49 protein-coding genes and 1 pseudogene (1 of these 50 cut by a window edge) are annotated in these 53,685 nt (G+C 73.0%); 26 read left to right on the top strand and 24 right to left on the bottom strand.

Features of this window, described 5'->3' with window-relative positions:
* Both ACFY3L_RS05595 and ACFY3L_RS05600 read right to left on the bottom strand, forming a co-directional pair.
* Positions 1–400: the 5' portion of a response regulator gene (locus ACFY3L_RS05595; protein WP_389319018.1), read on the bottom strand. It extends 260 nt beyond the left edge of the window; 400 of the gene's 660 nt are visible here — the first part of the coding sequence; it begins with the start codon at positions 398–400; its stop codon lies off the left edge, out of view.
* A complete protein-coding gene (locus ACFY3L_RS05600; protein WP_389319019.1) occupies positions 388–1,617 on the bottom strand; it encodes a sensor histidine kinase in 1,230 nt (409 codons plus the stop codon). The genes ACFY3L_RS05595 and ACFY3L_RS05600 overlap by 13 nt, the downstream gene beginning before the upstream one ends.
* A gap of 147 nt (positions 1,618–1,764) precedes the next feature.
* Here ACFY3L_RS05600 and ACFY3L_RS05605 point away from each other — a divergent pair, with 147 nt between their 5' ends.
* On the top strand, positions 1,765–2,004 hold the full coding sequence (locus tag ACFY3L_RS05605) for a hypothetical protein (RefSeq protein WP_389319021.1): 240 nt from the start codon (positions 1,765–1,767) through the stop codon (positions 2,002–2,004).
* 28 nt (positions 2,005–2,032) lie between these two features.
* Here ACFY3L_RS05605 and ACFY3L_RS05610 read toward each other — a convergent pair whose 3' ends face one another.
* Positions 2,033–2,362, bottom strand: a complete 330-nt coding sequence (locus ACFY3L_RS05610; RefSeq protein ID WP_389319023.1) for a competence type IV pilus major pilin ComGC — start codon at positions 2,360–2,362, stop codon at positions 2,033–2,035.
* A 210-nt stretch (positions 2,363–2,572) separates the two neighbouring features.
* Positions 2,573–3,568 carry a LacI family DNA-binding transcriptional regulator gene (locus tag ACFY3L_RS05615; RefSeq protein ID WP_389319025.1) on the bottom strand — a complete coding sequence of 332 codons (996 nt, stop codon included), beginning with the start codon at positions 3,566–3,568 and terminating at the stop codon, positions 2,573–2,575.
* A 260-nt stretch (positions 3,569–3,828) separates the two neighbouring features.
* Between ACFY3L_RS05615 and ACFY3L_RS05620 the strand changes: the two genes are divergently transcribed.
* On the top strand, positions 3,829–6,834 hold the full coding sequence (locus ACFY3L_RS05620; RefSeq protein ID WP_389319027.1) for a TIM-barrel domain-containing protein: 3,006 nt from the start codon (positions 3,829–3,831) through the stop codon (positions 6,832–6,834).
* A 62-nt stretch (positions 6,835–6,896) separates the two neighbouring features.
* Here the strand turns inward: ACFY3L_RS05620 and ACFY3L_RS05625 are convergent, their stop codons facing one another.
* Complete coding sequence (locus ACFY3L_RS05625) at positions 6,897–8,318, bottom strand: dihydrolipoyl dehydrogenase family protein (RefSeq protein WP_389319029.1); 1,422 nt, start codon at positions 8,316–8,318, stop codon at positions 6,897–6,899.
* Between the two features lies 1 nt (position 8,319).
* Positions 8,320–8,877 carry a hypothetical protein gene (locus tag ACFY3L_RS05630; protein WP_389319031.1) on the bottom strand — a complete coding sequence of 186 codons (558 nt, stop codon included), beginning with the start codon at positions 8,875–8,877 and terminating at the stop codon, positions 8,320–8,322.
* A 104-nt stretch (positions 8,878–8,981) separates the two neighbouring features.
* On the opposite strand from ACFY3L_RS05630, the gene ACFY3L_RS05635 reads away from it, so the two are divergent.
* Positions 8,982–9,536 carry a TetR/AcrR family transcriptional regulator gene (locus tag ACFY3L_RS05635; protein WP_389319033.1) on the top strand — a complete coding sequence of 185 codons (555 nt, stop codon included), beginning with the start codon at positions 8,982–8,984 and terminating at the stop codon, positions 9,534–9,536.
* A 33-nt stretch (positions 9,537–9,569) separates the two neighbouring features.
* On the opposite strand, the gene ACFY3L_RS05640 is transcribed toward ACFY3L_RS05635, so the two are convergent.
* Together ACFY3L_RS05640 and ACFY3L_RS05645 are read right to left on the bottom strand one after the other, a co-directional pair.
* Positions 9,570–10,178: an amidohydrolase family protein gene (locus ACFY3L_RS05640; RefSeq protein ID WP_389319035.1), complete on the bottom strand. Its 609-nt coding sequence runs from the start codon at positions 10,176–10,178 to the stop codon at positions 9,570–9,572.
* A gap of 536 nt (positions 10,179–10,714) precedes the next feature.
* A pseudogene (locus ACFY3L_RS05645) lies at positions 10,715–11,029 on the bottom strand (amidohydrolase family protein); the annotation flags it as partial.
* Positions 11,030–11,175: 146 nt separating this feature from the next.
* Between ACFY3L_RS05645 and ACFY3L_RS05650 the strand changes: the two are divergent.
* The gene (locus ACFY3L_RS05650; RefSeq protein WP_389319037.1) at positions 11,176–11,655 is read left to right on the top strand and encodes a hypothetical protein; all 480 of its coding nucleotides are present in this window, start codon (positions 11,176–11,178) and stop codon (positions 11,653–11,655) included.
* 199 nt (positions 11,656–11,854) lie between these two features.
* On the opposite strand, the gene ACFY3L_RS05655 is transcribed toward ACFY3L_RS05650, so the two are convergent.
* Positions 11,855–12,670 carry a hypothetical protein gene (locus ACFY3L_RS05655; protein WP_389319039.1) on the bottom strand — a complete coding sequence of 272 codons (816 nt, stop codon included), beginning with the start codon at positions 12,668–12,670 and terminating at the stop codon, positions 11,855–11,857.
* A 455-nt stretch (positions 12,671–13,125) separates the two neighbouring features.
* Here ACFY3L_RS05655 and ACFY3L_RS05660 point away from each other — a divergent pair, with 455 nt between their 5' ends.
* Positions 13,126–14,223, top strand: a complete 1,098-nt coding sequence (locus ACFY3L_RS05660; protein ID WP_389319041.1) for a cellulose binding domain-containing protein — start codon at positions 13,126–13,128, stop codon at positions 14,221–14,223.
* Between the two features lie 149 nt (positions 14,224–14,372).
* Here the strand turns inward: ACFY3L_RS05660 and ACFY3L_RS05665 are convergent, their stop codons facing one another.
* Positions 14,373–15,743 carry a cellulose binding domain-containing protein gene (locus ACFY3L_RS05665; RefSeq protein ID WP_389319042.1) on the bottom strand — a complete coding sequence of 457 codons (1,371 nt, stop codon included), beginning with the start codon at positions 15,741–15,743 and terminating at the stop codon, positions 14,373–14,375.
* 11 nt (positions 15,744–15,754) lie between these two features.
* Here ACFY3L_RS05665 and ACFY3L_RS05670 point away from each other — a divergent pair, with 11 nt between their 5' ends.
* The gene (locus ACFY3L_RS05670; RefSeq protein ID WP_389319044.1) at positions 15,755–15,970 is read left to right on the top strand and encodes a hypothetical protein; all 216 of its coding nucleotides are present in this window, start codon (positions 15,755–15,757) and stop codon (positions 15,968–15,970) included.
* A gap of 209 nt (positions 15,971–16,179) precedes the next feature.
* Here the strand turns inward: ACFY3L_RS05670 and ACFY3L_RS05675 are convergent, their stop codons facing one another.
* Positions 16,180–16,725, bottom strand: a complete 546-nt coding sequence (locus ACFY3L_RS05675) for a CGNR zinc finger domain-containing protein (protein WP_389319046.1) — start codon at positions 16,723–16,725, stop codon at positions 16,180–16,182.
* A 69-nt stretch (positions 16,726–16,794) separates the two neighbouring features.
* On the opposite strand from ACFY3L_RS05675, the gene ACFY3L_RS05680 reads away from it, so the two are divergent.
* Positions 16,795–17,793: a DMT family transporter gene (locus tag ACFY3L_RS05680; RefSeq protein ID WP_389319048.1), complete on the top strand. Its 999-nt coding sequence runs from the start codon at positions 16,795–16,797 to the stop codon at positions 17,791–17,793.
* Positions 17,794–17,953: 160 nt separating this feature from the next.
* A complete protein-coding gene (locus tag ACFY3L_RS05685) occupies positions 17,954–20,896 on the top strand; it encodes a BTAD domain-containing putative transcriptional regulator (RefSeq protein WP_389319050.1) in 2,943 nt (980 codons plus the stop codon).
* A gap of 5 nt (positions 20,897–20,901) precedes the next feature.
* On the opposite strand, the gene ACFY3L_RS05690 is transcribed toward ACFY3L_RS05685, so the two are convergent.
* Entirely contained in the window at positions 20,902–21,042 is a 141-nt protein-coding gene (locus ACFY3L_RS05690) for a hypothetical protein (protein WP_389319051.1), read from the bottom strand.
* 188 nt (positions 21,043–21,230) lie between these two features.
* Here ACFY3L_RS05690 and ACFY3L_RS05695 point away from each other — a divergent pair, with 188 nt between their 5' ends.
* The 5 genes from ACFY3L_RS05695 to ACFY3L_RS05715 are packed head-to-tail and all read left to right on the top strand — an operon-like array spanning position 21,231 to position 27,252.
* Positions 21,231–22,769, top strand: a complete 1,539-nt coding sequence (locus ACFY3L_RS05695; RefSeq protein ID WP_389319053.1) for a pyridoxal phosphate-dependent decarboxylase family protein — start codon at positions 21,231–21,233, stop codon at positions 22,767–22,769.
* A gap of 3 nt (positions 22,770–22,772) precedes the next feature.
* Positions 22,773–24,011: a fatty acid desaturase gene (locus tag ACFY3L_RS05700; protein ID WP_389319055.1), complete on the top strand. Its 1,239-nt coding sequence runs from the start codon at positions 22,773–22,775 to the stop codon at positions 24,009–24,011.
* A 32-nt stretch (positions 24,012–24,043) separates the two neighbouring features.
* Entirely contained in the window at positions 24,044–24,472 is a 429-nt protein-coding gene (locus tag ACFY3L_RS05705; protein ID WP_389319057.1) for a cobalamin-dependent protein, read from the top strand.
* Complete coding sequence (locus ACFY3L_RS05710) at positions 24,465–25,841, top strand: methylaspartate mutase (RefSeq protein WP_389319059.1); 1,377 nt, start codon at positions 24,465–24,467, stop codon at positions 25,839–25,841. The genes ACFY3L_RS05705 and ACFY3L_RS05710 overlap by 8 nt, the downstream gene beginning before the upstream one ends.
* Before the next feature lie 55 nt (positions 25,842–25,896).
* Positions 25,897–27,252: an aspartate aminotransferase family protein gene (locus ACFY3L_RS05715; RefSeq protein WP_389319061.1), complete on the top strand. Its 1,356-nt coding sequence runs from the start codon at positions 25,897–25,899 to the stop codon at positions 27,250–27,252.
* Positions 27,253–27,258: 6 nt separating this feature from the next.
* Here the strand turns inward: ACFY3L_RS05715 and ACFY3L_RS05720 are convergent, their stop codons facing one another.
* The 3 genes from ACFY3L_RS05720 to ACFY3L_RS05730 all read right to left on the bottom strand — a co-directional run bounded on the left by ACFY3L_RS05720 (position 27,259) and on the right by ACFY3L_RS05730 (position 31,869).
* Positions 27,259–28,182, bottom strand: a complete 924-nt coding sequence (locus ACFY3L_RS05720; RefSeq protein ID WP_389319062.1) for a hypothetical protein — start codon at positions 28,180–28,182, stop codon at positions 27,259–27,261.
* 239 nt (positions 28,183–28,421) lie between these two features.
* Positions 28,422–29,843 (bottom strand): RICIN domain-containing protein, encoded by a 1,422-nt coding sequence (locus ACFY3L_RS05725; RefSeq protein ID WP_389319064.1) that lies wholly within the window; start codon positions 29,841–29,843, stop codon positions 28,422–28,424.
* Between the two features lie 76 nt (positions 29,844–29,919).
* Positions 29,920–31,869, bottom strand: coding sequence for a ricin-type beta-trefoil lectin domain protein (locus tag ACFY3L_RS05730; protein WP_389319066.1), 1,950 nt, complete (start codon positions 31,867–31,869; stop codon positions 29,920–29,922).
* Between the two features lie 206 nt (positions 31,870–32,075).
* On the opposite strand from ACFY3L_RS05730, the gene ACFY3L_RS05735 reads away from it, so the two are divergent.
* The 3 genes from ACFY3L_RS05735 (at position 32,076) to ACFY3L_RS05745 (ending at position 34,438) form a co-directional block, all read left to right on the top strand.
* Positions 32,076–33,077, top strand: coding sequence for a LacI family DNA-binding transcriptional regulator (locus ACFY3L_RS05735; protein WP_389319068.1), 1,002 nt, complete (start codon positions 32,076–32,078; stop codon positions 33,075–33,077).
* Positions 33,078–33,290: 213 nt separating this feature from the next.
* Positions 33,291–33,854 (top strand): cadmium resistance transporter, encoded by a 564-nt coding sequence (locus ACFY3L_RS05740; RefSeq protein WP_389319070.1) that lies wholly within the window; start codon positions 33,291–33,293, stop codon positions 33,852–33,854.
* A gap of 95 nt (positions 33,855–33,949) precedes the next feature.
* On the top strand, positions 33,950–34,438 hold the full coding sequence (locus ACFY3L_RS05745; protein WP_389319072.1) for a flavin reductase family protein: 489 nt from the start codon (positions 33,950–33,952) through the stop codon (positions 34,436–34,438).
* 6 nt (positions 34,439–34,444) lie between these two features.
* Here ACFY3L_RS05745 and ACFY3L_RS05750 read toward each other — a convergent pair whose 3' ends face one another.
* Positions 34,445–35,290: a phosphotransferase gene (locus tag ACFY3L_RS05750; protein WP_389319074.1), complete on the bottom strand. Its 846-nt coding sequence runs from the start codon at positions 35,288–35,290 to the stop codon at positions 34,445–34,447.
* 78 nt (positions 35,291–35,368) lie between these two features.
* Here ACFY3L_RS05750 and ACFY3L_RS05755 point away from each other — a divergent pair, with 78 nt between their 5' ends.
* Positions 35,369–35,704, top strand: coding sequence for an ArsR/SmtB family transcription factor (locus ACFY3L_RS05755; RefSeq protein WP_389319076.1), 336 nt, complete (start codon positions 35,369–35,371; stop codon positions 35,702–35,704).
* Positions 35,694–36,236, top strand: a complete 543-nt coding sequence (locus ACFY3L_RS05760) for an SRPBCC family protein (protein ID WP_389319078.1) — start codon at positions 35,694–35,696, stop codon at positions 36,234–36,236. The genes ACFY3L_RS05755 and ACFY3L_RS05760 overlap by 11 nt, the downstream gene beginning before the upstream one ends.
* A 150-nt stretch (positions 36,237–36,386) precedes the next feature.
* On the opposite strand, the gene fxsT is transcribed toward ACFY3L_RS05760, so the two are convergent.
* Entirely contained in the window at positions 36,387–41,549 is a 5,163-nt protein-coding gene (gene fxsT / locus ACFY3L_RS05765) for an FxSxx-COOH system tetratricopeptide repeat protein (protein WP_389319080.1), read from the bottom strand.
* Positions 41,546–43,030: a hypothetical protein gene (locus tag ACFY3L_RS05770; RefSeq protein WP_389319082.1), complete on the bottom strand. Its 1,485-nt coding sequence runs from the start codon at positions 43,028–43,030 to the stop codon at positions 41,546–41,548. Before ACFY3L_RS05770 ends, fxsT begins: the two co-directional genes overlap by 4 nt.
* A 94-nt stretch (positions 43,031–43,124) precedes the next feature.
* On the opposite strand from ACFY3L_RS05770, the gene ACFY3L_RS05775 reads away from it, so the two are divergent.
* The 4 genes from ACFY3L_RS05775 to ACFY3L_RS05790 all read left to right on the top strand — a co-directional run bounded on the left by ACFY3L_RS05775 (position 43,125) and on the right by ACFY3L_RS05790 (position 44,673).
* Entirely contained in the window at positions 43,125–43,385 is a 261-nt protein-coding gene (locus ACFY3L_RS05775; protein WP_389319084.1) for a hypothetical protein, read from the top strand.
* A 160-nt stretch (positions 43,386–43,545) separates the two neighbouring features.
* The gene (locus ACFY3L_RS05780; protein ID WP_389319086.1) at positions 43,546–43,887 is read left to right on the top strand and encodes a hypothetical protein; all 342 of its coding nucleotides are present in this window, start codon (positions 43,546–43,548) and stop codon (positions 43,885–43,887) included.
* Positions 43,888–43,949: 62 nt separating this feature from the next.
* Positions 43,950–44,270, top strand: coding sequence for a hypothetical protein (locus tag ACFY3L_RS05785; protein ID WP_389319088.1), 321 nt, complete (start codon positions 43,950–43,952; stop codon positions 44,268–44,270).
* A gap of 67 nt (positions 44,271–44,337) precedes the next feature.
* Positions 44,338–44,673, top strand: a complete 336-nt coding sequence (locus tag ACFY3L_RS05790) for a YnfA family protein (protein ID WP_389319090.1) — start codon at positions 44,338–44,340, stop codon at positions 44,671–44,673.
* A 59-nt stretch (positions 44,674–44,732) separates the two neighbouring features.
* On the opposite strand, the gene ACFY3L_RS05795 is transcribed toward ACFY3L_RS05790, so the two are convergent.
* Positions 44,733–45,131 (bottom strand): ATP-binding protein, encoded by a 399-nt coding sequence (locus ACFY3L_RS05795; RefSeq protein ID WP_389319092.1) that lies wholly within the window; start codon positions 45,129–45,131, stop codon positions 44,733–44,735.
* A 185-nt stretch (positions 45,132–45,316) separates the two neighbouring features.
* The gene (locus ACFY3L_RS05800) at positions 45,317–45,796 is read right to left on the bottom strand and encodes a DUF4396 domain-containing protein (RefSeq protein ID WP_389319094.1); all 480 of its coding nucleotides are present in this window, start codon (positions 45,794–45,796) and stop codon (positions 45,317–45,319) included.
* A 52-nt stretch (positions 45,797–45,848) separates the two neighbouring features.
* Here ACFY3L_RS05800 and ACFY3L_RS05805 point away from each other — a divergent pair, with 52 nt between their 5' ends.
* Together ACFY3L_RS05805 and ACFY3L_RS05810 are read left to right on the top strand one after the other, a co-directional pair.
* Positions 45,849–46,457: a hypothetical protein gene (locus tag ACFY3L_RS05805; RefSeq protein WP_389319096.1), complete on the top strand. Its 609-nt coding sequence runs from the start codon at positions 45,849–45,851 to the stop codon at positions 46,455–46,457.
* A gap of 180 nt (positions 46,458–46,637) precedes the next feature.
* On the top strand, positions 46,638–47,801 hold the full coding sequence (locus ACFY3L_RS05810; RefSeq protein ID WP_389319098.1) for an MFS transporter: 1,164 nt from the start codon (positions 46,638–46,640) through the stop codon (positions 47,799–47,801).
* Between the two features lie 102 nt (positions 47,802–47,903).
* Here ACFY3L_RS05810 and ACFY3L_RS05815 read toward each other — a convergent pair whose 3' ends face one another.
* Both ACFY3L_RS05815 and ACFY3L_RS05820 read right to left on the bottom strand, forming a co-directional pair.
* Positions 47,904–48,632 carry a sulfite exporter TauE/SafE family protein gene (locus ACFY3L_RS05815; RefSeq protein ID WP_389319099.1) on the bottom strand — a complete coding sequence of 243 codons (729 nt, stop codon included), beginning with the start codon at positions 48,630–48,632 and terminating at the stop codon, positions 47,904–47,906.
* A gap of 107 nt (positions 48,633–48,739) precedes the next feature.
* On the bottom strand, positions 48,740–50,269 hold the full coding sequence (locus ACFY3L_RS05820; RefSeq protein ID WP_389319101.1) for a S8 family serine peptidase: 1,530 nt from the start codon (positions 50,267–50,269) through the stop codon (positions 48,740–48,742).
* Positions 50,270–50,628: 359 nt separating this feature from the next.
* Here ACFY3L_RS05820 and ACFY3L_RS05825 point away from each other — a divergent pair, with 359 nt between their 5' ends.
* Positions 50,629–51,069, top strand: coding sequence for an SGNH hydrolase domain-containing protein (locus tag ACFY3L_RS05825; RefSeq protein ID WP_389319103.1), 441 nt, complete (start codon positions 50,629–50,631; stop codon positions 51,067–51,069).
* On the opposite strand, the gene ACFY3L_RS05830 is transcribed toward ACFY3L_RS05825, so the two are convergent.
* Together ACFY3L_RS05830 and ACFY3L_RS05835 are read right to left on the bottom strand one after the other, a co-directional pair.
* On the bottom strand, positions 51,066–51,614 hold the full coding sequence (locus ACFY3L_RS05830) for a DapH/DapD/GlmU-related protein (RefSeq protein ID WP_389319105.1): 549 nt from the start codon (positions 51,612–51,614) through the stop codon (positions 51,066–51,068). The genes ACFY3L_RS05825 and ACFY3L_RS05830 overlap by 4 nt on opposite strands.
* Positions 51,604–52,551: a LysR family transcriptional regulator gene (locus tag ACFY3L_RS05835; protein WP_389319107.1), complete on the bottom strand. Its 948-nt coding sequence runs from the start codon at positions 52,549–52,551 to the stop codon at positions 51,604–51,606. Before ACFY3L_RS05835 ends, ACFY3L_RS05830 begins: the two co-directional genes overlap by 11 nt.
* A gap of 96 nt (positions 52,552–52,647) precedes the next feature.
* On the opposite strand from ACFY3L_RS05835, the gene ACFY3L_RS05840 reads away from it, so the two are divergent.
* A complete protein-coding gene (locus tag ACFY3L_RS05840; protein WP_389319109.1) occupies positions 52,648–53,439 on the top strand; it encodes a peptidoglycan DD-metalloendopeptidase family protein in 792 nt (263 codons plus the stop codon).
* The last annotated feature ends 246 nt before the right edge of the window (positions 53,440–53,685 follow it).

Here is a 53,685-nt window from a genome sequence, read left to right on the forward strand (position 1 = left end):
CCTCCGGGTCGATCGCGGTGCCACCGCCGGCGACGCGGTGCAGCGCCTCGAGGAACTCCTCGACCCGGCCGACCCGCTCCTTGAGCAGGTAGCCGAGCCGCACCGCTCCCCCGGCGAGCAGGTCGGTGGCGAACGCCTGCTCCACGTACGCCGACAGCACCAGCACCGCGAGGTCCGGGTGGCGGCGCCGCGCCTCGACGGCGGCCACGATGCCCTCGTCGGTGTGGGTCGGCGGCATGCGGACGTCGACGATCGCGACGTCGGGCCGGTGCTCGTCCACCGCGGCCAGGAACGTGTCCGGCGCTCCGGTGGTGGCGACCACGTCGAGCTGCTCGGCCCGCAGCAGCATGGCCAGGCCTTCCCGCAGCAGGGCGTCGTCCTCGGCGATCACGATCCGCACGGCAGCTCCACATGTATCGTCGTCGGCCCACCGGGTGGGCTGGTCAGGGTGAACCGGCCGTCGTGGGCCTCGACCCGCCGGCGGATGCCGCCGATCCCGGAGCCGCGGCCCTCGTCGGCGCCGCCGTGGCCGTCGTCGGCCACCGACACGTGCAGCCGATCGGTCCTTCTCGTGACGGTGACGGCAGCGGTACTGGCGCCGCTGTGCCGGGCGACGTTGGTCAGCGCCTCGGCGACCACGAAGTACGCCGTCGCCTCGACCGATGCCGCGCACCTCCCCGGCACGTCCACGGCCACGGTGCACGGCACGCCGCTGCCGGCGGCCAGGCCGTCGAGCGCGCCGGCGAGCCCGCGGTCGTCGAGCACCGGCGGCAGGATCCCGCGCACGACGGTGCGCAGCTCCGCGAGCGCGAGCTCGGCGGCGTCGTGGGCCCGGTCCAGGACCTCCGCCGCCAGCGCCGGATCGCGGGCGAGGGCCCGCCGGGCGGCGCCGAGCAGCACGGTGACCGCGACCAGCCGGTTCTGCGCCCCGTCGTGCAGCGACCGTTCGATGCGGCGCAGCTCGACCGCGTGCGCGTCGAGGGCGGCCGCGCGGGTGGCGGTGAGCTCCGCGATCCGCAGCGACATGTCCACGTCGCGCGGCGGCGCCAGCCACCGCCGTCCCGGCGCCGCCTGCCAGCGGGCGATCCTGGGGCCGAGCGCGACGGACACGGCGAGCCAGCCGACGCCCATGAGCGCGACGGCGAGGGCGTCGGGCAGCCCGTCGATGCGCCAGGTGACGTAGCCGGGGCCGCCCGCGTCCGGCGGCAGCGCCCAGTAGTACAGCGGGAACAGCAGGTACTGCACCGCCGACAACGGCAGCGCGAGCCCGAGCATGCCCAGCGCGAACCCGCCCGTGCCGTGGATGGCGACGAACGCGGCATCGCGCCGGACCCAGGGGTCGCGCACGGCGTCGCGCAGGCCGGCCGGCACCGGCGGCGGCGACGGCAGGACGGCGTCCCACCGCGACAGCCGGGCCCGCTCCCGGTCAGCCGCCCACCGGGCCGCCTTCAGCGCCGACGGGACAACCAGCAGGCCGATGCCGGCCAGCGACGCGACCGCCGTGACGAACAGCAGCAGGAACGCGCCAAGGGCCAGGATCGCCGTGCCGAGCCCGCCGACGACGCGTTCGAGCGCGTCGACGGACGCGCGCACCCGTTCCCGGACGTACTGCCGCACCGTGCCCCCTTCCGGCCTCCCGGCAGGAACGATAGGCGACGGCTGGGCTGATCAGCCGTTCGCGGTCCGGAAAGTACAGCCTGCTGTACCCGCACCGGCGCGCTGGCTGGATCGCCTGCGAGCGCCCGGCTGCATAGCGTTGCCGGTATGACCGATCGTTACCGCATCGCCTCCGCCGACGCCCCCTCCGACGTTCCCGCCGACGCTCCTGAGCGCCGCGGCATGCTCCGCCCCGTCCTGTGGCTGGTGCTGGTGCTCAGCGCCGCGACCAACGCCACCATGTCCGGCATCGGCGCCAACCCGTTCGTCGGCGCCGCCTTCGGGATGGTCACCCTCGCCTGCGCGACCGCGCTGGTCGTCAACCACTACCGCCACCGCCGTCGCTGACCCTCACAGCACCGGTCCAGCGGGGCGGTCAGCAGCCGGTCGCGGTGACGGCGCCGGTGGCGTCGAGCGTGATGCCGTTCGCGGCGGCCGGTTCCGCGTTCAGGTAGCCCGCCGTCACCAGGTCGTCGACCGTCGCCGGCTTCGTGTTCTCGTTCGCGACGTACGCCTGGTAGGCGATCTCGACGGTCTGCTTCTCGGCCTTGCAGGCGACCGCCCGGCCCTTGCCGGTGAGGCCGCTGACCGAGGAGGCGGCGATGCCGCCGAGTGCGCCGAGCACGACACCGACGACGAGCAGCTCGTTGAGCGTTGAGCCGGCCTCCGGTCGCAGCCGGAGCGCCTGGATACGGCGACGAAGCACGAAGTTTTCTCCATCAGGGGTGCGGGACGAACGGCCGCGGTGACGAGGCGACCGGAGGTGCCCGCCCAGGCGACCACGTCTTGGCGCCATCGCGTGATCCGCTGGCCCGTCGACCGGCGTCGGAGCGAAACGGTAGCGGTTCGGTTGCAGGTTCCTTGTCAACCGGTCGACCTCGCTGCACGCGCCCACCGGCCGACACCGCTGGTCCTTTCAGCGGTCCGTTGCGGAGGCAGGGCCGGTGGAGGCGCGGACGATCAGCCGGGTCGGCAGGGACGTACGGGTGCCGCCGGGGCGCTCGCGGTCGTTGAGCAGGTCGGCGAGCAGGTCGATGCCGGCCCGGCCGCACTGGTCCTTCGGCTGGCTGACGGTGGTCAGGGCGGGGGTGACCAGGGCCGAGGCCGGGATGTCGTCGAAGCCGACGATGCTCACGTCACCGGGCACGGTCACGCCCCGGGCGCCGAAGCGGCTGGCGAGACCGAGTCCGATCAGGTCGTTGTACGCGATGACCGAGGTGACGCCGGCGGCCAGGACCAGGTCGGCGACGGCGACGCCGCCCTCGAAGTCGGGTGACACGTTGCCCGCCTCGACCACCTCCAGGCCCAGGCCGGCCGCGCCGGCCCGCACGGCGCGCAGGCGCTCCCGGTTGACCCACGACGTGCGGGGCCCGGCGACGTAGGCGACCCGGCGGTGGCCCAGCGCGGCGAGGTGCGCGAGCGCCTGGCGGACGCCGTCGGCGTTGTCGAAGATGATCGACGGCAGCTGGCCGACCCGGCGGTTGAGCAGCACCACCGGCAGGTCGCCGCAGACGGAACGTAACTCGTCGTCGCCGGCGCGGGGTGCGCACAGCACGAAGCCGTCGACCTGCTTGGTCAGCGTCCGGATGAGGTCCAGCTCGGTGGCGGGTCCCTCGTCGGAGTCGGCCAGCAGCACCGCGAGCCCGAACTCCCGGGACCGGCGCTGGGCGGCCTTGACGATGCCGGCGAACAGCGGGTTGGCGATGTCGGGCACCAGGAAGCCGATGGTGCCGGTGCGCCCGGTGCTCAGCCCCCGGGCGATCCGGTTCGGCTCGTAACCGAGCTGCGCGACGGCCCGCTCCACCCGTTCCCGGGTCGCGGGCCGCACCTGGCCCGGCGCGGCGAGGGCGCGGGACACCGACGACTGGGAGACCCCGGCGAGCCGGGCGACGTCCTTGATCGTCGCCGCCATCCGCAGCTCCTCACATCGCTCTGGAAGCGGTTCCAGATCTTGTCAGTTCGTCGACGATAGCACGACGACCATCGATGTGAAATCGGTCTATTGCAAGGTATTGACAGAACTCACTGCGGCGGACCACTGTGGGAACCGTTTCCGGTGCGCTCCAACCGCCAACCCGCCCGGAGACCCAATTCGCCGCGCGCGCTGTTGCGCACACCCCACCGTCACAAGCGCAACGGATTCGCCCGCACCTGTCGAGGAGAGTCGATGCGATGAAGAGAAGGAACGTGCTCGGCCTGGCCGCCGGGCTGTCGATCGGCGCCGTCGCCGCCGGGCCGGGCCGGGCCGTCGCGGCCGTCGGGGAACAGCTCGGCAACTACGCGTCCCACCTGACCGACGCCCGCAGCGTCACCGTCACCAGCACCACGGGACAGCGGTTGCGGATCACCGCGTACGGCAACCAGATCGTCCGGGTCCGTGCGATCCGCAGCGGGGAGACGTTCTTCGCCGACACCCGCTACGAGATGGTGGTGCCCGTCAACCACGCGGGCATGGGCGGCACCCTGACCGTCACCGACGCCGGCACCAGCCTGACCATCGTCACCGGCGCGGCGGACGGCATCCGGATCGTGCTGCAGAAGAACCCGCTGCGGCTGGAGTTCTACCACCGCGGCACCGGGGCGCTGCTGGCGAAGGAGGACGCGACCCGCAGCATCACCTGGGGCGGCACCAACAACAGCGTCGTCACCGAGGCCTTCGTCCCGCCGCCCGCCGACGAGCACTTCGTCAAGGCGGGGCACGGGCTGTACGGGCGCTCCCCCAGGGTCGACCGCACCGGCGACGTCGTGTCGCACAACTACGGCACCGTCCGCTCCGACCAGGCTCCCGCGATCGTGCCGCTGTACCTGTCCACCAAGGGCTACGGCGTCTTCTTCAACACGACCTTCGACACCACCTTCGCCTTCGCCAACGGCACCGCCAGGGACTACGCGTTCTCCGCCGACGACCACAACACCGCCGGCGTGCGGCCGCAGCTGGACTACTTCCTCATCAACGGCCCGGAGTTCGCGAAGCTGCTTGACCGCTACACCCAGCTGACCGGACGGCCGCGCCTGCCGCAGCTGGCCATCTTCGGGCTGCACATGTCGGACAAGAACTTCCCCGACGTCAGCGACCAGAACTGGTGGCGGACGAAGATCACCCAGCACCGCAACGCCGGCTACCCGTTCGACCACCACGTCAACGACAACCGCTGGCGCAACGGCACCGGCGCGTGGGGCGGCTCGTGGTTCGAGTTCAGCCCCACACGATGGCCGGACCCCGCCGGATACCAGGCGTGGGCAGCCGAGAACGGCGTCACGATGACGCTGGACTACAACCGCAACAACTCCAACCTCATGGCCGGCTGGGTCGGCGGTCCGCCGCCCGGCTACAGCTTCAAGGCAGCAGACCTCACCGGGGTGGCCGACAGCGGCTCGGTGCCCGACTGGACCAACCCCGCGACCCGCGCCTGGGTGTGGAACGTCTTCTGGACCAAGGCCCTGAACCCGGCGCTGCACTTCCCCGGCGACGGGCTGTGGCTCGACGAGACCGACGAGCTGGGCCCGATCCCGTTCAACGCCGACTCCGCGAGCGGCAAGAAGTGGTCGGAGCTGCGCAACGCGTACTTCTTCTACCTGCACAAGGGCGTCGGCGAGGAGGGCTGGGACCCGCAGGCGGCCGGCCACATCGGCACCGCGAAGCGCCCCTGGACGTGGAGCCGCGGCGCGTCGGCCGGGCAGCAGCGCTACGGCCACTACTGGACCGGCGACATCGCCTCCACCTACGACGAGATGCGCCAGCAGATCCGGGGGATGCTGGTCGGCGGGCTGGGCGGCTTCCCCTTCTCCAACATCGACGGCGGCGGCTTCCACGGCCAGACCGGCGGCCTGATCCCCGAGCCGTTCTACCGCAACTGGACGGCCGCCTGGTCGAGCCTGTCGCCGATCTGGCGGCCGCACAGCGGGGCCAGCACCACGTCGCAGGGGGCGGTCGCCTCCCGCTGGCCGCTCGACCAGAGCGCGGTCATCCAGGCGGACTTCCGCAAGTACGGGGAGCTGCGGTACACGCTGCTGCCGTACATCTACAGCATCGCCCACGAGGCGAGCACCACCGGGATGCCGATGGCCCGGGCGATGGTCATCGACTACCAGAACCGGCCGAACGCCTACTCGCACGACCTGCAGTACATGTGGGGGCCGTCGCTGCTCGTCGCGCCGGTGACGCAGGACGGCGGGGCGACCCAGAACGTGTGGCTGCCCGCCGGCGCCACCTGGTACAACTTCTGGGCCGACATCAGGCACGTCGGCACCGACGCCGCCGACCTGCCCTACGTCACGTACACCGGCGAGATCATCCTCTTCGTGAAGGCGGGCGCGATCCTGCCGAAGTACCAGTACGCGCAGAGCACCGCCTACCTGAACAAGCGGCAGCTGGAGATGGAGGTGTACGCCGGCGCGGACGGCACGTTCAACCTGGTGGAGGACGACGGCGTCACCGAGGCGCACCGCGTCTCCGGCGCCAGGAGCGTCACCACCCTGACCTGGACCGACGCCGCGACCAGGACCGTCATCAGGCACCCGCAGGGCACGTACGACGGCGCACCCACCACGCGCCGCTACATCGTGCGCGTCCACGGCCTGACCGCTCCGGTCGGCATGCGGGTCAACGGCGGTGCCACCCTGCCGTCCTGCAGCACCGAGGCGACGGCGATCACCAGCGGCGGCGGCACGGTGTGGGACTCCGCCCGGAAGATCCTGTCGGTCGTCACCGCGTCGATCCCGGTCATCACCGGCGGCGGCGTGGCGGCCACGGTCGAGCCGAGCGGCGCGGCCTTCCCGGCCGTCACGGGCGGCACCGCGTACCCGGCGGAACGGGCCCTGCTCAGCGGCGCCGTCATCGACACCCGCCACGCGGACTACACCGGGACGGGCTTCGTCGACTTCGCCGACACGTCGGCCAGCGGCGCCTACGTCCAGTGGACCGTCAACGTGCCCACCGCGGGCACCAGGACGCTGACGTTCCGGTACGCCCACGGCGGCACCGCCAACCGACCCCTCGCCATCTCGGTCAACGGCACAGTCGTGAACGGCGCCCTGGCGTTCAACCCGACCGGCTCCTGGGACACCTGGAGCACCACCTCGTTCACCGCGTCCCTGCCCGCCGGCAGCCAGGTCACCGTCCGGGCGACCACGACCGGCGCCAACGGGGCGAACATCGACAGCCTGACCATCACCTGAGCCGCGACCCCTGTGTCCGGCGGACCCGTCACGGTCCGCCGGACACAGGGCGGGCGGATCGTTCAGCGGCCGTACGTCTCGAGCAGGCGCAGCCACACCTCGCTGACGGTCGGGAACGCGGGGACGGCGTGCCACAGCCGGTCCAGCGGCACCTCACCGACGACCGCGACCGTCGCGGCGTGCAACAGCTCAGCGACGTCCGGGCCGACGACCGTGATGCCGGCGATCACCTGCCGGTCCTCGTCGACGACCATCCGCGCCCGCCCCTCGTAGCCGTCGGCGTGCAGCGCCGATCCCGCGACGGCGGCCAGGTCGTGGTCGACGACCCGGATCCGCAGGCCGGCGGCCGTGGCGGCGGCCGCGGTCAGGCCCACCGACGCGACCTCCGGGTCGGTGAAGACGACCTGCGGCACGGCCCGCTCGTCAGCCGTGGCGACATGCCGGCCCCACCGGGCGTCCTCGACGGTCTCGCCCTTGGCGCGGGCCACGATGACGTCGCCGACCGCGCGGGCCTGGTACTTGCCCTGGTGGGTCAGCAGCGCGCGGTGGTTGACGTCACCGGCGGCGTACAGCCAGCCGCCCGCCCCTTCCACCCGCAGCGTGTCGTCGACGGTCAGCCAGCCACCGGGCTTCAGTCCGATCCGGTCGAGGCCGATGTCCTGCGTGTTCGGCGTGCGGCCGACGGCGACCAGGAGCTCGTCGGCGTCGACCCGCTCCCCGTCGGTCAGGGTGACGCGCACCGTGCCGTCGGCACCGCGGTGCACCGACGCCGCCTCGGCACCGATCCGGACCGACGCGCCGACCTCCCGCAACGACGCCGTCACCAGCTCGCCGGCGAACGGCTCGGCCGCCGGCAGGACCCCGTCACGGGCGAGCACCGTCACGACGGACCCGAGGCTCGCGAACGCCGTCGCCATCTCCACGGCGACCACGCCACCGCCGATGACGGCGAGCCGGCCGGGAATCTCGCTCGCCGCGGCCGCCTCCCGGCTCGTCCAGGGCGCCGCCTCGCGCAGACCGGCGAGGTCGGGGACCAGCGCGCCGCTGCCGGTCGCGACGACGACCGCGTGCCGGGCGGTGAGCCTGGTCGTGGTGCCGTCCGGGCCGGCCACCTCGACGACCCGATCCTCGCTGATCCGCCCTTGTCCGCGGTACAGCGCGATCCCGGCCGACTCGAGCCAGGCGACCTGCCCGTCGTCCTTCCAGTTCGAGGCGAACGCGTCGCGGCGGCGCAGGACGGCGGCCGCGTCGAGGCCGCCGGTCACCGCCTCGCGCGCGCCGGCCAGGCGCCGGGCCGCCCGGAGCGCGGTCCCGCTGCGCAGCAACGCCTTGGTCGGCATGCAGGCCCAGTACGAGCACTCGCCGCCGACCAGCTCCCGCTCGACGACGGCGGCGGTCAGGCCGCCCCGCACGACCCGGTCGGCGACGTTCTCCCCGACCGGCCCGGCACCGATGACGACGACGTCAAACGTGGTGTCAGCCATGTCAGCTCGCCTTCGCGGCGCGGCCGAGGCGGATGGCGGAGATGAGGAAGAAGACGGCACCGGGGATGGCGTACCCGATGGCGTTGGTCAGCACCGGGTCGTCCGCGGCGGCACCGGCGACGAACGAGCCGCCGGCCAGCACGGAGATGCCACCGCTGATGATCATCGGCCATTGGCCGCCCATCCGGCGGCGGGTGACGCCCACGATCAGCTGGACGAGCCCGGCCACGACCGCCCACACACCCCAGACGCGCAGGACCGCCGGGATGCCGTCCGCGCCGGCGAAGACCAGGCCGGCGGCGGCGAGCAGGCTGACGGCGACGTTCACGTAGAGCAGCGCCGGCGAGCCGGTGGCGCGGGTGGCGCGGGCGTCGACGACGGCCGCGGCCACGTCGAACAGCGGGTAGAGCACCAGCAGCGTCCTGGCGAGCGGGCCGAGGTGGTCAGCGGTCGTGAACATCACGAGGGCCCAGACGATGGCGAACGCGAAGCGGACGAAGTACAGCCTCCGCAGGGCGGACGCCGTCGTCGAGATGCCGGGCGCGGTGAGGGTGGTCATGGAGCTTCCTTCTTCCCAAGGGAGAACGAACGTTCTGTCTCGCTCAGCGTGCAGCCTTCGCGAAGGCCTGTCAAGACCGAACGTTCTATCTCTAAGATGGACCCATGGCACTGGGCGGAGTCTCCGAGGCACGGCAGCGGCTCCTGGTCACCGCGGCCGGGATCTTCTACCGGGAAGGCATCCACTCGGTCGGCGTCGACCGGATCATCAGCGAGGCGAAGGTGACCCGGGCCACGTTCTACCGGCACTTCCCCGGCAAGGAGGATCTCGTCCTCGCCTACCTGCAGGCGGCCGACCAGGAGATCCGGGGCCAGGTGGACGCGGCCCTGAGCGCCGGCCTCCCGGCACCCGACGCGCTCCGCGCCGTCGCGGCGTCGATCGCCGCGGGCATCCAGTCAGACGGCTTCCGCGGCTGCGCCTTCCTGAACGCCGCGGCCGAGTACCCGGACCCTGGCCACCCCGTGCACCAGGCCGTGCTGGCACACCGGCAGTGGTTCCTCGACACGGTCACCGCCCTGATGGGCAGCGACCCTCCCGCCCGGCGATTCGTCATGCTCCGCGACGGCGCCATGGCGGCCGGCTGCCTGTCCGACCGCGCGCTGATCTGCGACACCTTCCTCCGCGGCGTCGACGACCTCATCCGGGCGCACACGTCCTGAGCGTGCCGGACCTTGCCGGTCCGGCGGGGTGGTTCATGAGCGCAGCGCCCGCCCCGGGTACGCGTCGAGGAGCAGCTCGCCGTCGCGGATGACGGGCTCACCGTTGACCAGCAGGTGCCGGACGCCGTGCGACGGTGCCGTCGAGGCGAGCACCGTCGCCTGGTCCGTGACGCGGTCCGGGTCCAGCACGACGATGTCGGCGTCCGCGCCGACGCCCAGATGCCCCTTGCGCCGGGCGGCCGGCGCGTGCGCGTCGAGCAGCCGGGCCGGAAGGTACGAGCAGCGCCGGAACGCCTCCGGCCAGTCCCAGCTCCCGGTCTCCCGCACGAACCGCCGCAGCGCCTTGGCGAACGTGCCGGCGGTGCGCGGGTGGGTCGCCCCGCCCGCCGGCAGCGGCCACTGCCGCGTGTCGCGGGTGCCGTCGTCGAACGACACCGGCAGCGCGTCGCTGGCCACGATCGTGCCCGGGTCGGCGAACGTGCCCTCCAGCACCGCCCGGTCCGCGGGATCCGCCTCGTCGAGGATCTCGATGAGGCAGAGCGCGCCGGGCGTGGCGGCCCTGACCTCCCGCAGCCGGGCGGCGTCGGCGATCCGTTCCCCGGACGGCAGGAGCACCAGGTTGTGGGGCTCGAGTCCCCACACGTGCAGCCGTTCGGGGGCGAGGAACGCCGCACCGATGCCCGTGCACGCGGTGCCGTACGGGTAGCCTCGTACGTGACCCGCGAACCCGCCGAGACCGCCGCGTGGATGGTGGTGAGGGCCCGCTCCACGTGCCGGCCGGAGGTGCTGTTGACGTGGCAGTAGTGCATCGCGACGCCGGTCTCCGCGGCGGCCGCGGTCACCTCGTCCGCGCCGTCGACCAGCACGTCGGGGTCGGCCTCGATCAGGTTCCGCACGTGCGCGAAGACGGGCACCCCGTTGGCACCGGCGAGCCGGGCGACGTGCAGGAACTCGCCGGGCTCGGCCCGCGGCGTGTACCCGATCGGCACCCCGATGCCCAGCGCACCGTCGGCGAGCTCGCCGGACAGCAGGTCCAGCCAGCGGCTGCGCTGTACCGGCGACGACGACGCCTGCCAGTGCTCGTTGCCCATCAGCGCCAGCACGGCCGCCAGGTCCGGCACCGGCTCGACCCCGGCCAGCACCAGCCCCCGGGCCGCCGCCCACGACGCGGAGTACCCGTAGTTCAGCGGCCGCCCCTCCTCGGCGGCCCGCTGGAGCGCGGCGGCCACCGGCATCAGCCCCACCTCGAGGTCCAGGGCCGTGGTCACGCCGTCGAACGCCTGCAGGCGCTGCCCCGCGATCGTGTTGACGTGGCTGTGCACGTCGACGAAGCCCGGCCCGACGATCAGGCCGGTCGCGTCCACGACGACGGCGCGCTCGCTCACGGTGGCAGGGTCGGCGATCGAGCCGTCGCGCACGAGCAGGTCGCGGACGTCGTCCGTCCCCGCGCCCGGGTCGATGACGCGGCCGCCACGGATCACGATCTCGGTCATGGCCCCACCCTAGGGCGGCAGGGGTCATCGAGGTTGGTAACCGCCGACAACTCCTCCCGGCGCCATTCGTACCGGCGGACGATCTTCACGACATCCGCCCATCTCGGGCACCCGTTCCGCCTCGCCCGGCCGGTAGCGTCGGCGGCATGGTGGACTTCGCGCTCATCGCATTGATCGCCCTGATCGCCGCGTACGCCGGTGGGGTCGCGACCGTCGTCCGGCTGCGCCCCGCCGGCGCCCGCCGGGCCCTGCTCGAAGGTGCCGCCACGACCGCCGGCGTCGCCGCGGCCTTCGCGCTCATGCTGGGCCTCGCCCGCGTCTGGCTGCCGGGCACGGTCATCGTCGCTGCCCTGTTCGCCGGCGCCGTCCTCCACATCACCCTCGTCCGCGACCTCGGCACCCGCCGCGCGCCGGTCGCCGCGGCCGCCGGCGGCCTGCTGATCGGCGCGAGCTTCCTGTTCGTGTCGTACCTGGCCGTCATGGCGCTGATCGGCGCCGCCGGCGTGTACCTCGTCCTGCGCCTGTGGCTGCGGACCAGGCCGGCGCTGCTGGTCCTGGGCGGCACCCTCGGCGCGCTGCTCACCGCCGCCGCGGGCGTCTTCGCGGTCGCCCTGGCCACCATGTGACGCCCTTCCCGCTTCCGGGGCAACGTCGCGGTGTAGTCATCGACTGACGTCGTCACCACCGGAGGCTACCGCCGCCGGGTCGTGTGTCTGGCCGCGCATCGCGGAGCACGGCGCCGGGGACCGGTCATGAACGGGAGACCCGCCGGAGGTGATTCCTCCGGCGGGTCCGGGCCGTTCGTTCACGTGACGACGGCCGGTGTCAGCACCAGCCCTTGACGGCCGGGGCGCTCTGGACGGAGCCGGAGACGGCGTACACCGTGGTGCGGCAGTCCGAGCCGCTGGTCACGGTCGTGGCGGTCACCTCGGCGGTGCCTGCCTGCGCCGGCACGGTGAACTGCCGGTCGACGTAGTAGGGGCGGTACATCTGGCCCCAGCGGGGGTCGGTGTACTGCTCCCAGTACTGCCGGGTGATGACGACCCGGAAGGAGGTCTCCTCCACCGAGTTGTCCTTGAAGCCGATCACCGTGGTGCCGTCGTCCGTCCTGGAGATGGTGCGCACGTCGGTCGGGGCGGCGAGGGTGGCGGTGTACGTCCTGCAGCCCAGCTGCGGGTTGCCGGGGTTCACGGCGCCGGCGGGGACGACGCTGATCGCCCACGCGCACACCTGGTGGGTGCCGAGGCCGGCCGGGACGTTGGCGTCGAAGCCGCGGTAGGAGCCGTAGGCCGGGTACGCGGCGGCGACGTCCGGGCGGTACGTGTTGGCGCTGAGGGTCTGCTTCCACACGCCGTCGATGTAGATGTCGACGACGAGCGGCGCGCTGCCGCTGTCCCGGTCGATGCCCCAGCCGGTGACCCGCACGGCATTGCCGACATACGTGGCCGTGTCGAGCGTGCCGTGCACGGGGATGTCCCGCACCACCGGGTCGCCGTCACCGCCGCCGTCACCACCGCACGCCGGCGGTGGCACCGGGACGTTGCAATTCGCCCCGGCGCTGGCCGGGCTGGACGGTAAGACGATCGCGCTGAACAAACCGGCCAGCGCGACGGCGCCGACCTGAAGAATTCGTCGTTTCACAGCTAATTCTCCTCTGCACGAGGTCATCTCGGTGATGACGAAAGGAATGTAGAAATTGGACGCCGCCGCCGATTCAATTCGCAGCCGACCGTGGCACGAACTGGGGAGAGGCCCTACCACCCAGGACCAGGGACGGGACACAAATCGGGACGGTTGTCCCTGTCCGCCTGGGACAGTCGGATGCTTCAATGCGCCCGCAATTGCATTGCAATTCGCGTGCTACTCCGATCACCCATTCAGCACGTGATGACCCGGCCGGCAGAATTGCTCGGACGGAATAGTCGGTCACGCGTGGCGTGGCACCGAGGCACCGGCGCCGGTCGCCCGCGCGTCCGGCAGCCGGGCCGAGTCCCATGAAAGTTTCGCCGGGTTTCCCGCGGATTCGCTCCCCCACCTTGCCGAAAAGGTTTTCGGGGTGCACCGTGGCGGGCATCGAATCGATGAAAGGGGATGTGATGCGGCTTCAACGGAACCGGGGCCTCGTGCTCGTCGCCACCACGGCCTGCCTCGTCGCGGGCGGCGCGTCGGTCGCCACCACGTCGGCGGGGGCGGCCGTCGCCGGCTGCCGGGTGACGTACACGATCAGCTCGCAGTGGCAGGGCGGGTTCGGGGCCAACGTAGCGGTCACCAATCTCGGCGACCCGATCAACGGCTGGACGCTGACGTGGAGCTTCGCCCCCGGCCAGAGCGTCACGCAGGCCTGGAACGCGACCGTGACGCAGAGCGGCACCGGCGTCTCGGCGGTGAACGCCGGCTACAACGGCGCGCTCGGCACCGGCGCAAGCACGTCGTTCGGCTTCAACGGCACCTGGAGCGGCACGAACCCGGTGCCCACCACGTTCCGGCTCAACAACGTGCTGTGCACCGGCACCGCCGGGCCGACGGCGAGCGCCTCGCCCACCAGGTCGGCGTCACCATCGCCGAGCGCCTCCGGTACACCCGGAAACCCCGGCACACCGGGCACGAAGACGGTGCGGGTGTTCTGGCTCAAGCCGACCGACGTCGCGTTCGACCAGCGCTACCCGGACGGCATCGCGACCGTGATGCGCGAGGCGCAGCGCTACTACCGCCAGGAGCTCGGCAAGACGTTCGCCCTCAACGCCACCGTCGTCGAGACGGTCAACGGCGAGCACGACACCAACTGGTACATCAACACCAACTGCGACCCGAACGGCGACCGCTACTGGTGCGTCGTCTTCAACATGCAGGCCGAGCTGCGGCGCCGGTACAGCCTCGCCAACCCTGACAGCCGCTGGCTGATCGTCGGCGAGATCAGCGCCGAGGACGCCGGCAAGTCCGGCGGCGGCGCCAGCCCCGGCTGGGTCCTGCTCTCCGGCCACGACGCCGACGGCGGCGCCGGCCGCAACGGCCCGATGAACCGCTGGTACGGCGGGATGGTCCACGAGCTCGGCCACGGCTTCGGCCTGCCGGACTCCAGCTCCACGGACGGCACGCCCATGTCCGCGTCGTTCTACGACTACCCGAACACGCACTTCAGCCAGGCCCAGAAGAACGCCATTCTCGCCGGCCCGTACGGCGGCTTCCTGAGCTGACCCGTGACGCCGCGGATCCCTCGAGCACGGGGGTTCCGCGGCGTCCGGGTTGCCGGACGTGCACGTCGTCCGGGTGATTCCGTGACTGGCCCGCCGCGTCCTGCGACGCGGTCATCACCGCCGGGTTCGCGGCGTTGTGCGGGGACTGGCTACCTGAGCGTGCAGGTGACGGCGGACACGGGCTGGTTCTGGCCGGTGACGACCATGCCCCAGCTGGTGGTGCCGGCGGGTGGGATGACCGCGTTGTAGGGCTGGTTCGTCGCGGTCACCCGGGTGCCGGACTGGGTCGTGACGGCGTTCCAGGAGCTGGCGACGCGTTGGGTGCCGGCGAACGTGAGCGCCGTCGTCCAGCCGGTCGACGCGGTGCCGCCGGTGTTGCGGACGGTCACCTCGGCCTGGTAGCCGCCGTCCCACGAGCCGGTGACGGTGACGGTCGCGGTGCAGCCACCCGCAGACGCGGACGCCGACGCGGAAGGCGACCGCGAGGCCGACGGCGAAACAGACCCCGACACAGACCTCGACGGGGAGACCGAGACCGACGGCGAAGCGGACCTGGACGGCGAGACGGAGACCGACGGCGAAGCGCCGGTCGTGGTGTAGGTGGCCCTGGTGTACGCGGGACCGCACTGGGCGGAGCACGCGTCCGGCAAGGAGAAGCTGTACTCGCGGCCGCCGAACACCAGTGCGTCCGCCGCGTCCGTGACCCGGATCCGGAACTGCGTGCCGCCGGAGGTGGTGCCGCCGATCACGAACGACTGCCCCATGTCGCGGTTGGGCTGCGCGGCCCGCCAGGCGCCGTCGGCGTAGTACTCGACGCCGTGGACGCCGTTGGGCAGGCGGGACACGGCGATCGCCGGCCACCAGCGCTGCGCGCCGCTGAGGAAGCCGATCTGGATGTCGCCGGAGTACGCGGGCGCCGGGATGAAGTTCCAGTCGACGTGCCGGTTGTTCCAGTGGTTCGGGTACAGGTCGCCGAGCGTGGAGCCGTTCTTCGAGAACCGGTTCAGCGACGCCTTGGACAGGTCCAGGTGGTACGGGTCGTCGCGGCACCAGGCGTTCGTGTCGGCGCAGCTGTCCGCGACCAGCATGTTCAGCACGCCGCCGTTGTACGCGTCCGACGTCCACGATCCGTTGCGGCAGAACGGCTGGCCGAGCGCGCCGTCGTTGGTGCCGGTGCAGTAGTCGGCGATCTTCACCTGGACCCAGCGCCCGCAGTTGCGGCCGTTGTCCCACACGCCCATCTTGTCGGCCATGGCCGGCGGCACCGGACGGGTGTTGTAGCTGCCGTCGCCGGGGGTGTCGAACACGTTGAGTGCGACGAAGTCCTGCGTCTCCAGCTCAGCCTGCGGCAGCCCGCAGCCGCCGTACGGCGAGCCGAGCCCGTCGAAGTAGGTCGCGTTGCCGGTCACCGGCGCGGCCGGTGGCGGCACGGTCGCCTCGGCAGAAGGCAGCTGCAGGTACACCACGAGCAGGGCGGCGCACGCGCCGGCGGCGCCCAGGACCGCGAGCCTCTTCGTCATGGCGGCAACGCTTGCGCCGCCCGCGGCCGGCCGTCAACGGTGGCCGGCCCGCGCGCCGCGTTGACCTCGATGCGCGGGCGAAACTTCCACACGCCGGCCGGCCGCTGCGGGCGTCCGGCACCAGCGGACGCGGCGCCGCCACGCTGTCAATGCAGGACGACCGCGACCTGGTGCTCTACCCGCACGCCGGCGGCTCACCCGGGGCGAGCGGCACCGTGCGCCCCTGAAGGCGGCCATCGCAGCCGCACTGGTGCCGGCGCCTCGTGTATCGCCGGCTGTATCGGTCACCGTGTCCGTGAGAACTCTGTCTCCGGGTGCGCCGCGGTGGTGTGATCGGCGCACCCGAGGATGGAGGTCGCTGTGATGGTTCATGGGAAACGGCTGCGGCGGTTCGTGGTCAGGCAGCTGGCGGCGGTGCTGCTCGGCTGACGCGCCATCACCTGGCGTCGGGATCCGCGACGGCTCCGCCGAGCCGGGCCTCGTCGGCGGCGCGGCGGGCGCGGAAGTCGCGGACCTTGCGCCGGTTGCCGCACTCCGACATCTGGCACCAGACGCCCTTGCGGTTGCGGGCGTGGTCGTAGAAGGCCCAGCGGCAGTCCTCGGCCGGGCACAGCTTCAGCCGCTCCCAGGTGCCGTCGAGCGCGGCGACCGCCACGACCGCCAGCAGCCGGGCGGCGAGCGGGTCGGTGGCGTCTTCCCCGGCCGTGAGCCGCGCGGACGAGCCGTCGAGGCGCAGCCGAAGTGGCTGGGCGGCGGCGATCGCGTCCAGGGCGGCCGGGTCGCCGTCGATCGCGCTCCGCAGCGCTGTGCGCAGCGCGACGGCCTCGACCAGGGCCGGCGGAAACACCTCCGGCAGGTGCCGGGCGCACCACGCGGCGAGGCCCGCGGCGTCGGCGAGCTGGTCGGTGCCGTGCTCCAGGTCGAGCGTGTTGGCGAAGGACCGCACGGTCTCCAGGGCTCCGGGTGCCTCCTGTGGTTTCATTGCGCCGCCTTCGGTAACCGGTAAACTCGTTTACAGGTTACATCATCGAGGTGTGGACGGAGTGACGCCATGGCAGCGCAGACCTCATCGAGCCCTCCGGTCACGGTCGCGCCGGCGCGCGGGTCCGAGCCGGGGCGCGGACAGGGCCGGCTGGCGGGCTACGCGGCGGTGGTCGCGGCGGCGGCGCTGTGGGGGTTCGGCGGGACCGTCGCCAGCCGCCTCTTCGACGCCGGCGTCGACCCGCTCGAGCTCGTCGCGACCCGCACGTTCATCACCCTCGCCGGGCTGGCGCTGCTGGTCGCCGCCGGCCGCGCCACCCACCGGCGAGACCGGCAGGACCGGCCGGCGACGCGCGAGCGGGCCGGGTGGGCCGTGATCGTCGGGTTCGGGGTGTCGGTGGCGGCGGCCAACGGCTGCCTGTTCCTCGCGATCCAGCACCTTCCGGTCGCGGTGGCGATGGTGCTGCAGAACCTGGCCCCGGCCATCGTGGTGGGCTGGCTGATCCTGCTCGGCCGGCGGCGGATGAGCGTGCCGCTCGCCCTCGGGCTCGGCGCGGCGCTGCTCGGTGTGGCGCTGGTCGTGCGCCTGCCGGAGACGTCATGGGGGAATCTGGACCTGCCCGGCATCGGCTTCGGCCTGGCCACGGCGGCGGGCGTCGCGGCGTTCTCGGTGCTCGGCAGCCGCGCGACGCGCGCGCACGGCGCGCTGCGCGCCAACGTGTACGCGTTCGCGGTGTCCAGCGTGGTGTGGCTGGCGGTGCTGGCGCCGGGCGGCGCGCCCGGCATCACCCGGCACGGTGAGCAGTGGCCGGGGATCGTGTTCGTCGGGGTGTTGGGCACGTTGGTGCCGTTCCTGCTGTACGCGTGGGGCACGGCGCGGGTCGGCGCGCAGGCCGGCACCGTGAACATCTCCCTGGAGCCGGTGTTCAGCGCGGTGCTCGCCTGGTGGTGGCTGAGCCAGCGGCTGACCGCGACGCAGATCGCCGGCGGCGTGGTGCTGGTCGGTGCCGTCATCGCCCTGCAGCACCTGCGGGAGCACCCGGAGGACGACCCCGGCCGCGCCAGATGACCGTGCCATTACCGGCGTGTTGCCTTTGACGGAAAGGTCCCCCGCCCACCGCGAATCGGCGGTCCCGGATGGTGCGACTCCGGCTACTGATAGTTATGCTTCGATATCGTTGCGGTGAAGCCGCCGTCGACGACGCTCGGGAGCCGGAAGTTGGAGTCCGATGGAGCTGCGGGTGCTGGGGCCGATGGAGGTCGTGCACGACGGCCGGCGATGGGCCATCTCCAGCGCCCGCACCGGCACGGTGCTGGCCTGCCTGGCGGTCAACAGCGGTCTCGTCGTGCCGGTGGCCGACCTCATCGAGGCGGTGTGGCCCGAGCCGCCGCCCACGGCCCGGTCACAGATCCAGATCTGCGTCTCTCAGCTGCGCCGGACGCTCGCCGAGGCCGGGCGCGAGTCGGCCGTGCTCACCCGCACCGGCGGGTACCTGCTGCGGATGGCGCCGGAGGAGATCGACGCCCACCGGTTCGGGTTGTTCGTGGACGAGGGTCGCCGGCTGGCCCGCGAAGGGTTCACCGAGGAGGCGCTGGAGCAGCTGCGCGCCGCGGAGGCCATGTGGTTCGGCCCGGCACTGCCCGGCATCCCGGGCGACCCGGCCGAGGCGTGGCGGCGGCAGCTGGAGGAGGCCCGCGACACCGCGGTCGAGGAGCGCATCCGGCTGGAGCTGGCCACGGGCCGGCACGAGGAGCTGCTCAGCGAGCTGGAGCGGCTGGCGGTGGTGCACCCGCTGCGGGAGCGCATCCACGCTCATCTCATGCTCGCACTGTACCGGTGTGACCGTCAGGCCGAGGCGCTGCAGGTGTACCGGCGGGCCCGGCAGCTGCTGGTTGAGAGGCTCGGCGCCGAACCCGGGCCGGAGCTGCAGCGGCTGGAGCGGGCGATCCTCACCCAGGACCCGGCGCTGGACCTGCCGGCGACTGCCGGGCCGGCCACGGCGCTGCGGATGCCCGCCGGGTCGCCAGGGCCGCCGCGGCAGCTGCCGATGGACGTCGCCGACTTCACCGGCCGCGAGAAGCTCGTCGAGGAGATCCAGGCGGCGCTGACGGCACGCCGCGACGACCCGCAGCAGCCGGGCAGCTCACCGGTGGTGGCGATCAGCGGACCCGGCGGCGTCGGCAAGACCAGCGTCGCGGTGCACGCCGCGCACGGCCTCGCCGCGCAGTTCCCCGACGGGCAGCTGTACGCCAACCTCGGCGGGCGGCACGGCCAGGAGCGGGTGCCGGAGGTCCTGGCGCAGTTCCTGCGAGCGCTGGGCACCAGCGGCACGGCCATCCCGGAGAGCGTCAGCGAACGCGTCGCCCTCTTCCGCAGCCTGCTCGCCGGCCGGCGGGTGCTGATGCTGCTGGACAACGCCGCCGACGAGACACAGGTGCTGCCGCTGCTGGTCAACGCGCCCGGCTCCGCGGCGATCGTCACGTCCCGGGTGCGGCTGACGGCGCTGCCCGGCTCGCACCAGTTCGACGTGCAGGTGCTGTCCGGCCGGCAGAGCGCGTCGCTGCTGTACCGCATCGTCGGCCCGCGCGTCCTCGCCGAGCCCGACGAGGCCGACGAGCTCGCCGCGCTGTGCGGGCATCTGCCGCTGGCGCTGCGGATCGCCGGCGCCCGGCTGGCGTCCCGGCCGCACTGGCGGGTCGAGCGGCTGGTCAGCCGGCTACGGGACGAGACGCAGCTGCTCGACGAGCTCGTGCACCGGGACCTCTGCGTCCGCGGCACGCTGCGGCTGAGCTATGACAGCCTGCCGCCGGAGACCCGGCGGCTGCTGCGCCGCCTGAGCGTGCTGCCCGGCGACGACTTCCCCGCCTGGATCGCGATGCCGCTGTTGGAGGCCGGGCACGACGCCGTCGAGGACTCACTGGAGCGACTGGTGGACGTCCGCCTGCTGGAGGCGCACGCCGACGAGACGACCGGCGCCGTCCGGTACCGCTTCCACGACCTGGTGCGCGCCTTCGCCCGCGAACTTCTGAAAAGCGAGGAGCCCGACGGCGTGCGCGACGAGCTCGTACGGCGGCTCGTCGCGGCCTGGCTCACCGCCGCGGAGCTGGCGCACCGCCGCGAGTACGGCGGCGACTTCACCATCGTGCACGGCACCGCGCCACGCTGGCCGCTGCCCGACCCGGTGACCGGGCCGATGCTGGCCCGCCCGATGGAGTGGCTCGAGCTGGAGCGGCTCAACCTCGTCGCCGCCGTGCGCCTTGCCGGCGACGCGGGCCTCACCGAACACTGCTGGGACCTCGCGTTCACGCTGGTGACGCTGTTCGAGACACGGGCGTACTACGACGACTGGGCCGAGACCGCCGACATCGCCCTGCGGACCGCCCGCCGGGCCGGCGACCGCCGCGGCGAGGGGGTCACGCTGCATTCCCTCGGCACCATGCACATGTTCCTGCGCTGCCCAGAGCGGGCCGAGCCGAAGCTGCGCCAGGCGCTGCGGCTGCTCGACAGCGTTGACGACCCGCACGCCGCCGCGCTGGTCCGGCGCAACCTCGCCTATCTGGACCGGCTGCGCGGCGACGCACCAGCGGCCCTGGACGGCTACAGGGCGGCGCTGGCGGCCCTGCGGCAGGCCGGGGACCTGGTCGCGGAGGCGCACGTGCTGTCCAACCTGGCCCGGGTCAGGCTCAGCCAGGGCGCCCCGGACGAGGCCAGGGAGCTGGTCGAGGAGGCGCTGCGCATCTGCCGCTCCGTCGGGGTCCGCCGCGTCGAGGCGCAGGTGCTGCACCGCGTCGGCGAGGTCTACCTGGACACCGGCGACCTGGACCGGGCCGCCGGGGCCTTCGAACAGGTCCTGCACCTGGTCCGCAGCGCCGCCGACCGGACCGGCGAGGCGCACGCCCTGCACGGGCTCGGCACGGTGCACGCCAGGGCCGGACGGACCGCGCGGGCCCGCACGACGCTGCAGCGGGCGGTGCTGGTCGCCCAGCGGGTCGCCGAGCCGGTCGTGGAGGGGCAGGCGCTGTTCGAGCTGGCCCGGCTCCCCGACCGCGACCCCGCCGAGTCCGCCGCGCAGCTGGCCGCGGCGCTGGGAATCTTCGACAAACTCGGCGCCCGGGGCTGGCACGCGCGGGCCGCGCAGACCCTGCGCGACCTGCACGACGACGCCCCCTGAACCGGCTACCGCAGGTCACCGACCGCGGCAACGGCCGGACTGCCCCAACCGGTCTCCGCCCGGTTCTGGGCGGTGCCACGCGCGACGGCGGCGGCCGGGAAGACGGCGAGCAGCGCGGCGACGGTCACGATGCACCGACGGAACATCAGGGCTCTCCTCACGTGGTGCGGACTGCGGTCGCCCCGGTTCTACCCACGCCGCTATCGTTTCGCTTTCGCCGCGCCTTCGCCGGCGTGCCGCCCCGCCGGATAGCGGCCGGATAACCGCCCGGATAGGGCGCGGGCAGAACCTCCTTGCGACGACACGAACGACAGCCGACGCGAGGAGATGGCAGATGACGATCGTCGAACAGCCCGCCCGCCGCACGACGGCACAGCTCCCGCCCGCCGGGAGCGTCGAGGGGCTGCAGCTGGTCGAGGTGCTTACCGGGGTGGCCCTCGACACTTTGCGGGAGGTGACCGGCGCAAGGCCGGGCCCCGTCACCGCGGGTGGACCGGCGGCCGTACGGGAGGCCGCGGCGCGGCTGCTCGCCGGGCCGCTGCTGCCCGAGGAGCCCGCCGACCCGGTCGAGACGTTCCGCCGGTTCGTGCGCGAGTTCGCGACCTGGTCCGTCGACATCAGCCACCCCGCCGCGCTGGCCCGTATGCAGTGCCCGCCGACCCCGGTCGCCGCGGCGGCCGAGCTCGTCCTCGGCGTGCTCAACCAGTCCCTGCACGCCTGGGAGGCCGGGCCGTGGGCGCTGGAGCTGGAGCGGCACGTCATCCGCAACCTCTGCGACGTCGTTGGCTACGGCCCGGCGGCCGGGGGCACGATCACCGCCGGTGGCAGCATCTCCAACCTGATGGCGGTCCTCGCCGCCCGGGACAGCGTCATGCGCCGCGAGTGCGGCACGGTGCCGTTCTTCGACGGGCTCGGCGGGGCGGGCCGCCGGCCGGTCGTGCTGGCCACCGACGCGACCCACTTCTCCATCGGCAAGGCGGTCGGGATCACCGGCATCGGCGAGCAGGCGATCGTGCGGGTGCCCAGCGACGCGCTCGGCCGGCTCGACCCGGCGCAGCTGCAGCGGACGCTGGAGAACCTGCCCGACGACGCCGTGCCGGTCGCGGCGATCGCCTGCGTCGGCTCCACCGACCAGGGCTGGGTCGACGACCTGCCAGCGCTGGCCGACGTGTGCGGGCGGTGGGGCGTGTGGCTGCACGCCGACGCGGCCTACGGCGGCGGTGCCCTGTTCTCGCCGCGACTGCGGGGGCGCCTGGCCGGCATCGAGCGGGCCGACTCGGTGACGCTGGACCTGCACAAGTTCGGCTGGACCCCGGCGACCTCGGGCGTCTTCCTGGTGTCCGACGCGGCGCACCTGGCGCCGCTGTCCGGGCAGACGACCACGACGCTGAACGCCGACGACGACAAGGCCGCCGGCTACATCGGCCTGTACGGGCAGTCGGTGCAGGCGACCCGCCGCGCCGAAGCGTTCCGGATCGCCGTGACGATGGGCGCCCTGGGCCGCGCCGGCATGGCCGAGATGGTCGAGGGCTGCCACGAGCTCGCCCGGCACGCCGCCGGCCGGGTCGCCGCGCACCCGCGGCTGGAGCTGGCCGCCGAGCCGTCGTTGAGCACCGTGCTGTTCCGGTACCTGCCGGCCGGCGTGGACGACGACGCCCGGCTCGACGCCTTCAACGGTGCGCTGCGCCGGGAGCTGATGGACCGTGGGGTGGTACTGCTGGCCCGTACCAGGGTCCGCCGCGCCGACGGCGGCCAGCCCGTGTTCCTCAAGATCATGGTGCTGAACCCGGCCACGACGCCGCAGGAGATCGACCAGATCCTGGCCGGCATCGTCGCCGTCGCCGACGAGCGTGTCGACCGCGAGGGAGCGTGACCGATGACCGCGACCGCGCATCGGCCGGAACCCGTCGCCGTGCCCGCCCGGCGGTTCGTGACCACCGACTCGGCCGACAACAGCGTCCGTGACGGGATGCGGCGGCTGCCCGCGGTCCTGCAGCTGCCGCTGACGATGCTCACCGGCCGCCCGTACACCGGACAACGCCGCCTGCACCTGACCCCCACCGCGCACCTCGTGGCGGCGCTGACCTCGATGGCGGCCGGTCTGGCGCTGAGCGGGGCGGCGCTGGCCCTGGGCGGGTGGTGGCTGTGGCTGCTGCTGCCGGGCTGGGCGAGCACCCTGCACGGGGCCCGCAACCAGCGGATGATGATGTTCCACCAGTGCGCCCACCGCAACATGTGGGCCAGGCGCGGGCCGGACCGGGTGCTGGGCAAGCTGATCGCCGGGCTGCTGCTGGTGCAGGAGTTCGAGCGGTACAGCACCGAGCACGTCGCCGACCATCATGCCCTGCACCACATGACGCTGCGGGACCCGACGGTCCAGGCGTTCCTGGTGAGCCTGGAGCTGCGCCCCGGCATGACCCGCGAGCAGATGTGGCGGCGGGTGCTGGGCAAGCTGGTCTCCCCCGTGTTCCACACGCGGTTCCTGTGGGCGCGGGTGCGCTCCTACGCCCACGCCGCGAGCCCGGTTGAACGGGCGCTCACCCTCGCCTGGTACGCCGGGCTGGCCGTCGCGGCGACCCTGCTGGACGGCTGGGCGCTGCTGCTGCTCGGCTGGGTGCTGCCCATGACGCTGTTCTTCCAGATCAGCAACACGCTGCGGCTGTGCGTCAAGCACACGTTCCCCGGCCGGGACGTCGAGTCCCGCCGCGGCAAGGCGTACTTCGCGAGCCTCACCAACGCCATCTGCATCGGCGAGCCGGCTCCCGCGGCGGGCCTGCGCGGCGGTGCGCGGCTGCGCGCCTGGGCCCGCTGGTGGACGCGGATGCTGCTGGTGCACCTGCCCAGCCGGTACCTCGTGCTCACCGGCGACACGGTGTGCCACGACTTCCACCACCGGCGGCCGATGACCCGCGACTGGGCGAACTACATCTTCGCCCGCCAGGACGACGTGCGGACCGGCCACCACGGGTGGCCGCCGTACCGCGAGATCTGGGGCATGGTGCCCGCGATCGACCTGGTCTTCGAGTCCCTGTCGCTGGCCGACCCGGAGGAGTTCGACCGGGCCCGGCTGGCCGAGGCGAGCGACCGCGAGCTGTTCGCCGCCTTCGACGACTGACCGCCCCCGTAGCCGACCCAAAGGAGCGAACCATGCAGCGACTCGTCATTCTCGGCGTGGCGCACAGCGACGCCCACGCGGTGGCCAACCACCTCATCGCGATGCAGCTGCGCGAGCACGGCTTCACCGTCGTCAACCTCGGTGTCTGCACGCCGCTGGCGGACTTCGCCGCGGCGCTGGAGGCCAACCCGACGGCCGAGGCGGTCGTCATCGGCAGCCTCAACGGCCACGCCCACGCCGACCTCGCCGACCTGCCCGCGCTGCGGGCCGCCGGGCGCCTGCGGTGCCCGGTCGTGGTCGGCGGGAACCTGACCGTCGGCAGCCACAAGACTGCCGGCGGCGTGGAGCGGCTGCGGCGCCTCGGCATCGACCACATCCTCGAGGACCCGTTCGAGCTGCCGATGCTGCTCGACCTGATCCGCGAGGCCGCGGCCGCCGAGAGGGTGGCGGCGGGTGTCTGAGGGCGTCGAGTGGGCCGGGATGCGCATCGACCGTTCCACCGCCGAGGACCTTCCGCCGTGGCAGGAGACCGTCGACGCCCTGCGCGGCTCGACCCGGCCGCCGGCCGCCGACGCGCTGTGCGCCGCACACCGCACCGGCCGGCCGATCGCGCAGCCCCGCTGCGGGGTCGGCGGCCACGAGGAGATGCTGGAGCTGCTGCGCCGCCTCGAGCCGGCCGGGCCGGGCATGCTGACGGTCACGATCGACTCGTACACCCGGCTCAAGCAGTTCGACCGGGCAGCGCAGGCGCTGCGGGAGTCACCGGCGGACCTCAACGGCTACCCGCTCACCGTGCACGGCTGGCGGCGCGGCCAGGAGCTGATCGACGCCGTCGGCGTGCCGCTGGAGGTCCGGCACGGCTCGCCGGACGCAAGGGACCTGTTCGCCGTGGCGCTGGCGGCCGGGTTCACCTCCTTCGAGGGCGGCGGCATCGGGTACAACGTGCCCTACTGCAAGGACGTGCCGTTCGCGACGTCGATGGAGGCATGGCGGCAGGTCGACGCGGTCTGCGGGGCCCTCGCCGCCGACGGCGTGATCGTCGACCGGGAGCTGTTCGGCACCCTGACCGCGGTCCTGGTGCCGCCGTCGATCAGCCTGGCCTGCACCCTGCTGGAGGCGATCGCTGCGGAGCGGCAAGGGGTGCGGTGCCTGTCGATCGCCTACCCGCAGGGCGGCGAGGTCCACCAGGACGTGGCCGCGCTGCGCAGCATCCGCGCGCTCGCCGCGCGGTACCTGCCGCCGCACGTCGCGGTGCACCCGGTGCTGCACGAGTTCATGGGGGTGTTCCCGCGCGGCCGCGGCACCGCCGACGCCCTGATCCTCTACGGCGGGCTGGTCGCCCGACTCGGCGGCGCCGCCAAGATCATCAACAAGACCAATCAGGAGGCGTACGGGATCCCCGACGCCGACGCCAACGCCCTGGGCATCCGTACCGCGCTGATGGGCACCTCGGAGCTGCTGGACTTCGTGACGCTGGACGAGGCCCGCGTCGACGAGGAGATGTCGTGGCTGCAGCGGGAGGTCGCCGAGCTGGTCGACCCGGTGCTGCAGGACGGTGACGTGCCGGCCGGGGTCGCCCACGCGTTCGCGGCGGGACGGCTCGACGTGCCGTTCAGCGCGAGCGTCCACGCCCGGTCGCTGGTCGTGCCGGCCCGCGACGCGACCGGCGCGATCCGCTACCGCCGCACCGGCGAACTGCCGTTCTCCGCGGCCGTGCGGCAGCGCAACGACCGCCTCACCGACGCCGGCGCCGCGTCACCGGACCGGTTCATCCAGGCGGTCACTGCCGACATCAACTACTTCCTCCGCGACGAGCTGGCTTCCGTCTGACCACCGAACTGCTGTGACGAGCCGGCTTCCGTCCGACCCACCGAAAGGGCTTGTGATGAGCGCGCACCGCACCAACGCCGAGGCGACCGCGGCCGACCGGGCGCACGTGTTCCACTCCTGGTCGGCGCAGGGGGCGCTGCGACCGCTGCCGGTGGCCGGCGGGCGCGGCAGCCGCTTCTGGGACCTGGAGGGCAACACGTACCTCGACTTCTCCTCCCAGTTCGTCAACCTCAACATCGGCCACGCGCACCCGAAGGTCGTCGAGGCGATCCGGCGGCAGGCCGAAACCCTGTGCACGATCGCCCCGCACTTCGCCAACGACCAGCGTTCCGAGGCGGCCCGGCTGATCGCGTCGCACGCCCCGGACGGGCTCGGCAAGGTGTTCTTCACCAACGGCGGCGCCGAGTCCAACGAGCACGCGGTGCGCATGGCCCGGGTGGTGACCGGCCGGCCGAAGGTGCTGTCGGCGTACCGGTCCTACCACGGCGCCACGCACACCGCGATGCACCTGACCGGCGACCCGCGCCGCTGGGCCACCGACACCGGCGGCGCGGGCGTCGTGCGCTTCTTCGGCCCGTACCTCTACCGCAGCGCCTTCCACGCCACCACCGAGCAGGAGGAGTGCGACCGTGCCCTGGCCCACCTGGAGCAGGTCATCGCGCTGGAGGGCCCGGGCACGATCGCGGCGGTGCTGCTGGAGCCGGTCGTCGGCACCAACGGCGTGCTCGTCCCCCCGGCCGGCTACCTGCCCGGTGTGCGTGCGCTCTGCGACCGGCACGGCATCCTGCTCATCCTCGACGAGGTCATGACCGGGTTCGGCCGCACCGGCACCTGGTTCGCCGCCGACCACTGGGGGGTGCGTCCCGACCTGCTCACCTTCGCCAAGGGCGTCAACTCGGGCTACGTCCCGCTGGGCGGGGTCGTCCTGTCCGACGCCGTCGCCGCCGCGTTCGACGAGCGCCCGTACCCGGGCGGTCTAACGTACTCCGGGCACCCGCTCGCCTGCGCCGCCGCGGTCGCCACCATCACCGCCATGCGGGAGGAGGGCATGGTCGAGCACGCCGCCCGGCTCGGCGAGCACATCATCGGCCCCCGCCTGGCGAAGATCGCCGACACCCACCCCAGCGTCGGCGAGGTCCGCGGCCTCGGCGTGTTCTGGGCCGTCGAGCTCGTCCGCGACCGGGCCACCCGGGAGATGATCGTGCCGTTCGGCACCGCGGGCGCGCAGGGCGCCGTCGGTGCGGTCGTCGCCGAGTGCCACCGTCGCGGCCTGTGGCCGTTCGCGCACTTCAACCGCGTCCACGTCCTGCCGCCGTGCAACGCCACCGAGGCCGAGGTCCATGAGGGCCTCGACATCCTCGACGAGGCCCTGGACCTCGCCGACCGCCACGTCGCCGCGGCGGCCGGCTGAACGTGGTCAGTACGCGATGTCCACGACCAGGCGGGCCGGGTCGGTCAGGAGCATGACCCGGTAGCCGGTGCGGTGGTGGGTGGTGATGAACGCCGACACGGTGCCGTTGTCGTAGACGGAGAACGACACCGACTGCGCCTGGGTCAGGCCGACCGGCGCGGGGTTCGGCCCGCCGACGACGCCGCGTTGCGTGGTGGCGGCGGTCAGGCCGACGTGGATCGTCGCCGGGGCCGGGACGGTGTAGGCGACGCTGATCAGCGGCGTGGTCGCCGTGCCGAGGTCGAAGACCATGCGGTCGTAGCCGGGGTGCGCGGCCGCCCGCACGCCGCCGATCTGGACCTGCGCCGCGGTGCCGGCGCCGCCCAGGAACCGTTCGGTGGTGAACGGCTGGGTGGGCTGGTGCGCGACGTCCACCGCGATCCGCGGCGGGTCCGTCAGCCGCAGTACGCGGAAGCCGACCCCGTCGGCGAGCCCGAGGCCGAAGCTGATGTACCCCTCGGACGCGCCGCCGGACTTGATCTGGCGCAGGGTCGGCAGCCGCGGGTCGTACACCCGGCCGAGGTCGATCGTGGGCGCGCCGGTGGCGACGTCGTACGCGAACGCGCCGTCGAAGACGACCCGCAGCGTCGTGGCACCCGCCACCGGGATGGTGGCGCCGCCGCCCGCGGCGACGAGCGGGCCGTACTCCACCCGGTAGCCGGGCGTGCCGCCGGTGAAGTCGAAGACGGTGCGGTCGTAGGCGTCGTGCCGGCCGGTCCGCACGCCCACCAACGTCGGCGGGTGCGGGTCCCACGGCGGCACGGTCGCGGTGCCCGTGACCGGCGTGACGCCGTTCGGGGCGGGCAGGTCGTCCGCCGCGGCCGCGGTGCCCGGAAGGGCGAGGACCGGGGCGAGCAGGAGGGCGGCGGACAGCAGTCGGAGCTTGGCCATTCGCATGGCGTCGGCCTTTCCTGAGGGATCGATTGCGATGACACGACCCAGACGCCCGACCCCGCGCGCCGGTTGACCGACGGTGCCCGCCGTGTCCTCGATTCGACACCACGTTTCGAAAACGGTGAATGTGCCGGCTACATCGCCGCCCCCGGGCGGCGCGGCCCCGTCCGACGCCCCGGCCGGCTTCGACGCCGACACGGCCTGGCGCCCGGAACGGGGCCTCGCCGCCTGAGCGGTTACCCGAGCGTCCAGCTCTGGTTCGCCGCGCCCGTGCACGTCCAGATCTGCAGCTGGGTGCCGTCCGCGGTGCTCCACCCGGTGACGTCGAGACACTTGCCGGAGCCGGTGTTCACGAGGCGGTTGTTGGCGCCGACCGTCCAGTTCTGGGCGTTGGTGCCGTTGCAGTCCCAGAGCTGGACCTTGGTGCCGTCGGCGGTGCCGGCCGACGCCACGTCGAGGCACTTGCCGAGCGCGCGGAACGTGTCGCCCGTGCGGGTCCACTGCTGCGCGTTGGTGCCGTTGCAGGTGTACAGCTGCACCTTGGTGCCGTTGGCCGTGGCCGCGCCGGCGACGTCGACGCACTTGCCGCCGTAGCCGCGGATCGGCGTGGTGGACCCGGCCGGCGGCGTGGTCGGGTTCGTCGGCGGCGGGCTGGTCGGTGGCGTGGTGCCGCCGGTGATCGCCTTGAAGATGTTGGTGAACTGGTAGTTGCTCTGCGGCGTGCCGCTGGAGCCCTGGTTGTCCCGGCCCAGCGACCAGAACGTCAGCTGCTGGATGCCCTTGCTCGCCGCGAACGCCTCCAGCTCCTGGGCGTCCTGGATGGTGAACACCTCGGCGGCGGTGTCGTTCACGCCGATCATCGGGCAGTTGCCCTGCATCGCCCACAGCTGCGCGTCGGTCTTGTTCGGCCAGATCTGGCCGAGCTGGTTGCGCAGGCCGTTGGCGGCGCTGATGGCGGCCTGGCCCATGTCCATCGCCGGCCCGTAGTCCATGGTCATGATGTTGACCAGGTTGACGTTGAGGTTGTGGCTCTTGGCGTTCTGCAGCAGCGCGACGCCGTTGGCCTCCAGGCCGCTGGGGCTGACCGGCAGCGTGTAGTCGACGGCGAGGGTCCGGCCCTGGGCCGCGTACTGCGCCTGCAGGTTGGCCAGGGCGGTGTTGCGCCGGTCGTTCGCCGCGGTGTTGTTCAGCGTCGCGCCCTCGATGTCGAGGTCGATGCGGGTCAGGTTGAACTGGTCGATGACCTTCTTGTACTGCGCCTGCATCGCCGCGACGGTGCCGCACGAGGCGAGCTCGTCGCCGGACGCGCCGCCGAAGGAGGCGATGACGTCGCCGCCGGCCGCGCGCAGGCTGTTGATGGCGTTGTTCCAGCCGGCGTCGGTGACCGGGGTGTCGCCGTTGATGGTGGCGTTGCAGGTGCCCTGGCTGATGATGAACGCGAGCGTGTAGTACTTGTTGCCGGTCGCGTTGTAGGCGGCCATCAGCGTGGACGGGTTGTTCCACATCTCCGCGTACGGCGCGGCGTAGTGGGCCGGGAAGCCGGGGCCGGGGTTGGCGGCGGCCGAGGCGGCGCCGACGTTGGCGAACATGACGCCGGCGACCACGAGCGGCAGGGCGCCGAGCGCCGCGAGCAGCGGCAGTCTTCGGGTGCGGGACATGACCTTCCTCCGGGGGTGAGGGAAGTGGTGGGGGTGGCGGCGCCCCGGGCGGAGGGGCGCCGCCACGAGCGGTGAGCTAGGGCAGCGTCCACAGCTGGTTGGCGCCGCCGAAGCAGGTCCAGATCTGCAGGCGGGTGCCGTCGGCGGAGCTGTTGCCGGTCGCGTCGAGGCACTTGCCGGAGCCGGTGTTGACCAGCTTCCCGGCGTTCACGGTCCACTTCTGGGCGTTGCTGCCGTTGCAGTCGTAGAGCTGCACCGTCGTGCCGTCGGCGGTCCCGGCGCCGGTCACGTCGAGGCACTTGCCGAGCGCGCGGATGCTGTTGTCGGCGTTACCGGTCGTCCACTGCTGGGCGCCAGTGCCGTTGCAGCCGTACAGCTGCACCGCCGTGCCGTTCGCGGAGCTCGCGCCGGCGACGTCGACGCACTTGCCGCCGATGCCGGTGATCTGCCCGGTGCGGGTCCCGCCGCCACCGGTCTGCGTGGCGGTCGGGGTCGGGTTGCCCGTCGCGGTGTTCCACGTGAACGTCGCCGAGGTCTTCGTCGGCAGGCTGTACACGAACGACTGTCCGCCCCAGTTCACCTTCAGCGTCTGCGTCGAGGCGCTGGAGTTGTACGCGATGAGGGCCTTCGAGCCGTCCGGGTTCTTGAACGCCACGTTCGGGATGGTGCCGTTGGCGGTGGAGTCGATGCGCACGGCGCCGGGGCGGACGAACTTGGTGAGGTGGCCCATCGTGTAGTACTCGACGGTGTAGTCGACCTGGCCGCTGCGCGAGTCGCCGCGGTGCACGGTGATCAGGCCGGTGCAGGTGCCGCAGCCGCCGTTGTGCGGGCCCATGTTCTGGTCGACGGCGAGGCTCCACTTGGTCCAGGACCGGCCCCAGTTGCGGAAGTACTCGATGAGGTCGTACATGTCCTCGGAGTGCTGGTTGCCGACCCAGGTGCCGCCGGAGTGCTCGGTGAAGTACTGGTTCACGTTCGGGAACTGGTTGTGGACCGTGGTCATCTGCGTCGGGCTGCCGCCGTAGTCGTGCCAGGCGATGCCGCCGAAGTTCGGGTGGCTGCGCAGCGCGGCGTCGTTGACCAGGGGCGCCACCCACGTGTCGTACGTGTCGAAGTTCCAGTCGCCGATGAGCAGCTTCGTGCTCAGGCCCGCGCTCTGCAGGGCCGGCATGAGGTCGTTCTTGGCGAAGGACTGCAGGCCGGAGACGGGCCACTGCATCGACGGGTAGCCGGGGCAGCAGCCGGGCTCGTTCTGCTGCGTCACGTAGTTGACGTGCACGCCCTGCGCCTCGTAGCCCTGCACGTACTTGGTGATGTACTGCGCGTACGTCTTGTACCACTGCGCCTGCAGGTAGCCCTGGCTGTAGGCGTTGTTGTCCTTCATCCACGGCGGCGCCGACCACGGGGAGCCGATCACGATCATGCCCGGGTTGAGGGCCTTGGCCTGCTTGGTCAGTGCCATGACGTCGGCGTCACGGGACAGCGAGAAGTCGTTCAGGTCGCAGCAGGTGGTGTCGTACGAGTAGCTGTTCTGCGCCAGGTCCGAGGACCCGATGACGTTGCGGGTCGCGCTGACGCCGATGCCGGCCGTCGGGCTAAACAGCTTGGTCATGACGTCGGTCTGGGTCGCCTGGCTCAGCGCGCCGCTGCCGCGGATGTTGAACGCGGCGGTGTCGGTGAACGACGCGCCGGCGCCCTCGAACGGCTGGTAGGTCGCGCCCTCGTTGACGGTGACCGTCTGGTTGGCGCTGCCGGTGCTGGCGGTGAACACGACCGGAGACTGCTGCTGCAGGCCGCGGGTCACGGTGCGGCCGCCGCTGTCGGAGGTGGTGGTCAGCCAGACGTTGACGCTCTCGTTGGCGGCGTTGGCGAACTGCTGGGGCAGCACGATCACGGCGGCGGCGACGAGACCGACGGCCGCCGTGACGGTGACGAGCCGCCCCCGCCGGCGTCGTGGGCGCGCCTGGTGAGATCGACGGCGGGCCGCGGGCGGGTCTTCGGTGGACGTTTCGTGGGCATGCGACATGGGTGCGCCTTTCCGGGGGCGGGACACGACCGGGCGCCATCGCTGGCGGGCGGGGCACGGTCGTCGGCGGAGGTGTTCCATAGAACACACCCGATGCTGCGCCACAGTCAATCAAAGCGAAGCACAAATTTTCTGTAAATTTGTTACATCGCCGCCGCGCCTGCCTATACTTCGCCGCATCCGCCGGCCGGATGGAAGGAGCCGACGTGCCGAGACGTGCGACGATCCGCGACCTCGCCCACCACAGCGGCGTGTCGATCGCGACCGTCTCGCGCGTGCTCAACGGGCACGCGAACGTCGCCGCCGGCACCCGCGACCGGGTCCTGCACGCCGCCGGCCAGCTGGGATGGCGCGGTGGGCGGGCCACCGACGGCGACGTGGTGTTCGTCCGCTGCCCGTACGTGCTCAGCGACTACTTCGGGCTGATCGTCTCCTCGGTCGTGGAGACCGCCGAGCTGCACGGCATGAACGTCATGATCAACGCCGGGAAGGGCGCCGCCGGCCGCAGCCCGCTCGCCGCGCTGCCCGACCGGCCGGGTGTGCGCGGCGCGGTGCTCATCCTGCCGCCCGAGCCCACCGAGGACCTGGTGACGCTCCGCGACCGCCGGTTCCCGTTCGTGGTCGTCGACCCCTGCACCGCGCCACCGCGCGACGTCGTCGCCATCTCGTCCGCCCACTTCGCGGGGGCCCGCAGCCTCATGGCCCACCTGGTCGGGCTCGGGCACCGCCGGGTCGGGATCATCGGCGGTCCCCGCGAGTGGTCGGTCAACGACGGACGGCTCGCCGGCTACGTGACGCCGCTCATCGAGCTCGGCCTCCTGCCGCCGTCCGAGCTGCTGCGCTTCGTCACCGAGCCGAACGAGGCGCAGGGCCACGCCGCCGCCTGCGACCTGCTCGACCTGCCCGATCCACCGACGGCGCTGGTCGGCTTCAACGACAAGATCGCCGTCGGCGCCCTGCGGGCGGCCGCCGAGCGGGGACTCCGCGTGCCCGCCGACCTGTCGGTGGCCGGCTTCGACGACATCGACGTCAGCCGCGCCACCCACCCGATGCTCACCACGGTCCGCCAGCCCCTCGCCGAGCTCGGCCGGATGGCGGTGACCATGCTGCTGCGCATGATCGGCGGCCACGAGCTCGACGCCCTGCACGTCGAACTGGCCACGGAACTCGTCATCCGCGACTCCACGGCACCCCCGCCCACCGCGTGACCTGCCGGCGCGGGGTCGATGTAACTGTTTCATGGACATGTTCCACGATCGGGCCCGACCGGATCCCACGGCAGGTTCGGCACATGTCACGCGGGTCCGGGCCAGGGCCAGGGCCTCGCCTCGTGGATGCCGCACTCCCTCGTGTGATGGCCCGGGCCGGCCGTGCCGGATCATAGGTGCGTGGGACTGTCCATCCTCGGCCAGGCAGCCGGCATGTTCGCTGTCACAAACATCGACGACCTGCTGGTGCTGGCGGTGTTCTTCGGCCAGGCGGCCGGGCAGAAGGCCGCGGCGTGGCGCATCGTCGCCGGCCAGTACCTCGGCTTCGCCGCCATCCTGGCGGCAGCCGTCGTCGGAGCGCTCGGCGCCGGACTGCTCCCTGAGCCGGTGATCCCGTACCTGGGGCTGCTCCCGATCGCCCTGGGCCTCAAGGCGGGCTGGCAGACCTGGCGGCACCGCGACGACCCGGACGACGAGACCGGCCCCACCATCCGCGGAGCGAGCAGCCTCCAGGTCGCCGCCGTCACCTTCGCCAACGGCGGCGACAACATCGGCGTGTACGTGCCGGTGTTCACCGTCGCCGGCATCAGCGGCACAACCGTCTACGCCGCCGTCTTCCTCGCCGGCGTCGCGCTCTGGTGCGCGGCCGGCTACTTCCTCGCCACGCGTCCCGTCGTCGGCAGGGCACTCTCCCGCTGGGGCCACGTCATCCTGCCGATCGTCCTGATCGGCATCGGCCTCGTCATTCTCATCGAAGGCGGCGCCTTCGGCCTCTGACGGAGTGCAAGTCCGAACTTGACCTCAAGCTTGGTTGAGGTTTTAGGGTTGGCGGTGTCGGTGTCGGTACGAGGGGACGGAAGGCGGGTCGGCCGGTGACCGTCGAGGTCGACATGGCGGTCGTGGCGTCGTTCAAGGCGGCGTTCCGCGGCTATCCGACGGGGGTGGCGGTCATCGCCGCGGCCGGTCCGGACGGCCCGGTCGGGCTGACGGCGTCGAGCGTCGCGTCGGTGTCGCTGGCGCCGCCGGCGTTGTCGTTCTCGGTCATGGACTCGCCGTCGGCGCGGCTGATCGTGGCGGCGGACAGCTTCGTCGTGCACCTGCTCGGGGCCGCGCACGAGGACCTGGCCAGGCAGTTCTCCGAGCCGGGCGGCCGCCGGTTCACCGATGAGCAGCCGTGGACGACGCTCCCCACGGGCGAGCCGCTGCTGCACGGCGTGCCGGCGGCGCTGCGGTGCACGACCCTGCACCGGCTGGCGGTCGGCGCCTCCACCGTGGTCGTCGCCGAGGTCACCGACGCACGGACCGGCCCGCCCGGCGCCGCGCTGACCTACCGCGAGCGCGAGTTCCACGTCGGCCGGTAGCTTCGGTCAGGGCGTCAGGACCTCGGCGATCATCCGGTGGCCCTGGGCCTCGAAGCCCTCGTCGCCCACCTTGTACGCCCAGGCGGCCGTGCCGATCGCCTCGCGGACCCGGTTGCGGTGCCAGGCCGCGTGGTCGCGGGGGTCGGCGCCGTACCCGTCGAGGAACGCGGCCTCCAGGGCCGGGTCGCGGCGGAACTGCTGCACGGCGAGGCGCGCGAGGTCGCTGGCGGCGGGTCGCATTGCGGCGCGACCAAAGTCGATGACCGCGATCGTGCCGTCCTGGACCAGCCAGTTGCGGGGCTGCCAGTCGCCGTGCGTCGGCACCAGGCGGGTCGGCGGCGTCGGCCAGCCGGCGATCTCGGCCCGCAGCCGCTCGGCCGTGGCCGCCGGGATCCGGTGCGGACCGTCCAGCAGGGACAGTGACTTCGCGTTCTCGCGCCGCTCGTAGTCGTCGTCGGTCTCCGCGGGCTGGGCGTGCAGCAGCGCCAGGAGCGCGCCGGCCTGCCGGTAGGTGGCGGGGTCGTCCTCGAGCGCGGTGCCGAGGACGAGGCTGCCCGGCAGGTAGCGGGTGACGAGCAGCTTCGCGTCGTCGTCGCCGTGCTCCAGCACCGGCGCCAGCCCGCGGGAGGTCCACGGGCCGAGCCAGTGCCGGTGGGCGTGCAGCTCGCGAGCGATGTGACGGTCGCTGTCGCCGCCGGCCTTGACGATGAACCGGGCCCCGCCGCAGGTCACCTCGAGGACGGTCGTCGCGACCAGCCCCCAGCTGTGGTCCCGGTCAACGGTCGCGTCCGGCAGCCAGCGCCGCAGGAGAGCCTGCTGCCGCGGCGAGAGGCTGGTCGACGCGGCGGTCACCGGACGATTGTAGGTCCCGTCAGGCACGGCTCCGTGTATAACCTTGCCTTTATATGAGCGAGCCGTTATGTTCGCTGGGTGGATGTCTTCACCGCACTTGCCGACCCCACCCGGCGGGGCATGCTCGACCTGCTGGCCGACGGCGAACGGCCGGCCGGCGACCTCGTGGCGGCCTTCCCCGCGCTGACCCAGCCGGCGATCTCCCGCCACCTGCGGGTGCTGCGGGAGGTCGGCCTGGTGGAGGTCCGCGCCCGCGCCCAACACCGCATCTACACGCTCAAGGCGGACCGCCTCACCGAGGTGGACGCCTGGCTGCGGCGGTACCGGGAACACTGGGCCGCCCATCTCGACGCCGTGGAGCGCCACCTGGACGCCGTTCAACAGAGCAAGGAGCAGCTGAGCCATGACCATTGACGACCGCCTGGGCAGCCTCGACGTGCGGGGCGACGAGGCCACGATGACGTTCCGGCGACGCCTTCCGCACTCCATCGACGCCGTGTGGTCGGCGATCACCGACCCGGTTCAGCGCGCGGCGTGGTTCGGCGCGACGACGATCGAGCCCCGCGCCGGCGGCACGATCGCGATGCTGCCGCACGACCCGCCCGCCGCCGCCGAGGCGAAGCAGATGACCGGCCGCATCCTGACCTGGCAGCCGCCGTCGGCCACCGAGCCGCGCACGGCGGTCCTGGAGCACGAGTGGCGGCAGCGGATCGTCGAGGAGGGGTCCGTCCGGTACGAGCTGACCGCCGACGGCGACGACGCGACCGTGCTGGTGTTCGTGCACCGGGGCCTGAGCGTCCGCAACGCGCAGGGCTTCATCCCCGGCACGCACGCGTTCCTCGACCGGCTCGCCGCCCACCTCGCCGCGGACGAGCTGCCGGACTGGGGCCGCCGCTACGCCGAGCTCGCCCCGGCGTACGAGCAGACCGCCGGCGCCTGGCGCTGAAGCCTCAGCAGAACGGCGGCCCCGAGGTGGAGAACGGCAGCCTGGCCCTGCTCCTCACCGGCACCGGCGCCGTCCACCTGTCGCGCTCCTGGCGCTCGAGTGGGGCCCGGCGCTCCCGGCCCGGCGCCTGGCGCTGAACGGGTGAGCCGGTCAGATCGCCGGGGGCGTGATGGCACACCAGCACCGCAGGCCCTCGCGCAGCGCGACGGTGACCGGGTGGCCGTCGCCGAGGTGGCGCAGGCTCCCGGCGAGCGCGTCGTCGCGCAGCCGCGCGGCGGGACCGCCTGAGGCCACGAAGTTCGCGGCGGCCGCGAGCGAGGCAGGGTGATCGTCGCCGAGGACACCGCGCAGCGCTGTCCAGGCCAGGTTGTCGAGCAGGTTCGCCTGCACAGCGTCGCCGGCGTCGAACGTCGCATTGGCCAGGTTCACCTCGCTCATCAGCGTGTACGGATGCCGCGGGCCGAGCACCAGCCGGAGGCCGTCGGATGCCTGCTCGGCCAGGCCCAGTGCATCGTCCGGCGCGACGGCGGCAAGGTTGCTGAGCGCGATGAAACGCAACGGATGCCGCTCGCCGAACAGCTCCTCGTAACCGGTCAGCGCCTCCTGCGCCATGGTGCGCGCGCCGGCTCCGTCGCCGAGGGCCGCCGCCTCCAGCGCCTGGTTCGTCAGGCTGGCAAGCGTGTCGATGTGCAGGTCACCGAGCAGCCCCCGGCAGCGCGGCAGGGTGTCGTCGGTCAGCTGCCGGGCCTCTTGGACGCGGCCCATGGCCCGCAGCGTCGCGGCCAGGCTGGTGGCGGCGCGGAGCGTCGCCGGAGCCGACGCACCGAGCTGGTCCTGCAAGGCAATCAGCACGGTCCGCAGCGTCTCGCGTGCCTCCTCGTACAGGCCGAGATCCAACAGGTCGTGCCCGTAGACGGTCGTGGCCAGCAGGGACAGCGGATGGTCGGCGCCGAGTAGCAGCTGCCTGGCGCGCGAAACTTCCGCGTCGATGTCAGCGGCCCGCGCGAACTGGCCGAGCATGCGTCTTGCCCAGGCGACGTCCGCCATGCTCGTCAAGACAGGTTCCGACAATTGGCCGAAGGCATCCTGGGCGCCGGCGAGCGACTCCTCGGCCAGCGCCAGCGACTCCGCGAAGCGGCCGCGGGCACGGAGATCCGCGGCGACGCCGCTGGCCGCCATGATGGTGTTCGCATCGCGCGGACCCAGCTCGTCGCGCAGCATCCTGTAGGTCGGTTCGCCGATGTTCGCCGCGCGGTCGAACTGGCCCTGGGCACGCAGTGCGTTGGCGCGGTGGTAATCCAGCAGGAGCCTGGTCGCACGATCGTCGATCGGCGATGTCCGCCACGCCTCCGCGGCATCCTCCGCCAGCGCCATGCTCGCCGCGGCATTGCCGCTGGCGTACAGGTAGCGGACCACGTCGAGCACCAGCTGGCGGACCGCCAGGTCGTCGGAGCGGTGGGCCTGCGTGCCTCGTACGTGCGGTGCGAGCAGCGCGTAGACGGGCCAGGCCTCGAGCTCGGCGGGGCTGCCGCGTTTGGCAGTGGCCAGCAGTTGATGGACCAGCCGGCGGTGCGCTTCGCGCTCGGGTCCGGTGGAGCCGTCCTGGACCACCAGCTGCACGAGCCGGTGCATCGTGACGGTCTCGCCGCCGGGGTCGACCACGACGAGGGAGTCCTTGCCGAGCTGGCGGATCAGCAGGCTGTACCGGGCAGGGTCGCTCAGCTCGTCGTCGTACGCCAGGAGCTGCTGCAGGCACCGCTCGGCCCGTAGGAGCCGCACCGGGATCGGTTCGGCCGCGAAGAAGGCACAGATCTCCAGCAGCTTCATCGCGGCCGGCAGCTCCATCTGGAGGCGGCGCAGCGACAGCCGCCAGATCGTGGCGACGGTCCCGGGGTAGCCGGCCGGCGGGTCTTCGTCCAGCAGGAGCAAGGGCTCGTCGTCCAGCAGCTGCAGGAACTGCGACACCGGCATGCCGGTCGCGGCCAGCCAGTTGCCCGCCTGGCGCAGCGCGATCGGCAGGTCGCCGACCCTGTCGGCGACGGTTTCGGCCTCGTGGAAGGTCAGGTCGCCGACCTGCCGATTGAGCAGCGTGGTGCTCTCGGCCGTGGTGAAGGCGCCGATCTGCACGGCATCGGCCCAACCCGCCCAGTCCTGGTCGCGGGAGGTCACCAGCACGTCGCCCGGGCCCTCGGGCAGCAGCGGCGCCACCTCTTGCGGAGACGCGGCGTCGTCGAGGATGAGCAGCCAGCGCCCGCGCCGGCGCAGGGCGTCGCGGACCAGGCCGACGGTGTCGTCGAGCAGCTCCTCCTCGATGTTGAGTGCCGCTCCGAGTTCGGCGAGCGACGCCCGGACACCGAACTCCTGCTCGGCCGCGACCCACCACACCGTGTCGTAGTGGGCGGCGAAGCGGTGTGCGTACTCGACCGCCAGGTGGGTCTTGCCGATGCCGGCGAGGCCGAGCAGCGCGTGCGGCGGGTTCGCGATGGTCCTCGCGGCGAGCCGTGCACGCACCTGGTGGAGCAGGTCGTCCCGGCCGATGAAGTCCCCGTCACGCTCCGGGACGTTCCAGACCGGCGGCGGTTCGAGCGGGTACCGCGGATCACCCGGGTCCTGCCAGTCACGGTCCGGCGTGCGACCGGACAGCTCGAACACCAGCCGATAGGCCTCGACCGCGGTGCGGTGCGACAGGTTCGCGGCCTGCCAGTCGAACGGTGCGGGGAGAGGTCCGGCGTCGATCCGGAAGGGCAGAAACGTGTGGTCCTGCAGCCGCCGCCAGAACGGCCCGGCGTGTGGCGCCGCGGCGTAGCCGGCCGACAGCAGCACGAACGTCTGGCCGACGGTCGTGAGGTCCGGGGCATCGGCGGAGATCTCGTGCAGGGCCGTCCGCACGCCCGCGCCGACGAGTTGGCGTCGAACCCAGTCTGCCCACGTCTGGTCGGTGGCCGCGTAGCTGACCAGGACGTCCACCGTGGCGGCCCGGGCGGGGACCGGCGGGATGCCGGTCAGTGACGACCGGATGCGGTCGGCCATGTCCACGTACCGGCCGCCGAGCCCGCCCAGGACAGTGATCGCGACCTCGGCGAAGCGGCGCCCCTGCCGGTGCTCGCCGAGCTCGGCGTCCGGTTCGGCGGACAGCGCCCACACGTCCAGGGAGCCGTAGGGATTCGGCACGAACGGCGCGATGTCGCGCAGGGTCTCCAGCACCGAGTAGGCGTCGCGGCGGGAGCGGGTGCGCAGGAGCTCCTCACGGATGCCGCGGCGGAACTCGTACTGGACGTCGTCGTCGGCGCCGGCCGCCGGGATCTGCACGAGAAGCCCGGAGAGCAGGATCTCGGCGAGGTGGTCGAGGCCGGACTCCGGGTGCAGGACGTTCTGGATGGCGCGCATGAGCGGCAGGGTGAGCGGGGCGGCGGCGAGCCGGCCGGCCAGTGCGAACGCCGCCGGCGACGCGCTGGACTGGAATCGGGCGACCTGCTCGCGAGGTGTGGGCGCGGCGCCCAGCTCGGCGGCGATCGTGGCGGCGGGCAGGTGACCGACGGGCACCGCCGGCATGGGGATGCCGTTGACCTCGTGGCCCGCCAGCAGCCTCGCCCACGCCTCCATGGGCGCGGCGCGCAGCGGGACGACCGGGACCCAGGGTGCACCCGCCTGGCCCTGGCCGACGGAGGTGATCCGGCCGGGCGCCGCGGAGCGGAGGACGACGGTGGCGGGCGGCAGGGCGGTGCGGTGCCAGATCGCCTGCGGCAGGACCTGAACGATCGCGACCGGGTTGCGGCGTGCCCAGCCGGCGAGCATGACGCGGGCAGCGGGGGTGCGCCAGAAGTGGCCGACGCCATCGGTGAGCACCAGGACCAGCCGCCGCCCGGCATGGTCGCTGAGCTCGCGGTAGTGGTGCGGGTTACCGCCGTCGTCGACGAGGCCGGGCAGGGCCGCATCGCTGTCGAGCCGGTACGTGCGCACATCGCGGAACGCGCCGCGGCGTTCGGCGAGGCCACGCAGCGCGCGGGCGGTCTGCTGCCACAACCGCATGGTGCTGCTGCAGTCGACGACGATCGCGACCTCGAGCCAGCGTTCGCGCAGGGGCCGGAGCACCGGTGTCATGGTGCCGACGTGGGCGACGTGTTGAGCGGTGGCGGGTTCGTCGACGGTCATGCCCGCGCCGGCCGCGACGCTGCGGCGCAACGGCAGTAGCGCCCTGGCGATCTGTTCGCGGTGCGGAAGCGGCCGGTCCCTGGCGACCCGGGCGTCGATCGTGCGGCGGTTCAGGGAGTCGGCACCACCGGCGGGCACGACAGCCGACGAGCCCCCGGCCGGGACGGGTGAGGCACTGATCGGCCGCCAGCCGGGGGCGTCACCCACCCGGAACGGCGGGGCCGGTGTGGTGCTCACATGGTGGTCCGCGGGACCGGGCTCGAGCGGCGTGCCGGAGGACCGGGGCGGGGCGGGGCCCGGCTCCAACGCGTCGGGCCCGAGATGCGCGGTGATGATGCGTTCGAGCTTGTCGCGTGGGGGCGCGCCGAGCTGGAGCCGGACGCATCGGCGCAGGAACGCGGGTGGGAACTGACGCTCGCCGTTGCTGGTGATGATGACGATCGGGAACTCGGCACACCGCACGAGGCCGTTGGCGATGTTGGCGACGCCGCCGTCGTCGGTGCCGACGCTGACCACCGACTCGGTCAGTCGCTGCAGCTCGGGGACGGTGTACTGGCCCTCCTCGAACACGGTCAGCAGGTCGTTGGGCAGGTCGACGTCGCCCTTGTCGAGCTCGTCGATCAGCAGGACCCGCGGGCGGCCGCCCGGCAGCAGCGCCGTGCCGAGCGGACCGAGGGTGAGGTACCGGCCCACGTGCGCCGACGGGTCCGCCGCGGCACCGTCGCCGTGCCGGCGCTTCTCGGCGAGGCTCGCGTCCTGCAGCCGGGCGATGGCGTCGTAGCGGTACAGGCCGTCGTGCAGGGTGGTGCGGCTGTTGACCGGCCAGTACAGCACGTCGTCCAGGTCCAGCTCGTGGGCGAGACTGTAGGCGAGGGTCGACTTGCCGGTGCCCGGACTGCCGGTGACCAGCAGCGGACGGCGGAGATGAATGGCGGCGTTGACCATGCGGACCTCCTCGGCCTCCGCGCGGTATGCCATCGCCAGGACGGTCCGTGACGTGTTCCGCGCGCTGCCGGAGCGGCCCGCCGGCATGATCTCCTCGCGGCCCGGCGGTGGTTGCGGTGGCCGGCCGGAGAACCGCCGCCACGGGGGTGCCTCCGGCAGCGTCCACGCATGCGGGGTGCCGTCGCCGCGGTACACCCACCAGTGCGGTGCGCTCATCGGTCTTCTCCTTCGATCGACGGCAGCGTCAGGCTCGACACCGACTCGGGTTGGCGGTGGTAGTCGTCCCACAGCAGGCAGACCGACACCGCGGACCCGTCCTGCGGGGGGCCGTCGCTGCGCAGCCGCAGCACCTCCGTCGGCAGGCGGTCCAGGCCGGCGTCGGTGACGGTGCCGTGCACCAGCTCGACCAGCCATTGCGGGTCGCCGCCGTCGCGCTGCCAGACCGCGACCGGCAGCCCGTCCTTGAGCGCGGCCAGCAGCGGATGGTCGTCGCGCCAGCTCGCGGGCGCGACGTACGGCCCGTCGGCGGCGAGGTACGCGGCCGAGTCACGGCGCAGCCCGTGCCTGCCGTGCCGGATCGACCCCGTCACGACGAACTCGCCGGCCTGCCCGAGGTCCGGCCGGTGCAGCAGCTCGCTGCGCCGCCGCCACTCCCCCGCCGCCCATGGATCCCGCATGCGCTCCAGCGACCGCACGACGACGGGGCTGCGCGAGCCGATCGGCCGGCCGTCGTCGAGCCGCCACCACTCGACCACCTCACCCAACAGGTTCCACGGCAGGACGAACTCGAACGTCAGCCGCCCGAGCTCGACCCCGCGGACCAGCGGCCCGACCTCGGAGATCAGTCCCTCCACGGCGCCCCGCAGCTGGGTCGCGTCGTACCGTTCCGGCGCCTCCCGCTTGAAGGTGATCACCGAGCCCGGCCGGTACAGCCAGGCGGTCAGCCCGTAACGGCCGCCGTCGGACGGCTCGACCTTGAGGAACACCGACACGGGGCTGAGCTCCCGACGGCCCCGGCCGGCGCGCTCACGGACGCCCGCCGCCTCGTCCGGCGTCACCCGGGAGTCGGCGGTCAGCTCGTCGATCAGCCGCTGCAGGCCGCGGCGGACCGGGGCGGGCTGCGTCACCGCGACGTACTCCAGCAGCGCCAGCGCTGGAGGCATGCAGCCCGCCGGCACGTACATCGTGTCGAGCGTGCGCAGCAGTGGCAGCAGCTCGTAGGTCGTGGCGACGGTCAGCGGGCCGATGTCGTCCATCGCGTCCCACAGCAGCCGCACCAGCTGATCGGGGGTCAGCGCGGCGGGCAGCGCCGAGACCAGCTCGGCGATCCTGTCCCAAGCGGGTGCCGGGTGGTACCGGTCGTCGAAGGTGTCCGCCGCGCCGAGCTCGGGCCCGGCCGAGGAGGTTGCGCGCGCAGCTTCGATGAGGCGGGCCCAGTAGTCGCGGTCGAGCTGCTCGTCGGTCAGCGGCTGCCGCTTGCCGCGCGCGTAGCTCCAGCACCCCGCCACGAACGCCGTCACGGTGCTCTGCCGCGGCGTCGTCGCCCCGCCGAGCAGGTTCCCCACCCCGGAGTGTGAGATCTGCTCGCCGGCCCGGCCGGCATGCTCCACGATCATCCGGTACGTCGGCCCGCCCGCCGCCGCCCGTAGCGCATTGAGCGCGTCGCAGAGCGCACGCAGCGGGTCGTGGTCCGTCACACGTCGATGTTCTCGCATGCCCGCGCCGGCGCCACCGCACGATCCGGCGATTCGAGCTGTCCAATATCCAACTGTGTCCAAATGGACCATCGTCGTGCGACGTCCAGTCTGGACCGGTGTGGACGCCGGCTCCGGCAACGTGGTCCGCATGAGTGACAGGACGAGACAGGAACGCGCGTTGATGAGCGTCCGCACGGCCGTGATCGTGCTCGCCGGTGTACTGGCCGGCGTCGCCGCTGGGTGGCTCACCGGGAACGCCCGTGGGTCGGTTCCGGAGGGCCTGCTGGCCGGCGCCGCCGCCTGCGCGGCGACGGTCCAGTTCCTCCACGCGACGATCGAACCGGACCGGCGCTGACGCCGGCCACCCGGCAGCGCCCGGCGGTGCCGCCGCCCGCGCCGGGCGCCGCACCGGTCCCGGACCTGGAACGCGGTCACGCATCTGCGCCGGTTCGGGGTTGCATCCGGTACCCAGGTACAGGCTTACCGTCGAGGGGCACCAGCCTGAGGAGCCTGTCATGCCGTTCGACGTCCCTGCCGCCTGCACCCTGCCGACCGCGGAGCGGCCGCTGCGGCTCGCCGAGTTCGACGCGCTGTTCACCACCGCCGTCCGGTCGGTGGAGACCGTGAGCCCGACCCATGCCCGGATGCGGCTGACCGGGCCGGCCGGGCTCGAGGCGACGGTCCGTGACCTCGCGGCGCGGGAGACCGCGTGCTGCTCGTTCTTCACCTTCACCGTGACGCCGGGCCCGGCCGCCGACGCGCTCGTCCTCGACGTCGAGGTCCCCGCCGCGTACACGGACGTCCTCGCCTCCCTGGCGGGCCGGGCGACGGCCGCCACCGCCGGGGCGCCCCGGTAACCGACCACCCGCTCGACCCCGCCGTCTTTCCCCGATCCCTCACTTACTGACGGAGCTGCCTTATGAGCCTGCCCCTGCGACCGACACCCACCCGCCACGACCCGACGCCGGCGGGGGTGGACAACGCGCCGCCGATGCGGAGCAAGGTCAGCGGCGTCCTCGCCGCCGTCGCCTGCGCCGCCTGCTGCGCCCTGCCGCTGCTGATCGCCGCCGGCGTGCTCACCACCGCCGGCGCCGCGGTCGTCGAGCAGACCCTCCTCGCGGTCGCCGCCGGGCTGGCCGTCACCGCGCTCGGCATGTGGTGGCTGCACCGCCGCCGCAGCGCCCAGCGGGCCGCCGCCGCGGGGGCCGCCTGCGGCTGCGGCGGCGGATGCGGCTGCTGACCCGCGCCGGAGGGGCGCCCGTCCGGCCGGCGGGCGCCGCGCCGCGGCGATGTGCTGCGATACCGGCATGACGATCTTCCGGTCCATCCTGCTGTTCCTGCTCGCCGCCCTGGCCGAGATCGGCGGCGCGTGGCTGATCTGGCAGGGTGTCCGCGAGCACAAGGGCCTGCTGTGGATCGGCGCCGGGATCGCCGCCCTCGGCGCCTACGGCTTCGTCGCGACCCTCCAGCCCGACGCGAACTTCGGCCGCATCCTCGCCGCCTACGGCGGGGTCTTCGTCGCCGGCTCCCTCGCCTGGGCCATGGTCGTCGACGGGTTCCGGCCCGACCGCTACGACATCATCGGCGCCGCCGTCTGCCTGCTCGGCGTGGCGGTCATCATGTACGCGCCGCGCCACGGCTGAACACGTCACGCCGACCCGGGGGCGTGGCGGTCGTCTTGGAGGCGCCGCAGGTGGGCTGATCAGGGCGACGGGTGCGGCGGCATCAGCACCCACACCCGCTTGCCGCCCTCGTGGTCCTCCACACCCCACCGTTCGGCGAGGGCGGCGATGATCGCGATGCCCCGGCCGCTGTCGCGGTCGATCGTGTCGGCGTTGGTCGGCAGGCGTGGCACGACCGCGGACCCGTCCGCGACCGAGATCGTCACGTGCCCCTCGTCGGCCTCCAGCGCCAGCACGACCCGGCCGCCGCCGTACCGCACCGCGTTGGTGACCAGCTCGGTGACGGCCAGCATCGCCCGGTCGATCCAGTCGGTGTCGGTGAAACCCCAGCCGGCGAACGTGGTCACCATCGCCTGCCGCGCCAGGGCCGGCGCCCCGACGCTGATCGGGAGATCGAAATGCGCGGTGAGGGTGCTCACCGCGACGGGCCTGCAGTCGCGCTTGCCGTCACGGCCCGTGCAGTACCCCACCTGTTCAGGTGACGAAACTTGCCGGACGACAACAGCTGCCGCGGGCCCGGCGGACGGCCGCGAGCCGGCCGCCGATCTCTGCCACAGTGCCGGCGTTCCACACAGTGATGCCGCTACAGCCTGAACTCCGGGGTTCAGTGGCCGTGGTGGTACTGGTGGACGACCGCGTGGCCCTTGCCGCGCGAGATCATCCACCGGTTCACGGGTGTGGTGAGCACGAACGCCACGGCCAGCGAGAACGCCAGCGAGGCCCAGAACAGCCAGGCGGTCAGCCCGGCGTCCATGGCGCCCGGCACGGTCACCATGACCACGTTGTCGAGCACCTCCATGACGGCGATGGAGACCGTGTCGGCGGCGAGCGCCACCTTCAGCGCGGTCCGCACGTCGACGCCGGCGCGCAGGACGCCGCGCATGGTCAGCGCGTAGCCGAACACGAAGGCGAGCGCGACGGACAGCGTGACGGTGGCGGCGTTGTGCAGCCCGAACGCGGTGCCCAGCACCATGCCGAGGACCTCGCCGATCGCGCAGCCGGTCAGGCAGTGCAGGGTCGCCTGCGCTGCCGCCGCCCACGTCGTCGTCGCGGCGCTGACCGGGTGGTGATGCGTGTGATCCATGTCGACCTCCCTTTCGAGCTCGACTATACCCCCAGGGGGTATCGCCGCAACGGTGGCGCTCGACACGTACCGACGGCGTCAGTGCACGAAGACGGGCCCTTCCGTGACGACCGGGCGACCGCCGGACAACGCGACCGCGAGCACGACGGCACCGATCGCCGCCACCACGGCGGCCGCGGTGGAGGCGGCGGTGAAGCCGTCCAGCGGGCGGCCCGGCGCCGAGGCCGGCTGCCGCCAGTACGAAACCCGGCAGCACCGCACTGAAGGGCTGCGCGTGCGGCTCGACCCGGGCCAGCACCGCGAAACCGGCGGCGGCCAGGGCGAACGCGACCAGCATCACCGGCCGGGCGCCGAAGCGCTGCAGGCTCCGGCCGGTCAGGTGCGCCGAGACGATCGTGGCGAGGGTGACCGGCAGGACCAGCACCCCGGTGCGCAGCGCGGAGTAGCCGAAGCGGTGCTGCAGCAGCATCGACGTGCGGAAGAACCCGCCGATGAGCAGGCTGGACGCCACCAGCATGACGGCGTTGCCGGCGACGACCGGCCGGCGGCGCAGCAGCCCGGCGGGCAGCAGCGGCGACCGCGAGGAGCGCTGAACGGCGGCGTTCGCCAGGCCGAGCACCGCGGCGCACGTTCCGGACCGACCTGCCCACGACCTGGATGACCGCCGTCTTCCACAACGTCATCCACGGTGCGGCGGACGAGGTCACCGCCGGCCGCCTCACCCTCGACCAGGCTCCGGAGGTCATCACCACGACCCTGCTGCCGGCCTTCGCCCCGCTCGCCACGACCGGGAGATACTGGCTGCCGGATTCCGGCACCTTCCCACTTCCTGGAGGACCTGGTGACCCGCCGAGCGATGTGGCCCCTGTACGCGGCCGGCTTCACCACCGCCTTCGGGGCGCACGGCATCGCGGCGAACCTCGGCGGGCTGTCCGGGGACGCGGTCACGTCGCTGCTGGTGCTCGGCGGCCTGCTCGCCCTGTACGACGGCGCCGAGGTCCTGCTCAAGCCGGTGTTCGGCAACCTCGCGGACCGGGCCGGCGCGCGGCCGGTGCTGCTCGGCGGGCTCGTCGCCTTCGCCGTCGCGTCCGCCCTCTACGCCGTCGCCGACAGCCCCGGCTGGCTGTGGGCCGCGCGCCTCGGCCAGGGCGCCGCCGCGTCCGCGTTCTCCCCCGCCGCGTCCGCGCTCGTCGCCCGGCTCAACCCGGCGGCCAGGCACGGCCGGGCGTTCGGCTCCTACGGCTTCCACAAGTCCATCGGCTACACCCTCGGCCCGCTGCTCGGCGGCGTGCTGGTCTGGGCCGGCGGGCTGCGGCTGCTGTTCGTCGTCCTGGCGGTCCTCGGCGCGGTCGTGGCGGCCTGGGCGGTGCTCGCCGTGCCCGCCGTCGCTCCCCTGCCGAAGCAGCGGCAGACCATCGTGGACCTCGCGCGCCGGCTGGCCGACCGCGCGTTCCTCGCCCCGACCGGCGCCCTCGCCGCGGCGACCGCCGCCCTGTCCGTCGGCGTCGGATTCCTCCCCGTCACCGGCCGGGCCGCCGGCCTCGGCACGGTCGCCACCGGCGCCGCCGTGTCGCTGCTCGCCCTCTGCGCGGCGCTCGTCCAGCCGTGGGCGGGCCGGGCCCTCGACGGAGGCCGCCTCACGACCCGCACGGGCCTGACCGCCGGCCTGGCCCTCGCCGCCGCGGGCCTGGCCTGCGCGATGCTGCCGGGCCTCGCGGGGGTGCTCACCGCCGCCGCGCTGATCGGGGCCGGCACCGGTCTGATCACCCCGCTGGGGTTCGCCGCCCTCGCCGCCGGCACGCCACCGGAGCGCCTCGGCCAGACGATGGGCACCGCGGAGCTCGGCCGCGAGCTCGGCGACGCGGGCGGCCCGCTCCTCGTCGCGGCGGTCGCCTCCCTCGCCGCCCTCACGTACGGCTTCGCCGCCCTGGCCCTGCCCCTCGCCACCGCCGCGGCCGCGGCGTCTCTCGCGCGCCCGAAGCCTGCCTCGACGCCGACGCCATGAACCGGCGCGGACCCGCCCGCCGGGTCTGCCCGTCGCGGGGCGATCGTCGCGAGGTCCGACAACGTTGTGCACGTCCTGGGCTGCCGCAACGGCATCGGCGCATCAGAAACCGAGCAGGAACAGCACCCCGGCCGCGACCAGGCCGGCCTCGACCAGGACGACGAACACGCGGTCGCTGATCCGCCCGACGATCTTCTTACCGACCCAGGCGCCGGTCAGGGTGGCCGGTGTGAGCGCCGCACCGAACAGCACCCGGCTCGTGATCAGATCGCCGGTACCATAGGCGGCGATCTTCGACAAGTGCATCGTCAGCGCGCTGACGGCCTCGGTGCCGATGTACGCCGCGCGGGTCAGCCCGTAGGCGAGGAAGAACGGCGCCGTCAGCGGTCCGACCGAGCCGAGCAGCGCCGAGCCCAGGCCGGAGGCCGCCCCGACCGCGGCGAAGGTGTGGTCGGCCGGCTTGCGCGGCTGCGGGTTCCGGCGCCGCCAGACGACGACGCCGATGAGGAACACGCCCAGCAGCCGCTTCAGCGGGCCGAGCGGCGCATGCGCCAGCAGCAGCCCACCGGCGACCGCGAGGGGCACCGCACCCAGCGCGAACCAGCCGATCAGCCGCCAGCGCAGCTCGCGGCGGTTCAGCCAGCCTCGGAAGGCGTTGCTCGACACCTGCGTCAACGTCAGCATCGGCACCGCGACGCGGAGGCCGAACAACGCCGTGAACACCGGCAGCAGCAGCACCCCGCCACCGAACCCGGCCACCGCCGACAACAGCGCCAGACCGAACGCGGCCACCGACGCCACCGCCAACGTCGGCAGTTCGTGAAGGATCACCCCGCCCAGCCTGCCAGGTCACGGCGGATCACGCGCGCGCCTCCGCTGGATGTGGACACGGCGATGCGCCGGGCCCTTGAAGGACCCGGCGCATCGTCCGGTGGTGCTTACGACCAGGAGCCGGTGGCCCACTCGTCGCTGGACCAGTAGTGACCGGACCAGTAGTGCCCGGACCAGTAGTGGCCCGACCAGTAGTGGCCCTCCCAGTCGGGGTCGGTCCACGTCGTGGCGCCGTTCCAGGGCTTGCCGGTCCAGGTGGCGGCCGCCCAGGTCTTGGACGCCCAGGAGGTGCCGGTCCAGTTGTCGCCGGCGACGCGGTACCCCATCCAGGTGCCGCCCGACCAGCTCGTCTGGGCGGCGCTGCGCGGGGCCCAGGTAGCGGGGCTGAACGGGCCCCAGACGGCGTTGTCGCCGCTGAGCGCCACGTTGTCCCGGACGAGGCGGCTGGTGCCGCGGGCGTCGTCGAGCTTGCCGGTGCCGCTGGAGCGGTTCCAGCCGGTTGCGTACAGGTTCTGCGACGCGATCGCCGCGTTGAGGTTGAGGGCCTTGATGTTGCGGGTCATCGCCAGGCCGGAGACGAAGCTGGCGGAGGTCGTCAGCACGGTCTTCACCTGGTCCGCGGTGAGCGTCGGGCGGGCCTGCAGCAGCAGCGCGACCGCCGCCGACGTGACGGCCGCCGCCTGCGAGCTGCCGCTGCCGCGCAGCAGCGTCGTGCCGACCCGCGCCGACGGGTACGTCAGGTCGACGTTGGAGCCCGGGTTGGCGAGCGAGACGATCGACTCGCCGGGGGCGACGAAGTCGACGCTGCGGTTGTTGCCGCCGATCGTGGTGAACGGGGCGAAGTCGTCGTCGGCGACGCTGGTGGTGCCCTTGATGCTGCTGGCGGCGACCGCGATGACGGCCGGGTCGCTGGCCGGGTCGCTCACCATGAGGTCGTTGTTGCCGTCGTTGCCGGCCGCGGCGACCACGACGATGCCCTTCAGCCACGCCTGCTCGACGGCGTACTGGACCGGGTCGCTCCAGGAGTTCGGCGTGCCGCCGGTGCCGTAGGACAGGTTGATGACCCGGATCGGGTTGGCGGGGTCGTCGTTGCGGTGCGCCACCACCCAGTCGATCGCGGCGATCATCTGCGACACGTCGACGGCGCCGTTGGCGGTGCCGACCTTGATCGACGTCAGCTTCGCCTTGGGCGCCAGGCCGACGGTGCCGGTGGTCGGGTCCTTGCCGACGATGATGCCGGCCATGTGGGTGCCGTGCCCGTACGTGTCGAGGTAGCGCAGGTCGGGGTCCTGCGACTCGAACGACAGGTCCGGCCCGTTCACGATCTGTGAGGCCGGCAGGCCGGCGACGGGGGCGACGCCGGTGTCGATGAGCGCGACACCGACACCGGCGCCGGTCAGTCCGGCCGCCGCGCCCGTGGACGCGTTGATGGCGGCGCGGACGGTGGCGAGCGTCGTGCCGGCCGCGCCGGCGCTGCTGCCGAGCCAGGCGCTGGACGCCCAGCCGGCGTCGCCGACCTTGGGGTGTGCGGGTGCCGCGGCCGCACCGAGTCCGGCAGCAGTCGCGGCCGCGGCCACGGCGGCCGCAACAATCCGGCGTCCTGCCGCCGCCCGACGCCGCATGGCTGATCTGGGCATGGGATCTCCGTTCCCGCCGCTGACGTGTCGCGGCGCGAGATCAACAATGACCCGGCGCGGCCACGAAGTCACTGGCCGTGAGCCGTCTCGGGCCGCCCGGACACGGGTTTCGCCCAACCACCCGACGCGATGTCAGGCGGTGACCGTCGCACCGCACCCGCATCGCAACCGGCCCGGCACCTGAGCGGCTACCGCGCCTGGCTCCACGCCCGATCCGGGCCGCGCACGGCACATCCGGCACCACGGCGCCGGCAGGAACCCAGGCTGTCCACTGTGGGGGATGAATCACCCGTAAATCACCGAAAACGTCGACGGTCGCATCGTCTGCGCGCCGCGGTGGGGCGGGCTCTGCGCTCCTCGTGCTGCTGGCCACGGCGGGGTGGGCCGCCGTCCGCACGGTCGGCCTGCGGGACGACCTGCAGGCGGTCGCCGGCCTGACCCGCCGGCTGCAGCAGCAGGCCGTGTCCGGCGACCGCGAGGGTGCGGGCGCGACGCTCGCGGCGGTGCAGCGCCGGACCGGGGCGGCCGCCGCCGCGGCGAACGACCCGACGGTGCGCCTCGCGGGCCTGCTGCCGGGCAAGGGCCAGAACGTCCGCGCCGCGCGCGTGCTCGCCACGGCCGCCGTCCGCGACGAGGTGCCCGGCGTGACCCTGGTGACGCTGCAGGACTCGGTGTGCCCGGCCGGCACCTGCCACCTCATCGTCGACGGCATCCTGCTGCGCGTCGACGACCTGCACCTCTCTCCCGACGGCGCCCGGTGGTTCGTCGACAGGATGACCCCGTACCCGCTCGGCGGTTAGCCCTGCCATTGCCGGCGGACGGTGGCCTTGGGGCCGGTCACCAGGGTCGCCGCCGGGACGTCGTCGGCCACGACCGCGCCCGCGGCGATGACGGCGTCGCGGCCGATGGTGACGCCGGGCAGGATCGTGGCGCCGGCGCCGATCCACACGTTCTCGGCCACGTCGATCGGCGCGCCGGTGAGCCACTCCCGGCGCGGCGCGGGGTCGACGGGGTGGCCGACGGTGATGAACGTGGCCTTCGGGCCGATCATCACGCGCTCGCCGAGCCGGATGCCGGCGTAGTCGAGGAACGTGCAGTTCTGGTTGATGAACACGCGCTCCGCCAGCTCCAGGCGCAGGCCGTGGTCGGTGTAGAACGGCGGGTAGATCGTCACCTTCGCGGGCAGCGGCCGGCCGAGGATCTGTTCGAAGAGCTCCGCCTTGCCCCGCTCGTCGTCGAACGGCAGGACGTTCAGGCGGGAGGTGAGCTCGGTGACCCGCAGCACCCGCTCGGACATCGCCTGGAACTCGGCGCTGCGGATGCGCATGAGCAGGTCATCGAGCATGTGGGGTTCCTTCCACTGGCCACGACGGCCGCCAGACCGGCGCGGCGGGCTTCGGCAGGGTTTCGAGGTGCGCGACGAGCCCGCGCAGCCCCGGGTGCGGATTGGTCCGCGGCAGGATGAGCGAGAGCGGGTAGGCGATCGCGGGGTTCACGATGGGGATGCGGCGCAGGTCGTGGCCGGCCGGCCAGATGTACCGGTCGCGCGACCCGACGAGCGTGGCCACGTCCGCGGACCCGGCGAGGACGTCCAGCAGGACCTCGTCGCCGAAGTGCGGGCCAGCCGCGTCCAGGCGCAGGTCAAACGCGGTGGTCAGCTGGTCGTAGAAGTCCGCCCACTCGCTGCGCGGCGCGATTCCCGGCACCCAGATCCGGTGCCCGCGCAGCTGCTTCGGCGTCAGCTCCCGCGCCCCGGCGAGCGGGTGCCGCGGCCCGGCGAGCAGCTCCAGCGGCGAGTCGAACGCGTGGATCATCCGCAGCTCGCGCGGCAGCGTGCCGGGTTCCGTGACAGTCCGGAACGAGGCGTCCACGTCACCGGCCTCGACGGCGGCGACCGCCGCCCGCGGGTCGTCGACCCGCAGCGTCACCACGTCGAGGTTGATGCCGGGGTGCGACCGCCAGTAGTCGTGCAGCACCACCGCCTGCGCGCTGCGCAGCCCGAGCACGTCGATCCGCAGCGCCCGGGAGCCGGGTCTGACCGCGGCGACGGCCCGCTCGACGCCCGCGACGATCCCCCGGGCGTGCGGCAGGAACGCCTGCCCGTCGGGCGTCAGCTCCACCCCGCGGGCGGTGCGGCTGAACAACCGCACCCCCAGCTCCCGCTCCAGCGCGGCGATCCGCTTCGAGACCGCCTGCTGCGTCACGCCCAGGTCGATCGCCGCGTGCCCCAGCTGCCCGAGCTCGGCCGCCCGGACGAACGACCGCAGCGCCTCCGTGTCCACCGGTACACCGTAAGCACCCACAACCGATGGTTGTGGCTCATGTCTTGCCGAAACCTTTAGGTGCACCCATCGATACCTGGCGATATCGTGCAGCACATGGTGAATCTGCGTCCGTCCCGGCGCGCGATGATGCGCGCCTTCGCCGTCATCGTGGGTGCCGCCGCCGTGGTCGTCCCGGCGACCGCCGCGCTCGCGGCACCCACGTTCAAGGTCCCGTTCCCGTGCGGCCAGGTGTGGTCGGGTCAGACCCGCTCCGACCACAGCCCCGCCAACGCCATCGACTTCAACCGCGCCAACGACGACGGCGACCCCGTCGTGGCCAGCGCCTCCGGCACCGTCGACCGGGTGACGGACCTCGGCAACACCAGCTACGGCAAGTACGTCCGGATCGACCACGGCGGCGGGTACACCACCTACTACGCCCACCTGAGCAGGTTCAACGTGTCCGTCGGCCAGACCGTGCGCTACGGCCAGGTCATCGGCTACGTCGGCACGACCGGCGGCTCCACCGGCCCCCACCTGCACTACGAGCAGCGCTCCGGCGGCACCGCCGTGAAAGTCAAGTTCAACGGCACCCAGGCGCTGTACTGGGGCACGAAGAACTACACCAGCGACAACGGCTGCCCGTCCGGCTCCGCCAACGGCACGGTGAACACCTCAGGCACGCCGCTGACCGTGCGGTCCGGCCCCGGCACGAACTACGCCCCCGTCGACACGGTCGCCGACGGCGCCGCCGTGACGATCGCCTGCCAGACGACGGGCACGACGGTCGACGGCACGTACGGCACCAGCAACATCTGGGACCGGATCGGCTCCGGCCGGTTCATCGCCGACGCCTACGTCCTCACCGGCTACGACGGCTTCATCCCCGGCGTGCCCCGCTGCTGACCGCCACGCGCCGTTCAGGGCACGGCCGCTCAGGGCACGGCCGCTCAGGGCACGGCCGCTCAGGGCACGGCCGCGAACCGGATCGTCGTCCCGCCGCCGCAGTACGCGATCGACCTGCCGTCGGGTGAGAACGTGGGGCTAGGCCGTGTCTCTTGGATCTTGAGTTGGGATGATCTGTAGCGTCGGGGTTGTTACCCAGACGCTATGACTGCCCGATTCGAACTCACCGATGCCGAGTGGGACCTG

It is taken from the genome of Dactylosporangium sp. NPDC000521 (assembly GCF_042898305.1).
Lineage (GTDB): Bacteria > Actinomycetota > Actinomycetes > Mycobacteriales > Micromonosporaceae > Dactylosporangium.

Bases quoted from the DNA above. Each gene is read 5' to 3' on its own strand.
- fxsT (WP_389319080.1), bottom strand. From the start codon at position 41,549: ATGAGCGCACCGCACTGGTGGGTGTACCGCGGCGACGGCACCCCGCAT.
- ACFY3L_RS05790 (WP_389319090.1), top strand. From the start codon at position 44,338: ATGACGATCTTCCGGTCCATCCTGCTGTTCCTGCTCGCCGCCCTGGCC.
- ACFY3L_RS05830 (WP_389319105.1), bottom strand. From the start codon at position 51,614: ATGCTCGATGACCTGCTCATGCGCATCCGCAGCGCCGAGTTCCAGGCG.
- ACFY3L_RS05760 (WP_389319078.1), top strand. From the start codon at position 35,694: ATGACCATTGACGACCGCCTGGGCAGCCTCGACGTGCGGGGCGACGAG.
- ACFY3L_RS05820 (WP_389319101.1), bottom strand. From the start codon at position 50,269: ATGCCCAGATCAGCCATGCGGCGTCGGGCGGCGGCAGGACGCCGGATT.
- ACFY3L_RS05630 (WP_389319031.1), bottom strand. From the start codon at position 8,877: ATGACCACCCTCACCGCGCCCGGCATCTCGACGACGGCGTCCGCCCTG.
- ACFY3L_RS05650 (WP_389319037.1), top strand. From the start codon at position 11,176: ATGGTGGACTTCGCGCTCATCGCATTGATCGCCCTGATCGCCGCGTAC.
- ACFY3L_RS05660 (WP_389319041.1), top strand. From the start codon at position 13,126: ATGCGGCTTCAACGGAACCGGGGCCTCGTGCTCGTCGCCACCACGGCC.
- ACFY3L_RS05625 (WP_389319029.1), bottom strand. From the start codon at position 8,318: ATGGCTGACACCACGTTTGACGTCGTCGTCATCGGTGCCGGGCCGGTC.
- ACFY3L_RS05690 (WP_389319051.1), bottom strand. From the start codon at position 21,042: ATGTTCCGTCGGTGCATCGTGACCGTCGCCGCGCTGCTCGCCGTCTTC.
- ACFY3L_RS05680 (WP_389319048.1), top strand. From the start codon at position 16,795: ATGGCAGCGCAGACCTCATCGAGCCCTCCGGTCACGGTCGCGCCGGCG.
- ACFY3L_RS05700 (WP_389319055.1), top strand. From the start codon at position 22,773: ATGACCGCGACCGCGCATCGGCCGGAACCCGTCGCCGTGCCCGCCCGG.
- ACFY3L_RS05740 (WP_389319070.1), top strand. From the start codon at position 33,291: ATGTTCGCTGTCACAAACATCGACGACCTGCTGGTGCTGGCGGTGTTC.
- ACFY3L_RS05615 (WP_389319025.1), bottom strand. From the start codon at position 3,568: ATGGCGGCGACGATCAAGGACGTCGCCCGGCTCGCCGGGGTCTCCCAG.
- ACFY3L_RS05780 (WP_389319086.1), top strand. From the start codon at position 43,546: ATGCCGTTCGACGTCCCTGCCGCCTGCACCCTGCCGACCGCGGAGCGG.
- ACFY3L_RS05725 (WP_389319064.1), bottom strand. From the start codon at position 29,843: ATGTCCCGCACCCGAAGACTGCCGCTGCTCGCGGCGCTCGGCGCCCTG.
- ACFY3L_RS05695 (WP_389319053.1), top strand. From the start codon at position 21,231: ATGACGATCGTCGAACAGCCCGCCCGCCGCACGACGGCACAGCTCCCG.
- ACFY3L_RS05685 (WP_389319050.1), top strand. From the start codon at position 17,954: ATGGAGCTGCGGGTGCTGGGGCCGATGGAGGTCGTGCACGACGGCCGG.
- ACFY3L_RS05605 (WP_389319021.1), top strand. From the start codon at position 1,765: ATGACCGATCGTTACCGCATCGCCTCCGCCGACGCCCCCTCCGACGTT.
- ACFY3L_RS05675 (WP_389319046.1), bottom strand. From the start codon at position 16,725: ATGAAACCACAGGAGGCACCCGGAGCCCTGGAGACCGTGCGGTCCTTC.
- ACFY3L_RS05785 (WP_389319088.1), top strand. From the start codon at position 43,950: ATGAGCCTGCCCCTGCGACCGACACCCACCCGCCACGACCCGACGCCG.
- ACFY3L_RS05715 (WP_389319061.1), top strand. From the start codon at position 25,897: ATGAGCGCGCACCGCACCAACGCCGAGGCGACCGCGGCCGACCGGGCG.
- ACFY3L_RS05620 (WP_389319027.1), top strand. From the start codon at position 3,829: ATGAAGAGAAGGAACGTGCTCGGCCTGGCCGCCGGGCTGTCGATCGGC.
- ACFY3L_RS05730 (WP_389319066.1), bottom strand. From the start codon at position 31,869: ATGTCGCATGCCCACGAAACGTCCACCGAAGACCCGCCCGCGGCCCGC.
- ACFY3L_RS05635 (WP_389319033.1), top strand. From the start codon at position 8,982: ATGGCACTGGGCGGAGTCTCCGAGGCACGGCAGCGGCTCCTGGTCACC.
- ACFY3L_RS05800 (WP_389319094.1), bottom strand. From the start codon at position 45,796: ATGGATCACACGCATCACCACCCGGTCAGCGCCGCGACGACGACGTGG.
- ACFY3L_RS05665 (WP_389319042.1), bottom strand. From the start codon at position 15,743: ATGACGAAGAGGCTCGCGGTCCTGGGCGCCGCCGGCGCGTGCGCCGCC.
- ACFY3L_RS05840 (WP_389319109.1), top strand. From the start codon at position 52,648: ATGGTGAATCTGCGTCCGTCCCGGCGCGCGATGATGCGCGCCTTCGCC.
- ACFY3L_RS05720 (WP_389319062.1), bottom strand. From the start codon at position 28,182: ATGGCCAAGCTCCGACTGCTGTCCGCCGCCCTCCTGCTCGCCCCGGTC.
- ACFY3L_RS05705 (WP_389319057.1), top strand. From the start codon at position 24,044: ATGCAGCGACTCGTCATTCTCGGCGTGGCGCACAGCGACGCCCACGCG.